The organism is Parasphingorhabdus sp. (assembly GCF_036964675.1).
Taxonomy (GTDB): Bacteria; Pseudomonadota; Alphaproteobacteria; order Sphingomonadales; family Sphingomonadaceae; genus Parasphingorhabdus.
On the sequence record NZ_JBALTF010000001.1, the window covers coordinates 72688 to 125920 of the forward strand.

At 56.8% G+C, this 53233-nt stretch carries 50 protein-coding genes, 2 tRNA genes and 1 pseudogene; 28 read left to right on the plus strand and 25 right to left on the minus strand.

Annotated features, from left to right (window positions below; all coding sequences use genetic code 11):
* Positions 1–142 (minus strand): annotated as a pseudogene (clpP, locus tag V7665_RS00410) (ATP-dependent Clp protease proteolytic subunit); the annotation flags it as partial.
* Between the two features lie 146 nt (positions 143–288).
* On the opposite strand from clpP, the gene V7665_RS00415 reads away from it, so the two are divergent.
* Positions 289–900, plus strand: a complete 612-nt coding sequence (locus V7665_RS00415; protein ID WP_335662560.1) for an ATP-dependent Clp protease proteolytic subunit — start codon at positions 289–291, stop codon at positions 898–900.
* Positions 901–945: 45 nt separating this feature from the next.
* On the opposite strand, the gene tig is transcribed toward V7665_RS00415, so the two are convergent.
* From tig to gatC, 5 genes are all read right to left on the minus strand, one after another.
* Complete coding sequence (gene tig, locus V7665_RS00420) at positions 946–2484, minus strand: trigger factor (RefSeq protein ID WP_335662561.1); 1539 nt, start codon at positions 2482–2484, stop codon at positions 946–948.
* A gap of 57 nt (positions 2485–2541) precedes the next feature.
* Positions 2542–2626: transfer RNA gene (locus V7665_RS00425), tRNA-Leu, on the minus strand.
* Positions 2627–2717: 91 nt separating this feature from the next.
* Complete coding sequence (gene gatB / locus V7665_RS00430; RefSeq protein ID WP_335662562.1) at positions 2718–4205, minus strand: Asp-tRNA(Asn)/Glu-tRNA(Gln) amidotransferase subunit GatB; 1488 nt, start codon at positions 4203–4205, stop codon at positions 2718–2720.
* A gap of 2 nt (positions 4206–4207) precedes the next feature.
* Positions 4208–5692, minus strand: a complete 1485-nt coding sequence (gene gatA / locus V7665_RS00435) for an Asp-tRNA(Asn)/Glu-tRNA(Gln) amidotransferase subunit GatA (RefSeq protein ID WP_335662563.1) — start codon at positions 5690–5692, stop codon at positions 4208–4210.
* A 100-nt stretch (positions 5693–5792) separates the two neighbouring features.
* Positions 5793–6080 carry an Asp-tRNA(Asn)/Glu-tRNA(Gln) amidotransferase subunit GatC gene (gene gatC / locus V7665_RS00440; RefSeq protein ID WP_335662564.1) on the minus strand — a complete coding sequence of 96 codons (288 nt, stop codon included), beginning with the start codon at positions 6078–6080 and terminating at the stop codon, positions 5793–5795.
* 128 nt (positions 6081–6208) lie between these two features.
* On the opposite strand from gatC, the gene V7665_RS00445 reads away from it, so the two are divergent.
* Genes V7665_RS00445 through V7665_RS00460 form a run of 4 tightly spaced genes read left to right on the plus strand, consistent with a single transcriptional unit; the run spans position 6209 to position 10026 of the window.
* On the plus strand, positions 6209–7333 hold the full coding sequence (locus V7665_RS00445; RefSeq protein ID WP_335662565.1) for a DUF3089 domain-containing protein: 1125 nt from the start codon (positions 6209–6211) through the stop codon (positions 7331–7333).
* Positions 7330–7794 carry a Holliday junction resolvase RuvX gene (ruvX, locus tag V7665_RS00450; protein ID WP_335662609.1) on the plus strand — a complete coding sequence of 155 codons (465 nt, stop codon included), beginning with the start codon at positions 7330–7332 and terminating at the stop codon, positions 7792–7794. The genes V7665_RS00445 and ruvX overlap by 4 nt, the downstream gene beginning before the upstream one ends.
* 22 nt (positions 7795–7816) lie before the next feature.
* A complete protein-coding gene (locus tag V7665_RS00455) occupies positions 7817–8809 on the plus strand; it encodes an aspartate carbamoyltransferase catalytic subunit (protein WP_335662566.1) in 993 nt (330 codons plus the stop codon).
* Positions 8806–10026 carry a dihydroorotase gene (locus tag V7665_RS00460; protein ID WP_335662567.1) on the plus strand — a complete coding sequence of 407 codons (1221 nt, stop codon included), beginning with the start codon at positions 8806–8808 and terminating at the stop codon, positions 10024–10026. The genes V7665_RS00455 and V7665_RS00460 overlap by 4 nt, the downstream gene beginning before the upstream one ends.
* Positions 10027–10056: 30 nt before the next feature.
* Here the strand turns inward: V7665_RS00460 and V7665_RS00465 are convergent, their stop codons facing one another.
* Genes V7665_RS00465 through V7665_RS00475 form a run of 3 tightly spaced genes read right to left on the minus strand, consistent with a single transcriptional unit; the run spans position 10057 to position 12958 of the window.
* Positions 10057–11502, minus strand: a complete 1446-nt coding sequence (locus tag V7665_RS00465) for an SPOR domain-containing protein (protein WP_335662568.1) — start codon at positions 11500–11502, stop codon at positions 10057–10059.
* A 59-nt stretch (positions 11503–11561) separates the two neighbouring features.
* Positions 11562–12218, minus strand: a complete 657-nt coding sequence (locus tag V7665_RS00470) for a hypothetical protein (RefSeq protein WP_335662569.1) — start codon at positions 12216–12218, stop codon at positions 11562–11564.
* Positions 12219–12235: 17 nt separating this feature from the next.
* Positions 12236–12958, minus strand: coding sequence for a ParA family protein (locus V7665_RS00475; RefSeq protein ID WP_335662570.1), 723 nt, complete (start codon positions 12956–12958; stop codon positions 12236–12238).
* A gap of 260 nt (positions 12959–13218) precedes the next feature.
* On the opposite strand from V7665_RS00475, the gene V7665_RS00480 reads away from it, so the two are divergent.
* Positions 13219–14271: an SPOR domain-containing protein gene (locus tag V7665_RS00480; protein ID WP_335662571.1), complete on the plus strand. Its 1053-nt coding sequence runs from the start codon at positions 13219–13221 to the stop codon at positions 14269–14271.
* Positions 14272–14278: 7 nt separating this feature from the next.
* On the opposite strand, the gene serB is transcribed toward V7665_RS00480, so the two are convergent.
* The gene (serB, locus tag V7665_RS00485) at positions 14279–15160 is read right to left on the minus strand and encodes a phosphoserine phosphatase SerB (protein ID WP_335662572.1); all 882 of its coding nucleotides are present in this window, start codon (positions 15158–15160) and stop codon (positions 14279–14281) included.
* Between serB and miaA the strand changes: the two genes are divergently transcribed.
* The 4 genes from miaA (at position 15153) to ilvC (ending at position 19612) form a co-directional block, all read left to right on the plus strand.
* Positions 15153–16088: a tRNA (adenosine(37)-N6)-dimethylallyltransferase MiaA gene (miaA, locus tag V7665_RS00490; protein WP_335662573.1), complete on the plus strand. Its 936-nt coding sequence runs from the start codon at positions 15153–15155 to the stop codon at positions 16086–16088. The genes serB and miaA overlap by 8 nt on opposite strands.
* 120 nt (positions 16089–16208) lie before the next feature.
* On the plus strand, positions 16209–17954 hold the full coding sequence (locus tag V7665_RS00495) for an acetolactate synthase 3 large subunit (protein WP_335662574.1): 1746 nt from the start codon (positions 16209–16211) through the stop codon (positions 17952–17954).
* The gene (gene ilvN / locus V7665_RS00500) at positions 17954–18469 is read left to right on the plus strand and encodes an acetolactate synthase small subunit (protein WP_335662610.1); all 516 of its coding nucleotides are present in this window, start codon (positions 17954–17956) and stop codon (positions 18467–18469) included. The genes V7665_RS00495 and ilvN overlap by 1 nt, the downstream gene beginning before the upstream one ends.
* A 78-nt stretch (positions 18470–18547) precedes the next feature.
* Positions 18548–19612, plus strand: a complete 1065-nt coding sequence (ilvC, locus tag V7665_RS00505; RefSeq protein WP_335662611.1) for a ketol-acid reductoisomerase — start codon at positions 18548–18550, stop codon at positions 19610–19612.
* Here the strand turns inward: ilvC and V7665_RS00510 are convergent.
* Positions 19609–20037: a BLUF domain-containing protein gene (locus V7665_RS00510; RefSeq protein WP_335662575.1), complete on the minus strand. Its 429-nt coding sequence runs from the start codon at positions 20035–20037 to the stop codon at positions 19609–19611. The genes ilvC and V7665_RS00510 overlap by 4 nt on opposite strands.
* Before the next feature lie 124 nt (positions 20038–20161).
* Positions 20162–20704: a YHS domain-containing (seleno)protein gene (locus V7665_RS00515; protein WP_335662576.1), complete on the minus strand. Its 543-nt coding sequence runs from the start codon at positions 20702–20704 to the stop codon at positions 20162–20164.
* Positions 20705–21041: 337 nt separating this feature from the next.
* Between V7665_RS00515 and leuA the strand changes: the two genes are divergently transcribed.
* Entirely contained in the window at positions 21042–22700 is a 1659-nt protein-coding gene (gene leuA, locus V7665_RS00520; protein WP_335662577.1) for a 2-isopropylmalate synthase, read from the plus strand.
* Positions 22701–22779: 79 nt separating this feature from the next.
* Complete coding sequence (locus V7665_RS00525; RefSeq protein WP_335662578.1) at positions 22780–23751, plus strand: NAD(P)H-dependent flavin oxidoreductase; 972 nt, start codon at positions 22780–22782, stop codon at positions 23749–23751.
* 34 nt (positions 23752–23785) lie between these two features.
* On the opposite strand, the gene V7665_RS00530 is transcribed toward V7665_RS00525, so the two are convergent.
* The 6 genes from V7665_RS00530 to fabD form a co-directional block, all read right to left on the minus strand.
* Positions 23786–24859 carry a TIGR00341 family protein gene (locus tag V7665_RS00530; RefSeq protein ID WP_335662579.1) on the minus strand — a complete coding sequence of 358 codons (1074 nt, stop codon included), beginning with the start codon at positions 24857–24859 and terminating at the stop codon, positions 23786–23788.
* Between the two features lie 108 nt (positions 24860–24967).
* Positions 24968–25939: an endolytic transglycosylase MltG gene (gene mltG / locus V7665_RS00535; protein ID WP_335662580.1), complete on the minus strand. Its 972-nt coding sequence runs from the start codon at positions 25937–25939 to the stop codon at positions 24968–24970.
* A gap of 4 nt (positions 25940–25943) precedes the next feature.
* Positions 25944–27200 (minus strand): beta-ketoacyl-ACP synthase II, encoded by a 1257-nt coding sequence (fabF, locus tag V7665_RS00540; RefSeq protein ID WP_335662581.1) that lies wholly within the window; start codon positions 27198–27200, stop codon positions 25944–25946.
* Positions 27201–27352: 152 nt separating this feature from the next.
* Positions 27353–27589, minus strand: coding sequence for an acyl carrier protein (locus V7665_RS00545; protein ID WP_335662582.1), 237 nt, complete (start codon positions 27587–27589; stop codon positions 27353–27355).
* Positions 27590–27704: 115 nt separating this feature from the next.
* Positions 27705–28448, minus strand: coding sequence for a 3-oxoacyl-[acyl-carrier-protein] reductase (gene fabG / locus V7665_RS00550; RefSeq protein WP_335662583.1), 744 nt, complete (start codon positions 28446–28448; stop codon positions 27705–27707).
* A gap of 59 nt (positions 28449–28507) precedes the next feature.
* Positions 28508–29443, minus strand: a complete 936-nt coding sequence (fabD, locus tag V7665_RS00555) for an ACP S-malonyltransferase (RefSeq protein WP_335662584.1) — start codon at positions 29441–29443, stop codon at positions 28508–28510.
* Between the two features lie 118 nt (positions 29444–29561).
* Here fabD and V7665_RS00560 point away from each other — a divergent pair, with 118 nt between their 5' ends.
* The 4 genes from V7665_RS00560 (at position 29562) to V7665_RS00575 (ending at position 34498) form a co-directional block, all read left to right on the plus strand.
* The gene (locus V7665_RS00560) at positions 29562–30965 is read left to right on the plus strand and encodes a phosphotransferase family protein (protein ID WP_335662585.1); all 1404 of its coding nucleotides are present in this window, start codon (positions 29562–29564) and stop codon (positions 30963–30965) included.
* Positions 30962–32239 carry an acyl-CoA dehydrogenase family protein gene (locus V7665_RS00565; protein WP_335662586.1) on the plus strand — a complete coding sequence of 426 codons (1278 nt, stop codon included), beginning with the start codon at positions 30962–30964 and terminating at the stop codon, positions 32237–32239. The genes V7665_RS00560 and V7665_RS00565 overlap by 4 nt, the downstream gene beginning before the upstream one ends.
* 91 nt (positions 32240–32330) lie before the next feature.
* The gene (locus tag V7665_RS00570) at positions 32331–33419 is read left to right on the plus strand and encodes a helix-turn-helix transcriptional regulator (RefSeq protein ID WP_335662587.1); all 1089 of its coding nucleotides are present in this window, start codon (positions 32331–32333) and stop codon (positions 33417–33419) included.
* Positions 33420–33616: 197 nt separating this feature from the next.
* Complete coding sequence (locus V7665_RS00575; RefSeq protein WP_335662588.1) at positions 33617–34498, plus strand: SH3 domain-containing protein; 882 nt, start codon at positions 33617–33619, stop codon at positions 34496–34498.
* Between the two features lie 70 nt (positions 34499–34568).
* Here V7665_RS00575 and V7665_RS00580 read toward each other — a convergent pair whose 3' ends face one another.
* Positions 34569–34718, minus strand: a complete 150-nt coding sequence (locus tag V7665_RS00580; protein ID WP_335662589.1) for a hypothetical protein — start codon at positions 34716–34718, stop codon at positions 34569–34571.
* Between the two features lie 162 nt (positions 34719–34880).
* On the opposite strand from V7665_RS00580, the gene rpsF reads away from it, so the two are divergent.
* The 5 genes from rpsF to V7665_RS00605 all read left to right on the plus strand — a co-directional run bounded on the left by rpsF (position 34881) and on the right by V7665_RS00605 (position 37954).
* Positions 34881–35249, plus strand: a complete 369-nt coding sequence (gene rpsF, locus V7665_RS00585; RefSeq protein ID WP_335662590.1) for a 30S ribosomal protein S6 — start codon at positions 34881–34883, stop codon at positions 35247–35249.
* A gap of 20 nt (positions 35250–35269) precedes the next feature.
* Positions 35270–35494, plus strand: coding sequence for a 30S ribosomal protein S18 (rpsR, locus tag V7665_RS00590; RefSeq protein ID WP_067199291.1), 225 nt, complete (start codon positions 35270–35272; stop codon positions 35492–35494).
* A 10-nt stretch (positions 35495–35504) separates the two neighbouring features.
* A complete protein-coding gene (gene rplI, locus V7665_RS00595; protein ID WP_335662591.1) occupies positions 35505–36164 on the plus strand; it encodes a 50S ribosomal protein L9 in 660 nt (219 codons plus the stop codon).
* Positions 36165–36251: 87 nt separating this feature from the next.
* Positions 36252–37298 (plus strand): hypothetical protein, encoded by a 1047-nt coding sequence (locus V7665_RS00600; RefSeq protein ID WP_335662592.1) that lies wholly within the window; start codon positions 36252–36254, stop codon positions 37296–37298.
* Entirely contained in the window at positions 37298–37954 is a 657-nt protein-coding gene (locus tag V7665_RS00605; RefSeq protein WP_335662593.1) for a Fe2+-dependent dioxygenase, read from the plus strand. Before V7665_RS00600 ends, V7665_RS00605 begins: the two co-directional genes overlap by 1 nt.
* A 12-nt stretch (positions 37955–37966) precedes the next feature.
* Here V7665_RS00605 and folE read toward each other — a convergent pair whose 3' ends face one another.
* Positions 37967–38587 carry a GTP cyclohydrolase I FolE gene (gene folE / locus V7665_RS00610; RefSeq protein WP_335662594.1) on the minus strand — a complete coding sequence of 207 codons (621 nt, stop codon included), beginning with the start codon at positions 38585–38587 and terminating at the stop codon, positions 37967–37969.
* A 101-nt stretch (positions 38588–38688) separates the two neighbouring features.
* Positions 38689–38765, minus strand: a tRNA-Arg gene (locus V7665_RS00615).
* A gap of 144 nt (positions 38766–38909) precedes the next feature.
* Here V7665_RS00615 and V7665_RS00620 point away from each other — a divergent pair.
* On the plus strand, positions 38910–39134 hold the full coding sequence (locus V7665_RS00620; protein ID WP_335662595.1) for a hypothetical protein: 225 nt from the start codon (positions 38910–38912) through the stop codon (positions 39132–39134).
* Positions 39135–39150: 16 nt separating this feature from the next.
* Here the strand turns inward: V7665_RS00620 and ppdK are convergent, their stop codons facing one another.
* The 4 genes from ppdK to V7665_RS00640 form a co-directional block, all read right to left on the minus strand.
* A complete protein-coding gene (gene ppdK, locus V7665_RS00625; protein WP_335662596.1) occupies positions 39151–41829 on the minus strand; it encodes a pyruvate, phosphate dikinase in 2679 nt (892 codons plus the stop codon).
* Positions 41830–42048: 219 nt separating this feature from the next.
* Complete coding sequence (gene glyS / locus V7665_RS00630; protein WP_335662597.1) at positions 42049–44412, minus strand: glycine--tRNA ligase subunit beta; 2364 nt, start codon at positions 44410–44412, stop codon at positions 42049–42051.
* A gap of 112 nt (positions 44413–44524) precedes the next feature.
* Positions 44525–45397 (minus strand): glycine--tRNA ligase subunit alpha, encoded by an 873-nt coding sequence (locus tag V7665_RS00635; RefSeq protein ID WP_335662598.1) that lies wholly within the window; start codon positions 45395–45397, stop codon positions 44525–44527.
* A gap of 239 nt (positions 45398–45636) precedes the next feature.
* Positions 45637–47742: a molybdopterin oxidoreductase family protein gene (locus V7665_RS00640; protein WP_335662599.1), complete on the minus strand. Its 2106-nt coding sequence runs from the start codon at positions 47740–47742 to the stop codon at positions 45637–45639.
* A gap of 145 nt (positions 47743–47887) precedes the next feature.
* Between V7665_RS00640 and V7665_RS00645 the strand changes: the two genes are divergently transcribed.
* The 6 genes from V7665_RS00645 to ychF form a co-directional block, all read left to right on the plus strand.
* Complete coding sequence (locus V7665_RS00645; RefSeq protein ID WP_335662600.1) at positions 47888–48835, plus strand: TraB/GumN family protein; 948 nt, start codon at positions 47888–47890, stop codon at positions 48833–48835.
* Between the two features lie 52 nt (positions 48836–48887).
* Positions 48888–49802, plus strand: coding sequence for a TraB/GumN family protein (locus tag V7665_RS00650; RefSeq protein WP_335662601.1), 915 nt, complete (start codon positions 48888–48890; stop codon positions 49800–49802).
* A gap of 12 nt (positions 49803–49814) precedes the next feature.
* The gene (locus V7665_RS00655) at positions 49815–50612 is read left to right on the plus strand and encodes an acyl-CoA thioesterase (protein WP_335662602.1); all 798 of its coding nucleotides are present in this window, start codon (positions 49815–49817) and stop codon (positions 50610–50612) included.
* A gap of 138 nt (positions 50613–50750) precedes the next feature.
* Positions 50751–51407, plus strand: a complete 657-nt coding sequence (locus tag V7665_RS00660) for a 50S ribosomal protein L25/general stress protein Ctc (protein ID WP_335662603.1) — start codon at positions 50751–50753, stop codon at positions 51405–51407.
* Between the two features lie 112 nt (positions 51408–51519).
* Positions 51520–52092, plus strand: a complete 573-nt coding sequence (gene pth / locus V7665_RS00665; protein WP_335662604.1) for an aminoacyl-tRNA hydrolase — start codon at positions 51520–51522, stop codon at positions 52090–52092.
* Between the two features lie 122 nt (positions 52093–52214).
* Positions 52215–53233: redox-regulated ATPase YchF (ychF, locus tag V7665_RS00670; RefSeq protein WP_335662605.1), on the plus strand; the 1019-nt coding region annotated here is incomplete at its 3' end.

Here is a 53233-nt window from a genome sequence, read left to right on the forward strand (position 1 = left end):
GTCCGGTGACAAATACGATCCGCTCACGCAGCAAGCGCGAGAAAATGTCGAAGCTGCGTTCGCCACGGTTGGATTGTTCGATAACAACCGGAACAAGAGCGTCCACAACGGGATTGCGTTCGCCAAAATCAAACGGGTTCATGAAATTTCCTTTATCTAATGACAGCCTATATCTGGACTCTGAGCCGCGCAATCAACCCCCGATTGCATCAACATGACATTGCGCGCGATTTATCCTCGGTCTAAGAGGATTTCAAACACTATATCCCTCGTTTTCAGGAGAACTTCATGTCCGTATTTTCACCATCTATTCCACCAGCTTTTAACGAAGAGGAAAGCGACGGGCCGAATCCGACGGCGATGATGATGAACAAATTCCTCGAAACGCGAACCGTGCTTATATTTGGTGGCGTCGATCAGAAAATGGCCGAACGGGTGACCACGCAAATTCTCTATCTTGATCATGTCAGCCATGATCCGATTCGCCTGATGATCAACTCACCCGGCGGCCACGTCGAATCCGGTGATACGCTCCATGATCTGATCAACTATATCGAATCTCCTGTTGCCGTGGTTGGCACTGGTTGGGTGGCAAGCATCGCGACGCATATTTTCCTGGGCGTTCCCAAGGAGCAGCGTTTCTGCCTGCCCAATACCCGTTTTCTTATCCATCAGCCATCCGGTGGCGCTGGCGGCAAGGCTTCCGATATTGCCATCCAGGCTGAAGAAATCGTCAAAATGCGCGAACGGATTGCCCATAAAATTGCCGAAGCAACCGGACAGTCACTGGAACGCGTCCTCAAGGACATCGATCGCGACTATTGGATGTCGACCAAAGAAGCCAAGGAATATGGCATATTGGGAACGGTGATCAACAAAGCCAACGAAGTCAGCTTCTGATATTCCTCGCCGGGCGGGCACAACCCGTCCGGCGAGATATTTTCATTATTTCTTGGCAGCTGGCTTCTTCGCTGCAGCTTTCTTCGCCGCAGGCTTTTTGGCCGGAGCTTTATCAGCAGCAGCTTTTGCCGGTGCTTTCTTGGCCGGAGCTTTCTTGGCTGGCGCCTTTTCTGCTTCAGCTTTGGCTGGAGCCTTTTTGGCAGCAGCCTTCTTCGCCGGCGCTTTTTTCTTCGCAGCTGGCTTGGTTTCCGCTTCGTCTTCTGCCTCGATCTCGGCTTCCAGTTCTTCGCGGGTGACTTTGCGGTCGGTTACTTCCGCCTTGTCGAACAGGAAGTCGACGACCTTGTCTTCATACATTGGTGCACGAAGCTGGGCAGCGGCCATCTGGTCCTGCTGGATATACTGGATGAACCGGTCGCGGTCTTCCGGACGATATTGCTGCGCCGCCTGCTGCATCAGCATCGACATTTCCTGCTGACTGACTTCGACGCCATTGGCCTGGCCGATTTCTGAAAGCAGCAATCCGAGACGGACACGGCGTACCGCGATGTCGCGATATTCGTCCTTCTCGTCTTCCATTTCCTTGCGAGCGGCTTCGGAATCTTCTTCCTGCGCGGCTTCCTGCTCAAGCTGCTGCCAAATCTGGCTGAACTCGGCTTCGACCATGCTCGGTGGTACTTCAAAATCATGGCTGGCAGCCAGCTGATCGAGCAGCTTGCGCTTCATGTGGGTACGGGTCAGGCCGTTAAGCTCCTGCTCGATCTGCCCTTTGAGCAGTTCGGACAGCTGATCGATACCTTCCAGACCCATGGATTTGGCCATTTCGTCGTCGGCCTTGGCGACCTTCGGTTTCTGCACTTCGCCGATGACAACATCGAACGTGGCATCCTTGCCCTTCAAGTCTTCGACATTATAGTCATCCGGGAAGGTCACTTTGACGAGAACTTCGTCATTGGCTTTCTTGCCAATCAACTGGTCTTCGAAGCCCGGGATCAAACGGCCGGAGCCCAATTCGATCGCCATGCCTTCGCCCTTGCCGCCATCAAACGGCACGCCGTCGACCTTGCCTTCAAAATCGATCAGACATTGGTCGCCGACCTGAGCCTTGTAGGACTTGGCTGCGGTTTCAAACTGCTTCTGACTCTCGGCAAATTTCTGCAGGGCCTCATCTACGGTTTTCTTGTCCGCTTCGACTTGCAGTCGCTCCAGCTTCAGACCTTCAACATCCGGTGTCGGAACATCCGGCAGGATTTCCAGATCCAGCTTGACGGTCGCGTCCTTGCCAGGCGCATAGCCCTCGTCGAGATTCACATTGGGCTGCATCGCCGGACGGAGCTTGTTGTCCGTCATGGTTTTTTCGATGCTTTCCTGGATCGTGCTGGAGAGCGCGTCCTGCATCAGGGCATCATTGTGCATCTTGCGCACAAGATTGGCCGGAACCTTGCCTTTGCGGAAGCCGGGCATATTCACCTGCGGTGCCATTTTCTGCACTTCGGCTTCAACCCGCGATTCAATATCTTTCGCGGTAATCTTGATTTCATAGGCCCGCTTCAGACCTTCGTTCAGCTTTTCAACAATCTGCATGACTATCCTTTGGTGCCTTCATATTCGGTGTTTTTTCGATAAAGTTTGCAACTAACTTGGTGCGGGCGAAGGGACTCGAACCCCCACACCCGAAGATACCAGAACCTAAATCTGGCGCGTCTACCAATTCCGCCACGCCCGCCCAGTTACGTCGTCAAAATACTATCGAAGTACGATTGACCCGCGCGCCTAGCGTAAAGGCGCGTGGAGGGCAAGAGGGGTTTGCCAAGGACTTAGCCCAGCAGCTTCTTCAACAATTCATTCACCACCTGCGGGTTGGCCTTGCCCTGCATCGCCTTCATCGTCTGACCGACGAAGAAACCGAACAATTTGTCCTTGCCGCCGCGATATTGGCTGACCTTGTCTTCGTTGGCCGCCATCACTTCGGCGATGACTGTCTCGATCGCGCCGGTGTCGGATTCCTGAACCAGCCCCTGTTCTTCGACGATTTTCTTGGCGCCTTCACCGGTTTCGAGCATGATTTCGAATACCTGCTTGGCAATTTTGCCAGAGATGGTCCCATCGGCAACCAGGCTAAGCAGTTCGGCGCCCTGCGCCGGGGAAACCGGGCTATTCTCGATGCCGACGCCCATGCGGTTGAGCGCGCCGAATAGTTCCGATGTTACCCAGTTGGCAGCGCTGCTGGCGATTTCCTCCGGCTTGTCGGTGGTTTCGAGCAATTGTTCGAACCACAGAGCGGTTTCATGCTCGGCGGTCAGGACCGCCGCATTATAGGGGCTCAGACCAAGGACATTCTTATAACGCGCACGCTTTTCGTCGGGCAGTTCCGGCAGGCTGGCCTTGCAGTCGAAGATGAAATCATCTTCCAGTTCCAGCGGCAAAAGGTCGGGATCGGGGAAATAGCGATAATCATGCGCATCTTCCTTCGAGCGCATCGACCGCGTTTCATTCTTGTCGGGGTCAAACAGCCGGGTTTCCTGAACCACGGTGCCGCCGTCCTCGATCAGATCGACCTGACGCTGCGCTTCATATTCGATCACAGCCTGGATGAAGCGCATCGAGTTGACATTCTTGGTCTCGGTGCGGGTGCCGAGCTCGCCGCCGGGCTTGCGCACGCTGACATTGACATCGGCGCGCATCGAGCCCTGTTCCATATTGCCGTCGCAGCTGCCGACATAGCGCAGGATCGAACGGAGCTTGCGGACATAGGCCGCCGCTTCCTTGGGCGATGTCATGTCCGGTTTGGAGACAATTTCCATCAGCGCGACGCCGCAGCGGTTGAGATCGACATAGGACATGGTTGGATGCTGGTCGTGCATCAGCTTACCGGCATCCTGCTCAATATGAATACGCTCGACACCAATCGCCTTGCCATGGGCATCCGGGTCTTTCTCGTCGAGCGAAATCTGGATCACGCCTTCGCCGACGATCGGATGGTAGAGCTGGGAAATCTGGTAGCCCTGCGGCAGATCGGCGTAGAAATAATTTTTCCGGTCGAAACGCGAATATTTGTTGATCTGGGCGTTGATCGCAAGACCGGTGCGTACCGCCTGACGGACGCATTCGCCGTTCAGCGTCGGCAACATGCCGGGCATCGCCGCGTCAACCAGACTGACCTGGGTATTCGGTTCCGCGCCAAATTCTGTGGAAGCCCCGGAAAAGAGCTTCGATTCGGAGGTGATCTGGGCGTGAACCTCGAGGCCAATTACGACCTCCCATTCGCCGGTTCCGCCCTGGATACGATATGTTGATTCGGTCATTTTTACCACCACTGCTCCGGTTTCGCGACAAATCCAGCGCGTTCTTCGATTGCCAGACCTGCGTTAAACACGCTCTGTTCGTCGAGCGCCTTGCCGATGATCTGCAGGCCCAGCGGCAGGCCCTTGCCGTCCAGTCCGCCCGGAACCGAGATCGCGGGCAGTCCGGCCAGCGAGCTGGGCACGGTGAACACGTCATTGAGATACATGGCGAGCGGGTCGTCCATTTTCTCGCCGAGGCCGAAGGCCGCGCTTGGCGCGGTCGGGGTCAGCAGCAGATCACAGCTGTTCCAGGCCTTGTCGAAATCCTGCGAGATCAGGGTCCGGACTTTCTGCGCCTGGGTATAATAAGCATCATAATAGCCGGCGCTCAGCACATAGGTGCCGATCATGATCCGGCGCTTCACTTCCGGTCCGAAACCGGCTTCGCGGGTCGCGGCATACATGTCCTGCAGCCCTGCCCCATCCGGCAGATCGCGCAGGCCGTAGCGCACGCCATCATAGCGCGAGAGGTTGGATGAGGCTTCGGCAGGCGCGATGATATAATAAGCCGGCAATGCATATTTGGTGTGCGGCAGCGAGACATCAACGATGGTTGCGCCGGCATCCTTGAGCATCTCGATGCCCTTCTGCCACAGCGCGTCGATTTCAGCCGGCATATTCTCGACCCGATATTCCTTGGGGATACCGATTTTCTTGCCCGCCAGATTGCTGCTGAGCGCCGCTTCCCAATCGGGGACGGGGAGGTTCAGCGAGGTGGAATCCTTGGCATCAAAACCGGCCATGGCGCCGAGCATAATCGCGCAATCGCGGACATCATGGGCCATTGGCCCCGCCTGATCGAGCGAACTGGCAAAGGCGATCGTGCCCCAGCGCGAGCAGCGGCCATAGGTTGGCTTGAACCCGGTAATGCCGGTGAAGGCGGCGGGCTGGCGAATCGAGCCGCCAGTATCGGTGCCGGTTGCTGCGGGCGCAATGCGTCCAGAAACTACCGTCGCGCTGCCACCGGACGAACCGCCAGGGGTCAGGTCGCTATTGCCGCCATCGTTGCGCCGCCAGGGCGAAATCACATTGCCGAAGGCGCTGGTCTCGTTGGAGGAGCCCATGGCGAACTGGTCCATGTTAAGCTTGCCGAGCATGCCGGCGCCGGCCTGAAACAGGTTGGCGGAAACCGTCGATTCATATTGCGGAACAAAGCCTTCGAGAATGAGGCTGGCGGCAGTGGTCGCCACGCCCTGGGTGCAGAACAGGTCCTTCATGCCGATCGGCACGCCAGCCATCTTGCCGAGCGTTTCGCCCGCAGCCTTGACCTTGTCGGTTGCCTCTGCTGCCGCCAGAGCATGTTCCGGCGTCTCGACCAGAAAGGCATTCAACGGTTTCGCGGCGCTGACCCGCGCAATGAACGTCTCTGCGACTTCCTTTGCGGTGAAATCACCCTTCACGATCCCGCTGCGGATATCGGCGATACCCAGTTCAAATATAGCGGTCATAGCGCTGGCTCCGTTCGTGCTGAGCTTGTCGAAACATTGGTTGGTGCCGCGTGGCCCTTCGACAGGCTCAGGGCGAACGGTGTTTCTTTCGACAGAATCATTATTCGATCACCTTGGGAACGGCAAAAAAGCCATGTTCGGCCATCGGCGCATTGGCCAATATCTTGTCGCGGATTTCGCCGTCGGTGACGACATCCTCGCGTAGCCGCAATTTGTTCGGGATCACCGCCGTCATCGGTTCCACCTTCGAACAATCCACTTCGCCCAGTTGCTCGACCCAACCCAATATCTGGTTGAGCTCGGGCACGAAGGCATCCGCTTCGGCTTCGGTAATCGCGATCCTCGAGAGGCTGGCGATCTTTTTGACGGTTTCCTTATCGATTGACATGACTCATTCTTTTTCAGTTCATCTTTTTTCGGGTATTTCGGAATTAAATTGTGTACCGAGCGCCGCTAGCACCGGCGCGGAGCGGCTTCAAGCGGATTGAAGCAGCAGCGACCTGGTTGGAGTATCATTTGGCCCGTAAGTTTCTATATTTTGTCGCAAGCATGGTCATCCTGGTGCTCGCCGGCGCGTTTGTTTTTCGCCTCTATGGCGACGAACTGATGGAAGTGGCCTTTGTGCCCGACACCGAATTCACCGCCCAGGAAGTGCTTGAAACCAATGTCTACGCCGATCCACTTATGTGGCTGGCCCGCCCCGAACTGGTCAAGGGCAACCCGGCGCTCTGGCTTCCGCAAGGATATGAAGATGCCGAGCCAGCATTGCCGGAGGGCAAGAAAGCCGCCGTATTTTTCATTCACCCGACCTCTTTTCTGGACAAAGACCGCTGGAATGCGCCGCTGGATGACAAGGAATCACAGGCCCGTGCCCGGATATTCCTGCGCGGTCAGGCGAGTGCCTTCAACGCCATCGGTGATGTCTGGGCACCACGCTACCGACAGGCGACCATGGGTGCGTTTCTCACCACAAAGCCGGAAGGCCAGCAAGCGCTCGATGCCGCCTATCAGGATGTGCTGGCGGCGTTTGACTATTTTATCACGCAAATCCCGGATGATCAGCCGATCATATTGGCCGGGCACAGCCAGGGCAGCCTGCATCTGACCAATTTGCTCAAGGACCGGGTCGCGGGCACGCCGCTCGCCAACCGCATTGTTGCCGCATATGTCGCTGGCTGGCCGGTTTCGGTGGACACTGATATCCCGGAAATGGGTCTCGATATCTGCGCAGCACCGGACCAGACCCGCTGCATATTGAGCTGGCAGAGCTTTGCCGAACCCGCCGATTATGGCCGAATCCTGACAGTCTATGACATGACAATCGGTTTCAATGGCAAACCCCGCAAAGATAGCAAGCTGCTGTGCAGCAATCCGATCAATGGTGATATTGATTCGTCTGCCCTGGCCACCGCCAATCTGGGAACTCTGGTGCCCAATGAAGATCTGCGCGAAGCGACTCTGGTCGCCGGATCAGTCCCGGCAAGATGCGACAAGCGGGGCTTTCTGCTGATCGGCGACCCACCCGAAATCGGTCCCTATGCCCTGCCCGGCAACAATTACCATGTGTACGACTATAGCCTGTTCTGGGCCAATATACGCGCGGATGCGCGGCGGAGGATGGCGTCATTTCCGGTTCGCTGATCTCGGATGATGTCGCTGCCTTCGCCGAGGCCCTGCCGGATGGCGGTCGGCTGCTCGGTCTGGATATCGGCACAAAAACGGTCGGCATGGCCCTGTGCGATTCACACTGGACCTTCGCCACCGCTGCCGAGACCCTTGAGCGGCGCAAATTTTCCAAGGATCTCGAACGAATCAAAACGGTGATTGCTGATCAGCATATCGTCGGGATCGTGGCCGGCCTGCCGCTCAATCTGGATGGCAGCCAGAGCCAGCAGACCCAGGCGGCCCGGTCATTTGCACAAAATCTGAAGCCGCTGGGCCTGCCTATTTTATTGTGGGACGAACGGTGGAGCACGCAGGCGGTCACCCGTGATCTGATTGCGTCGGACGTCAGCCGGAAAAAACGGGCCAAGGTCGTCGACAAGATGGCCGCTGCCTATATTTTGCAAGGTGCCATTGACAGGCTTGCCGCGCTGGCATGATGCCTCTATAGCTCCCGCTTTAATGACATCGCAGCAAACAGGTTCACCGCATCAGTTTCCCACCGGATCGGATGCTTTCCCTCATCGTCACCTATTGGGCATCGCCGGGTTGCAGCCCTGGGAGATATTATTCCTGCTGGAAGAGGCCAAGCAATGGGTCGATCTCAACAAGAAATCCAGCAAACATGCCGACAAGCTGGATGGCCTGACCGTCATCAATGCGTTTTTCGAAAATAGCACCAGAACGCTGCTGTCCTTTGAGATTGCCGGGAAACGCATGGGCGCAGATGTCGTCAATATGCACGCCGCCCAATCCAGCATCAAAAAAGGCGAAACGCTGATCGATACGGCGGTCACCCTGAACGCGATGAAGGCCGATGCGATTGTCATCCGCCACGGCAGCTCCGGCGCGGTGCAACTGATCGCCGACAAGGTCGATTGTCCGGTGCTCAACGCCGGCGATGGCAGCCACGAACATCCGACCCAGGCGCTGCTCGACGCGCTGACGATCCAGCGCCGCAAGGGCGAGATCAGCGGTTTGACGGTCACCATCTGCGGCGATGTGATGCACAGCCGGGTAGCGCGATCCAATATCTATTGCCTGACCACGCTTGGCGCAAAAGTGAGGGTTTGCGCGCCGCCTTCGCTGCTGCCCGCCGCGCTGGACCGGTTCAATGTCGAGGTCTTCACAAATTTTGACCAGGCGCTGCCAGGCAGCGATGTGGTGATGATGCTCCGGCTCCAGAACGAGCGGATGAACGGTGATTTCATCCCCAGCCCGCGCGAATATCATTATCTCTATGGACTGACGAGGGAACGGCTGATGCTCGCCAACAAAGATGCGCTGGTGATGCACCCGGGGCCGATGAACCGGGGAGTGGAAATTGACAGCGACGTTGCCGATGATCTGCAACATTCCGCGATCACCGAACAGGTTGAGATGGGGGTCGCCGTGCGGATGGCCTGCCTCGATATCCTGACCCGCAAGTCCCGCGGCGTGGAGGGTTGGTCATGAAACAGATTTTCACCAATGCACGCCTGATTTTGCCGGATGAGAAACAGCCTAAAGAGGGCAGCCTGATTATCGACGGTGATCGCATCGCTTCGGCGGATGATGTCTCGAATGATGAACCGCGCAAAGAAATCGACTGCAAGGGCAGGATATTGGCGCCCGGAATCGTCGATCTGGGCATTTTCGCGATCGACAAGCCGGCCTTTCGCTTTGGCGGCATTACCCGGGCCGCATTGATGCCCGATCAGTCGCCCGTTCTCGATCTGCCAGCGATGATCAAACATAATGCCGTCGAAGGCAAGCCGGACCTCTGGTCGCATCCAATCGCTGCTGCAACCAAGGGGCTGTCGGGCACGCAGCTGGCAGAGATCGGCTTGATGAAGCGATCGGGTGCCAAGGCCGTTGCCACCGGCCGACAATGGATTGCCGATAGCGGTATCATGCTGAAGCTGCTGCAATATTGCAAATCACTGGATTTGCCGCTGATTGTCCACAGTGAGGATGCCGGTCTAACCGCAGGTGCTGTCGCGACCAATGGAGAAACCGCAACCCGTCTGGGCCTGGCCAGCGCGACCGCTGCGGCCGAAGCTGTTTCGATCGCCCGTGATATCGCGCTGGTCCGCGAAACCGGCGCCCAGATCCATTTTCGTCAGGTTACCACTGCCGACGGCCTGACGCTGATTCGCGCGGCAAAATCTGAAAAGCTGCCAGTGACCTGCGGCATCACCCCTGCCCATCTGCTGTTGTCGGATATCGCAATCAGCGATTTTCGCACATTTGCGAGGCTTTCTCCGCCGTTGCGGAGCGAAGAAAATCGTCTGGCCTGTGTCGAAGCGGTGAAAGACGGGACAATTGATGTGATTTCTTCGGGTCATGATCCACGAGGCCCCGAGGACAAGCGCCTGCCCTATGCCGAATCTGCCCCGGGCATGGCAGGGGCGGAGACATTGCTGGCTCTGTCATTAACACTGGTCCGCGATGATATTGTTTCGTTCGGTCGCCTGTTCGAGCTTTTGTCCGCCAATCCTGCAAAAATCCTGGGGGTCGAGGCAGGGCTGCTGCGACCGGGATATGAAGCAGATTTCATCCTGATCGACGAGGACAGCCCATGGCAGGTCGATACCCGCAAAATGGCTGCTGCCGCCGGCAATACGCCGTTTGACGGGCTTCCCGTGCAGGGCCGGGTGACGGCAATATATAAAGGCGGCAGAGCCTATTAGCGCGCCGCCTCTATCGCAATTTTGAATGGACTAGCGTGAGGCCAGCTTTTTCACAGCCTGACTAGCCATGCGCGATGGCGCGGCTTTGTTGACGCTTGTAGCATGGCGCACGATACAATTGCCGCCCTTGGCCTTGATACCGGAACACATGGCTTCGGCTGTTTGCGCATTGCCAAAGCCGATTGCAGCCAATCGGTATAAAGTCCGACCCTTCACGTTGACCCGCGATCTTGCATATTCGAAAGCACGCAGATCGTTATTTTTGGCGGACAATATCCCCCAGGCACGCTTGGCGCCCTCGGCCGAAGAAAAAGCACCGAGTTGCACCAAATGGGTCCCCGATGTCGAAGTGACGGTTTTCGAGGCTGGCTGATAGGACGTTCTCTGCATCACAGCTTTGGCCGCAGATGAGTCATGAACAGCAGCGGTTCTTGCCGACGCCGACATATTGCTTTCAACAACAAATTTTGTTGGCGGCGCAACGCGAGCCGGTTCGGACTGTGCCTTGATTACCGGAATACCGGCTGATGCCTGTGCCGTAGCATTGCTGGCTGGCACGGCCACAGACGCCACTTTGACATTATTTTCCTTGGCCAGGAAATCCACATCATTCCCGGCCTTTGGCGCAGGGCCAATGGCTGGCAGCGGGCTGTTGCGATCAAAGCTGGCCACTTCGCGTCCATAATCTTCATCGGCAGTTGCTGCGACATTTGCCGGTGCGTAGCTGGGCTTTAGAGCCAGCTGAACCGGTTGACCCGGATCATTTGCGACCGGAGACACGTTGAGCACCGTCGCAACGCGCATTTCATAAGCGCCGGGGCGGGCCATCTGGGCCCATTGCATGACCCGGTCATTGACCGCTGCCGGTGCCACATCCTGCACCGCCATCAGTTTGGCCTCTTTCCAGCGACCGTCCAAAGCATAAGCGAGGCCGAGATTCTGGCGGGTACGGCCAGTAACATTGGATTCTCGGATTGCTTGCTCCAGAACTTCAATCGCAGTCTTGGTGTCACCGGTGAGCGCCAGAGCAAGACCATAGTCAGCGGCCGGAATATATTGACGATTATTGATGACAAGCGCTTTCGCCTTGTCCGCCTTGCCCTGACCCAATTGCGCCAGGCTGAGGCTCAGGATCGTGCGCGCATCGGTCTTGCCCAGTTCCATGGCATCCAGAAAACTGCGTTCCGCCGAGGCCAAACGACCGGCGGACAAATAGGCCTGCCCGAGCAGCGCCCGTGTTTCAGGATCGCTACCAACGCCAGCGACCGAACGCTCGGCATAGGCAATCGCTTGTTCAAGATCGCCTTTCGCCAATGCCTTTTCGGCTTTCTTGGCATATTTCGCGCCATCTTTAACCGTGGCCGGCTTGCTCGACATGGATGCGACGGCGCCGCCGCCAAAGGGGCCGCAACCGGTCAACACGGTGGCAAACACCATGGAGGAAGCAGCCATTTTCAAAATCAGATCGCGTTTCATTTCTATGCCCTCGCATTAAAAGTCAGTCTTTTCCGTGCAAAATTCTCTTCGAGCCTCGTTCAGGCAGCTCCGCGCGATGGAACGCGCTCGGCCAGATCATCTAGTTCGGGGATAGTCCTCAAATATTCGTCCACAGCCTTGGTTACCAATTGCTGCGCCGAGACGTTTTTTACCGCTGTGGCCAACCGCAATTTCAAATGCCGTTCCGGGTCCAGACGAAGCGTGAACGCCGTTTTTGCCTTCCGGGTCCTCGATTTGATCGCCGGGCGTGGTTTTTCGATTTCGCGCTCGTGAATAACGTCCGCTTCCACCAGTGTTGAGTTTTCTACCAGTGGCTGAACTTCGCGGGAAATCGACAATGGCCCGGGCACGGTGATCGCCGCTTCTTCCTCTGCCTCGGTGGTTGTTTCAAGAACAGATTTGGTGCCCAATTTTGCTGCAATTTCTTCCTGTTGCTGGCGCACAGCGGCATTGGGATTCGGAATCGCTCCGGCCAGAGGATTATGGTGAAGATGTTCAATCGGATGCGCGTCATGATCGGAATCAACATCATAACCCATGTCATTCCAGCCGAGATCCTCATGTGTTTCACCAAATTGCTCGGGCGATTGATCAGGGAAATTAGAGAATCCCTGGCGACGCATCGCCGGCTTTGCTCCGCCTTTTCGGGCCAGCAAGCTCGATGAAAGAGACGCAAATGGTTTCGGTTCGCTCATTTTTTCAGCCTCTGCCATCACGAACCAACCACGCGGCGGCCAAAATTGCCGCCTGACCTGGGCATGCCGGCGTTGACATTCTGTGCCATCGTCGGAGCGCTGAAAATTGTCCGGCGGAAATTTTTCTCAAGCCGGTCAGAAATATAAGACCAAAGTTGGACAACCTCTTGCGCTGACCGACTGTTGGGGTTGACTTCCATCACGGTACGGCCGTCGATCATCGAGCCGGCAAAATCGGTACGGTGATGAACGGTGATCGGTGCGACAGTGCCATGCTGAGACAAGGCTACAGCCGCTTCCGAAGTAATCTTGGCTTTCGGGGTAGCGCCATTGACGACAAACAGCAGGGGTTTGCCAGCCCGTTCACACAGGTCAACGGTGGCGCCGACGGCTCTGAGGTCATGCGGACTCGGGCGGGTCGGGATAACGATCAGTTCTGCAACCGAGATCACGCTCTGGATCGCCATGGTGATGGCTGGCGGGGTATCGATGACCGCCAGCTTGAAACCCTGTTGGCGCAATATCGCCAGATCCGCAGCAAGCCGCGAAACCGTAGTTTGCGCAAATGCCGGTAATTCGGCTTCCCGCTCGTTCCACCAGTCGGCCAAGGATCCCTGCGGATCGATGTCAATCAATACGACGGGGCCAGCCCCGGCCAATTGTGCCTGTACAGCCAGATGACCCGACAATGTTGTCTTGCCGGAGCCTCCCTTTTGCGAAGCCATTGCTAGAACTCGCACGCTATTCCCCTTGTTCAATCACGGCAGAAGTTGCCCGAAAATTTCTATTCGGCTGCTTTTGTGACAGAACAGGTCTAAAATAGGGTTAACAAGTTCGAGGCGAATTTTGCCCGGATGATAATATAATTTACACCATCTCGGCACAGGATTCCTGAACGGCCTCTCCAGTTTTTGCTAGACTTGAAGAGTCCCGGCAGTTTAGCACCATGCAAACGGCTGATATCGCAGATTTTTGAAAATTGATTACCAAGGAATATTCCATGAAAAAAGCCCATCATTCCATCGCTCCGTTGCTCGGCATGGCGCTAATTCTGGTGTCGGCACCGGCCTTGGCGGATGTAAAGGCTGGCGTCGATGCATGGGGGCGTGGCGATTTTCAAACAGCGATCAACGAATGGCGCGGACCTGCCGACAAAGGCGATGCCGATGCACAGTTCAATCTCGGGCAAGCGTATAAGTTGGGCCGCGGCGTTCCTCAGGATCTGGGACAGGCGGAAAAATGGTACAAGAAGGCTGCGGATCAGGGACATCTTCAAGCCAATGACAATTATGGTCTGGTGCTGTTCCAGGCCAACCGCCGCAGCGAAGCCTTGCCCTATTTGCAAGCCTCTTCCGAACGCGGGGAACCGCGGGCGCAATATGTTCTGGGTACCGGCTATTTTAACGGCGATTTTGTCGAAAAAGACTGGATCAAGGCTTATGCGCTGATGACCCGCGCTTCGGCGCAGCAACTGCCGCAAGCAACCACCAATCTTGCCCAGATGGATCGCTTCATCCCGATTGAAGACCGGCGGCGCGCCATCGAGCTGGCCGGTCAGATGGAACAGGACGAGAAGCGCGTCAGAACCGCACAAATTGGCGGCCTGCGGCCAGCACAGTCGACTGGAGTCGTGCAAACCGCGCAATTGCCGCCCTCTGGCCCGGCGACGCCCGATCCAGCTCCGACGCCCGATCCAGCTCCGACGCCCGCCCCAGTTCCGACACCGGGCCCGATCGCTCCCGGCGTAACCTATGCAGCCACTCCGAAACCGGTGCCCGCAGCACCGGTTGCGACGAAGGCTCCGGTCAGCGCTGCGGCAAGCGGAGACTGGCGTGTCCAGCTGGGGGCGTTTAGCGATGAGGATAACGCCAAAAACCTTTGGAACAGCCTCGAAAAGAGCGTTTCTGCGCTGGCCGGATTGCAGCCTTATCTGGTCAAGGCTGGCGGCATCACCCGATTGCAGGCAGGGCCTTTTGCAACCCAGGCGCAAGCGGAAGCGATGTGCAGCAGCGTCAAAGCCGCTGGTAAAGATTGCATTTCAAAACGGCGCTAGGACGCGCTTATTTGGCGATCCACTGGTCTGCGGCAATGCCCTGAATATATAGCAGCGCCGTCAAATCATTATATCGGATTGCCACGTCGGCGGCTTGTGCCGCCTTCGGCTTGGCATGATAGGCGATGCCCAGGCCAGCCCGTTGCAGCATCGGAATATCATTGGCACCATCCCCGACCGCCATGCATAATTCCAGGGGCAGCCCCGCCGCCTGGGCGCCCGATTGCAGCAATTCATCCTTGCGGCTCGAATCGACTATCGGTCCGTCGAGAGCCCCGGTCAGGACACCCTCGCCTTCTCCGAGAATATTGGCATGAAAAGATTCAAATCCAATGGCTTGCGCGACAGGCTTGGCAAATCTTGTAAACCCGCCTGATACGAGAATCGTCGCCGCACCGCCCTGCGCCATGGTCCGGACGAGAATTTCTGCACCGGGCATGATTTTGACCCGTTCATCCAGGCATTGCTGGATGGCCGTTGTATCCAGGCCCTTGAGCAGCGCCACCCTGCCGCGGAGCGCTTCTTCAAAATCCAGCTCGCCGAGCATCGCGCGCTCGGTAATCGCGGCGATTTGCGTCTTGATGCCCGCATAGTCGGCCAGTTCATCGATACATTCGATGGTGATCATCGTGCTGTCCATGTCGGAAATCAGCAGTTTCTTTAAGCGGTTTGCTTCCGGTTGCACCGCGATATCGATTTCCCCGGCCATATTTTCGAGATGGGCGCGCGCGGTAACAGGGTCCCCCTCGAAGAAAATATCCAGCGCCCGCCCGTCGATCCTGTCGGACTGACGGGTGATCGTGGCACCGGACGCGTCGAGACTGGCAATCGCCGATTGAATATCTCTCTCATTCAGGGATAATTTTGCTATGAGCGTGGCGATGAACATGATTTCTCCGAAACAGGACCGAAATGTTGCGCTGGTCGTCGGCCCGACGGCCAGCGGTAAATCCGCCTTGGCATTGGAGATTGCCAAAAAGCAACCCTCGGTGATCATCAACGCCGATAGCGCCCAGGTCTATCGCGACCTCACTATTTTGAGCGCGCGGCCGACAGATGAGGAAATGGACGGCATCGAACACCAGCTTTTCGGCTATATTGATGGCCAAGAGGCCTGTTCTGCAGCGCGCTGGGCCGATGACGCCAAGACGGCAATTGCCGCAGCCCATGCGCGCGACATATTGCCGATACTGGTTGGCGGGACCGGCCTGTATGTCCGGATATTGCTCGATGGCATCGCGCCGATTCCGGAAATCGATCCGGCAATCCGGCAGGACATCAGAAAACTGGAAACATTGGAAGCATATCAGGCGCTGCAGGGTCTCGATCCGGTCTCGGCGGAAAGGCTGAATGCGGCGGACACCACCCGCATCCAGCGGGCACTGGAAGTGGTTCGGTCAACCGGCAAGCCGCTGGACCATTGGCAAAGGAACAAGGTTGGCGGCATTGGCGACACAATCAAATTGCATCCCCTGGTGCTGCTGCCGCCGCGTGAATGGTTGTACCAGCGCTGTGACTTGCGATTGCACGAGATGATAGAACAGGGGGCGCGGGAAGAAGTGGAGCGCCTGCTGTCGCGCAATCTGCCGGCCAATCTGCCGGTCATGCGGGCGATCGGAGTTGCTGAGATCGCCGATTGGCTGGCCGGTGACACAAGCCGGGAAGTCGCAGTGGAGCGGGCGCAAACCGCAACGCGGCAATATGCCAAGCGCCAATATACCTGGTTCCGCAACCAGAGCCCGGCGGAATGGCAGCGGGTAGAGCAGTTATTATGTAACGATAATGAAGATATAATTGAAATATTATTACGCCATTAGCCCTTGACATAATATATTCCGATATGTAGCCAGCCCCCGGATTAACAAAGCCTTGCCTATTGTGTTGCAGTGCATCATGGCGGGCAAACAGCGCAAAACAGACAGTTAATGGAGCATGATGTGGCCGAAAAAAGCGGCGCCGATATATTGGTCGAAACCTTGCTGGACCTGGGAGTGGATACCGTTTTCGGCTATCCGGGCGGTGCTGTGCTTCCCATTTATGATGCGCTTTATCAGCATCCCAAGATCAAGCATATATTGGTCCGGCACGAGCAAGCGGCGACTCATGCTGCAGAAGGCTATGCCCGTTCCACCGGAAAACCAGGTGTCGTGCTGGTGACATCCGGCCCCGGCGCGACCAACGCCGTCACCGGTATTACCGATGCGCTGATGGACAGTATCCCGATGGTCGTCATCACCGGCCAGGTCGCTACCAATCTGATCGGCACAGACGCCTTTCAGGAAGCCGATACGATCGGCATCACGCGCCATTGCACCAAGCATAATTATCTGGTGAAAAAGCCGTCGGATCTCGCGCATGTCGTGCGCGAAGCCTTTCACATCGCGACCAAGGGCCGCCCGGGTCCAGTGGTCATCGACATTCCCAAAAATGTCCAGGTCGCAGCGGCGGAATTCAGCCGCAATGTCGCCACTGGCCATTCCCGCTATCAGCCCCAGACCGAGGGCGATTTCAAGGCGGTCAACGCCGCTGCCGAAATGATCATGAATGCGAAAGCGCCAATTCTCTATACCGGCGGCGGGATCATCAACAGCGGACCAAAGGCCAGCGAAACCCTGCGGGAACTGGCCGAATTGCTCGGATGCCCGGTGACCTCGACGCTGATGGGGCTGGGTGCCTTTCCGGCGTCATCGGACAAATGGCTCGGCATGCTCGGCATGCACGGTACGTTTGAAGCCAATATGGCGATGAACAAGGCCGACCTTGTGGTGTGCCTCGGCGCGCGCTTTGACGACCGTATCACGGGCCGGCTCGATGCCTTTTCGCCGAACAGCAAGAAAATCCATGTCGATATCGATCGTTCGTCGATCAACAAGACCGTAAGAGTCGACCTGCCGGTTGTCGGCGACGTTGGCCGGGTGATGGAACAATTGATCGCGGTGCTCAAGGGCCGCCGCTTTGCCACTCCGGAACATGCCGAATGGTGGTCACGGATCACCGGCTGGCGGGCAACCAACTGCCTTGATTATCCTGAAAGCAAAGAGGAAATCATGCCGCAACTGGCTATTCGTAAGCTGTGGGAAGCGACCCACGATCGCGAACCGATCATCACCACGGAAGTCGGCCAGCACCAGATGTGGGCGGCCCAGCATTTTGACTTTGAAAATCCCAATAAATGGCTGACCAGCGGTGGTCTCGGCACGATGGGCTATGGCTTGCCCGCCGCCATTGGCGCGCAATTGGGCAATCCTGATGCGCTGGTTATCGATATCGCTGGCGAAGCATCGATTCAGATGAATATCCAGGAACTTGGTACAGCCACCCAATATCGACTGCCGGTGAAGATATTCATCCTGAACAATGAATATATGGGCATGGTCCGCCAATGGCAGGAATTGACCTATGAAAGCCGTTATTCAAACAGTTACAGCGATAGCTTGCCAGACTTTGTGAAGCTGGCGGAAAGCTATGACTGGACCGGTATCCGTATTGATGACCCTGCTGATCTTGACGCCGGAATCCAGAAAATGCTGGAAACCGACGGCCCGGTCATGGTCGATTGCCGCGTTGCCAAACTGGCAAATTGTTACCCGATGATCCCGTCCGGCGCCGCCCATACCGAAATGCTGCTAACGGCAGCGGATGTAAAAGGTACGATGGACGACCAAGCAAAGGCGCTAGTGTGATGCATATTCATGAAGAAGCCGTAGAACGGCACGTTCTTGCCGTATTGGTCGACAATGAGGCTGGCATATTGGCGCGGATCGCCGGAATGTTCACCGCGCGCGGCTATAATATCGAGAGCTTGACTGTGGCTGACATCAGCGAAGATCATGCGATCAGCCGGATCACCATCGCCACCAACGGGCCGCCCCATGTGATCGAGCAGATTATCTCACAGCTCGACCGGTTGGTGCCGGTGCACAGCGTTCGTGACCTGACCGAATCCGGGCCGCATGTGCAGCGGGAACTGGCGCTGGTAAAGGTTGCTGGCAAAGGCGAGAACCGGATCGAGGCAATGCGGCTCGCCGACGCCTATCGCGCGCGGATCGTCGATGCCTCGACCGAAAGCTTCATTTTCGAGATCACCGGCGCCCCGGAGAAGATTGAAACATTTGTCGCGCTGATGCGGGAAGTCGGCCTCGTCGAGGTCGGACGAACCGGTGTCGTCGCGGTCGGACGTGGACCGAACGCCGGATAATATCGAATTTAGTCAAACCGTCATTCTGGACTGGCTTCAGGATCTACCCAACGGCTCACGCGGGCCTTGCTATGGAGGCTGAAACAAGTTCAGCATGACAAAAAAAAGGAAAGAAAAGAGAATATGAAAGTCTATTATGACGCCGATGCTGACCTCGGCCTGATCACCGGAAAAAAAATCGCGATTGTCGGCTATGGCAGCCAGGGGCATGCCCACGCCCAGAACCTGCGCGATAGCGGCGTCAAGGACGTCGCCATTGCGCTGCGTGCCGGCTCTGCGACCACGAAAAAGGCCGAAGCGGCCGGGTTCCAGGTCATGACCAACGCCGATGCCGCAAAATGGGCCGATATCGTCATGGTTCTCGCGCCCGATGAACATCAGGCGGCGATTTATGCCGATGACCTGCACGCCAATATGAAAGAAGGCGCTGCTCTCGCCTTCGCCCATGGCCTCAACATCCATTTTGGCCTGATCGAAGCGCGCGCAGATCTCGACATCATCATGATCGCTCCAAAGGGTCCTGGTCATACGGTGCGCAGCGAATATCAGCGCGGCGGCGGTGTACCCTGCCTGATCGCGATTGAACGTGATGTTTCGGGCAATGCCCATGATGTAGCGCTGGCTTATGCCTCAGGCGTAGGCGGCGGACGCTCGGGTATTATCGAAACCAATTTCCGCGAAGAATGCGAAACCGATCTGTTCGGTGAACAAGCTGTGCTCTGCGGCGGGATCACTCATCTCATCCAGGCAGGTTTCGAAACCCTGACCGAAGCCGGATATGCACCGGAAATGGCCTATTTCGAATGTCTGCATGAAACCAAGCTGATCGTCGACCTGCTCTATGAAGGCGGGATTGCGAATATGCGCTATTCCATCTCCAATACCGCAGAATATGGCGATATCACCAGTGGTCCGCGGGTTATCACCTCCGAAACCAAGGCGGAGATGAAGCGGATATTGGCGGATATTCAATCCGGACGTTTCGTGAAGAATTTTGTGCTCGACAATCGGGCCGGACAGCCGGAACTGAAAGCCGCCCGCAAGGCAGCGGCCGCGCATCCGATCGAGGAAACCGGCGCGCAGCTCCGGGCGATGATGCCGTGGATTGGCGCGAACAAGCTGGTCGACAAAGAAAAAAACTAGATCCGGTCTAGACGGGTGGCCTTAAGCGAGGCCACCCGGTCCCGCGCTTCGGCGAATTTCAGCAATTCAGTCGCAACTTCCCGATCACAATTTTGCACCAGTCGTTCGACAGAGTCTTTCAGACTTCTGTCATCGGCAGACATTTTTGCGGCCATCGCCCATCCTGGAAACTGTCGGCGGCTGGTTGTTCCGCTTTGCAAACGGATGATGGCCCGATGACCCGGATCAATTGAAATCCGGGCAAAAGTTGCCTCAACCTTGGCTTCGTCCCCTTCCAGATATTGAAGATAGCGCCGACGATCATAGATCAATATTCCGGTTATACCATCCCGGTCATTGTTGATTTTGGCACGACGCAAAAGGTCATGGACCTCGTCGTCATTCATCTCGCGGGTTGGGCTGCTGATGTAAACCAGGCGATACATTCCCGTCATTCCTTTGATGGTGCAATATGCTTTTAAATCAACAATCTTAAAATATTGCGACTCAAAAGAAAAAGGGCGGCGGGAAGATTCCCACCGCCCTGGCGATTTTCAGACTGGCCTGTTTTCAGCTGGTATAATGTTCGCTTGCATCATGGGTCGGATAATTTTTATCACCTTTTTTGATGAAGCCCGGGATATCCACTTGCCACCGCCTGGCGACATCCTTGCTGAAGTTGAGATATAGTTTGTCGTCGACAATCTTGTACACCTCGGGATCACCCGGCGCGAGCGCATCATTGGCACCGATCGCCCAGGCGCAATAGCCGCCATATTGCGGCACATATTTCATCGGATTATCCTGAAATATTGCTGCATTTTCGGCATTGGCAAAATGATAGTCAAAGCCCTGATAACGCACTTTAAAATCAGCACTGCCCTTGACCGGCGCTGCGTCGATAAAATAGCTGACGGCATCATAGCCGGATAGCGCAAGCGTCTCGCCCTGATTTTTCGTATAGACAGGGCCGCGGGATTCGCCGCCCAGATCAGCAATCAGACCAGAGGACGCGGCCGCAACCTCGCCCGTTTCATTGGTTGATGCCGGTTCGCCAGAACAGGCGGCAACGCTGGTTGCCAATAGGGCAATGGCGACTAGGGATATTTTCATCTAGATTTCCTTCTCAAATTCCAAATTCTGCAAGGCGGGCTGGCCCGCCATCATATCGTTAAACTCAGTCTGATTTCGACGCTCCGGTCAAAAAGGTTTCATGGGAGACAAAAAAATTTGCACCAGCAAGGTTGATTTATCTGGCCGTCCAGATAAAAAGCTTTTCATGACGAGGTTAAAAGCTCTCTCGCTGCTACGACTTATACGCCCTTAGGCGTACCGTTGCTGCTGCCAAAAATGCGCAGCACCCCGCCTAAGGGACGATTTTCCAGAAAATATAAGCAAACCCGCGAATTTGTGCCTTGCGCGCAATTTCCAGCAGCATAAGAGTGAAGCCATGCACCAGAACCCGTCGCAAAAATATCGTCCGTTCCCGCAAATCGACCTGCCCAACCGGCAATGGCCGTCGCGCACCATCGACAAGGCGCCGCGCTGGCTGTCCACCGATCTGCGTGACGGCAATCAGGCGCTGATCGATCCGATGGATGCCCAGAAGAAGCAGCGTTTCTTCGATCTGCTGGTCAAGATCGGCATCAAGGAGATCGAGGTTGGCTTCCCGTCCGCCGGCGCCACCGATTTTGATTTTATCAGCGGCCTCGTCAAATCGGGCAAAATCCCCGATGACGTCATGGTGCAGGTCTTGACCCAGTCCCGCCGCGACCTGATCGAAACCAGCTTTGCCAGCCTCGAGGGCGCGCGGGCGGCGATTGTCCATCTCTACAATGCGGTGTCCCCTGCCTGGCGGGATGTCGTGTTCCGGCTCGACAAGCAGGGCGTGAAGGATATTGCCCGGGAAGGCGCAACCATCTTGCGCGAACAGGCCGAGAAATATCCCGATACCGACTGGCATTTCGAATATTCGCCGGAAACTTTCTCGACCGCCGAACTGGATTTCAGTCTGGAAGTGGTGGAAGCGGTGATGGAGATCATCGAGCCGACCACCGAAAAACCGCTGATCCTCAACCTGCCGGCGACGGTCGAAGCGGCCACCCCCAATATTTACGCCGATCAGGTCGAGTGGATGTGCACCAACATCAGCAAGCGCGAGCATGTCGTGATCAGCCTGCACACCCACAATGACCGGGGATCGGGCATTGCCGCATCCGAACTGGGCCTGATGGCCGGTGCGGACCGGGTTGAAGGCTGCCTGTTCGGCAATGGCGAACGCACCGGCAATGTCGATCTGGTGACATTGGGTCTGAATCTCTACACCCAAGGCGTTGATCCTGAACTCGATTTTTCCAACATGGATGAAATCGTCAAGACCGTTGAATATTGCAATCAGCTGCCGGTTCCGGCTCGCCATCCCTATGCCGGGGAACTGGTCTTTACCGCTTTCTCCGGGTCGCATCAGGACGCGATCAAGAAAGGCTTTACCGCGCAGGAACAGCGCAATGACGAGTTTTGGAACGTCCCCTATCTGCCGATTGATCCGCGCGATCTCGGCCGGGATTATGAAGCCGTCATCCGGGTCAACAGCCAGTCCGGCAAAGGCGGGATCGCCTGGATCCTGGAACAGGACCACGGGCTGAAACTGCCGAAACGGCTGCAGGCCAATTTCAGCCGGACGGTGCAGGAACTGGCCGACGAAACGAGCCGGGAACTGTCTTCCGATGACATCTGGGATGCTTTCCAGAAACGCTATCATCTCGATGGCAGCGGCCCCTATAGTCTGATCGACTATGATGAGCGGGCGACCGGCGGCGAACGTATTTTTGTCGGCAAGATCAAGGGACCCGAGGGTGAAATCGCGGTCAGCGGTCGCGGCAATGGCCTGATTTCCAGCGTGGTTGACGCGGTTTCTTCGGCGCTTGGCGTGTCGCTCGAAATCATCGACTATAACGAACATGCGCTGGGTTCGGGCAAGGATGCGCAGGCCGCCGCTTATATTGAATGCAAAACCGGCGATGGCAAAGAATTCTATGGTGTCGGTATCAACAGCGATGTCGCCACCGCGTCGGTCGAGGCCTTGCTCAGCGCCGTCAACCGGATTTAAGTGGTCAATTAAAATAACAGTAGAATATGCCACCGCATCGGCTAATGCGGTGGCATGTTTTTTCAAAATCGGGGTTATCATGACTTTACCAGCCATTTTTGACAATCTTCGCCTGCCGCTTATCGGCTCACCCTTGTTCATCGTGTCCGGGCCGGAGCTGGTTATTGCCCAGTGCAAGGCTGGCATCGTTGGCAGCTTCCCTGCCCTCAACGCCCGTCCGCAGAGCATGCTCGATGAATGGCTGCACCAGATCACCGAAGAACTGGCGGAGTGGAACCGGGACAATCCGGACAAACCGGCGGCACCGTTTGCGGTCAATCAGATCGTCCACAAATCCAACGACCGGCTCGATCAGGACATGGCGACCTGCGCGAAATGGAAAGTGCCGATCGTAATCACCTCGCTGGGCGCGATTGAAGACCTCAACACAGCGGTAAAAGGCTGGGGCGGCATCGTTCTGCATGATATTATCAACAACCGCTTTGCCCACAAGGCGATCGAAAAAGGCGCAACTGGCCTTATTCCGGTTGCCGCTGGTGCCGGCGGCCATGCCGGCACTTTGTCGCCGTTCGCATTGATGCAGGAAATCCGCGAGTGGTTCGATGGCCCGGTCGCGCTCTCAGGTTCGATTGGCAATGGCGCGTCGATTTTGGCGGCCCAGGCAATGGGTGCCGATCTCGGCTATGCCGGCTCCGCCTTTATCGCGACGAAAGAAGCCAATGCCGATCAGGGCTACAAGGAAGGCATTGTCGAAGGCAAAGCCGCCGACATCGTCTATTCCGACCTGTTTACCGGCGTGAAGGGCAATTATCTGCGCCAGTCGATCGAAAATGCAGGCCTCGACCCCGACAATCTCCCGCAGGGCGACTATAAGACGATGAACTTCGGTTCTGGTGGCAATACCGAGAAAAAGGCCTGGAAAGACATCTGGGGCTGCGGTCAGGGCATTGGGCTGATCAACGACGTGATGAGCGTTCAGGACATGGTCGACCAGTTTACCCGCGAATATCGGGACGCGCGCGAGAGCCTGAAAACCCGGTTCAATTATTGAGCCGAGCTTCGTTCGGAGATATCCTGTCAGTCAATCAATCCGGATTCGGAGAAGCTTGCTGAACGGAGGACGAATCGCCAGAGACGTTAATTGGTCCATAGCTGCCAATAGCAATCCTGCCGCCGACCAGGCCGACGAACAGGAATAGAATGAGCAGCCAGATCAAGAATATGCCGCTGGTGATCCGCCAGTTTCTGGGCGGCAATCCCTGAACGAGAAATGTAACAATGCCGGCCACATTGATGCACACCAGATTTGTTGCCAGCAAGAACAGCGCCTTGAATCCCAGCATGTGATCGCCGCTGCCAAAAAATAATCCGGCGGCGGCAATCGGCGGCACCAGCGCGACTGCGATCATGACTCCAACCAGCGAGAGCGAGGCACCCCGACTGAACGCGAGGACACCGGCGGCACCGCAGGCCAGCGCGAGTGCGATATCGGCGGGATGCACTATCGTGCGGTTTCTGAGTTCTGGCACCAGCGGATTGACCTCGATGAACATGCCGAGCAGGAATGTGAAAGCCAGAGCGGCAAATATCCCGACAACCAGCGTGCTAATCGCATGGCGACCCAGCGCCGAATCCCCCAGTGTAGCGGCCATCGCCATGGCCATGGTCGGACCGAGCAGCGGGGCGATGATCATTGCGCCGATGACCACGGCTGTCTGACCGCTGTGCATACCCAAAGCCGCGATCAACGCGGAAAGGATCACCGTCAGCAGATAGTTGGGACGCAGTTCCAGACTGGCTTCGATATCATCATAAAGCTCATTGGTGCTGATCCGGTCACGGGTGAAGAAAACTTCCAACCGGGTCGGTGGTTTCTGCTCGCCGGAACCGGCAGGGACGATTGCCTCCAATTCAGGGATTTCTGGCAAAACCGCCTCGACCTGCAGGACAAGCACCGAAAAACCTTCACTATCCTTGAAATTCGCGTCCAGTTCGGCGATCAACGCTTCAATCGCCCGGCCTGGCACAACGCAGGAGAATTTTTCGAGACCTCCCAGAACAGCTTCCTGCCAATAGCGGCTGCAATGTTTTTCAATGACTGACTTTGCCCGCGGGACTTCCGTGTCGGGTACGATTATTTGAACCAGCCTTGCCGACATATTGGGTCCCTTCCGCCAGCGAGGCGATGGAAAGGCACAAAGAATTCAAACCAGATCAGGTCAAGCCTGTATCTCTTTATCGATGTTACCTTCGGCGCCGATGGCTCGTTACATTTCTCCGCGCTCGCGCCGCAGCGCGAACCATTTTTCGACGTTGCGGTTATGCTCTTCCAACGTATTGGCGAACACATGGCCGCCTTTGCCATCGGCGACAAAATAAAGCGCTTTGGTATCCGCCGGATTGAGTACGGCTTCGATTGATGCGCGACCGGGATTTGCAATGGGACCCTTGGGCAAGCCGACCATCGCATAGGTATTATAGTCATTGACCTGTGCGATTTCCGACTGCCGGATCCGGCGTCCCAGCGGCTTTCCCCGGGTGATCGGATAGATGATGGTCGGATCTGCCTGCAGCATCATATTCTTGCGGATGCGGTTGCTGTAAACGCCCGCTACGGTGGGTCTTTCGCGTGCCAGTGCCGTTTCTTTCTCGACGATCGCTGCCAATATAATGGCTTCTTCGGGCGTCTTGACGATCGTGTTTGACGATCGCTTCGGCCACAATTCTGCAATCGTATCCTGCATCGCCTTTTGCATGCGCAGCAGCACGGCCGCCCGTTGCTCGCCGCGTTCAAAACTGTAGCTGTCCGGCAGGATGGATCCTTCCGCTGGCACCGGAATATCGCCCTTGAGCAGTTTCTCGGCCATCAGTTTTTCATAGACGATGATTGACGGGGTGCCTTCCGGAATGGTCAGCAGGCGTAGCACCGCTTTGCCGCCCTGCAGAATATCCAATATCAGCGCGTTACTGGCGCCGGCCGGGATTTCGAATTCTCCGGCCTTGATCGGTTCCGATCCGCCCAGAATTTTGGCCCGGGTCAAAAAGGCATCGGCGGATTTGATCACACCTTCCGATTCCATGACCTTTGCGGCCATGGCCAGGCTCGAACCAGATTTGATGACGATCGTGCGCTGATTTTCCAGCGGTCCGCTGGCGTTCCAGCCATAGAGGAAATTCCCCGCCAGCAGGACTGCAATGATCGCCGCTGCCACCAATATCAGGCAACCGAGACGGCGCATGATATTAGATGGCTTTCATGATGATACTGGCATTGGTGCCGCCAAAGCCGAAACTGTTGCTCAGCACGGCTTTCACTTTGCGCTTTTTGGCAAAATGGGGAACCAGGTCGACGCCTTCACAACCTTCATCCGGATCGTCGAGATTGAGCGTTGGTGGGACGATCTGATCCCGAATGGCCAGAGCGCAGAAAATAGCTTCCACGGCTCCCGCGCCACCGAGCAAATGGCCGATTGCTGATTTGGTTGAGCTCATCGACATTGTCTTGAGATCATCCCCGAACAGACGCTTGACCGCAGCCAGTTCGATCGTATCGGCCATGGTGGATGTGCCATGCGCATTGACATAATCGATATCAGCGGTGGTCAGTCCCGAGCGTTTGAGGGCCATTTCCATCGACCGATAGGCGCCGGTGCCATCAGGATGCGGTGCTGTGACATGATAGGCGTCGCCGGACATGCCATAGCCGATAACTTCGCAATAGATTTTGGCACCGCGGGCCTTGGCATGTTCATATTCTTCCAGACAAACGACGCCTGCGCCCTCACCCATCACAAATCCATCGCGGTCCTTGTCATAGGGCCGGGAGGCTGCCGTCGGGTCATCGTTGCGCTTGGTGGACAGTGCCTTTGCCTGCGCAAAACCGGCGATTCCAATCGGACAAATGGTCGCTTCCGCGCCGCCGGCCAACATCACATCGGCGTCATCCAGGGCAATCATTCGCGCGGCATCGCCAATACTGTGGGCCCCGGTAGAACAAGCGGTCACGACCGCATGATTCGGCCCCATCAGACCATATTTGATCGAAACCTGGCCAGAAATGAGATTTATCAGACGTCCATGGACAAAATGCGGGCTGACCCGGCTTGGTCCACGTTCATATAATACGATCGATTCTTTTTCGATTCCCGGCAATCCACCGATCCCGGAACCGATCGAACAGCCGGCGCGCAGCCTTTCTTCCTCTGGCATATCCGTAAGGCCAGCATCTTCAAGCGCCTGACCGGCCGCATCGATGCCGTAAATGATGAACGGATCCACCTGCCGCTGAACCTTGTGGTCGACGCGCAGATTTGGATCGAAACCATATTCATGATCGGCCGGCTTGACCTCGCAGGCGATATGGCATTTTTGATCTGATGCATCAAAACGGGTAATCTTTCCCGCGCCCGACTTGGAAGCCAATATATTGCTCCAGGTCGTTTCCACATCTCCGCCCAGCGGCGTTACCAGGCCCATTCCGGTTACAACTACACGGCGCATATCATGCCTCTCCTTGCGGGCTTCCCCTGCCCGAAATCAAAAACGGCCACCGGTTCAGGACATTCCTCCCGGGCCGGTGAGCCGCTTTACTGTCTTCCAGCGATCATTGGCCCCGAGGCGTGCCCTATTCCCTGGCAGCACCTCAAAATCAATTAAGCCTTGTTTTTGTCGATGAAATCGATGGCGTCTTTGACAGTGCCAATTTTTTCGGCTGCATCATCAGGAATTTCGACGCTGAATTCTTCTTCAAACGCCATAACCAGCTCAACAATGTCGAGGCTGTCAGCGCCCAGATCATCGATGAAAGCAGCTTCTTCGGTCACTTTGTCGGCTTCAACACCCAGATGCTCAACAACGATCTTTTTTACGCGGTCTGCAGTCTCACTCATGAGAGGTCCTTTTTGTTACAAATGAATTTCAATTTCGTCCTAGTGCGGTGGCGCGCGCCTTGCAAGTGTCCGTGAAGTCGAAATCGCACAGGAGATCAAATTTTTAGGCAAAGGCCTAGGAAATCATCGCCATACCGCCATTCACGTGCAAGGTCTGGCCGGTCACATAAGCGGCCTCCTTGCTGGCCAAATAGACCACGGCGGCACCGATATCGTCGCCGCTGCCCATTTTGCCTGCCGGAATCTTGCGATTGATCTCTTCTTTCTGGGCATCGGTCAGCGCATCGGTCATCGGCGATTCAATGAATCCGGGCGCGACGCAATTGACGGTGATGCCGCGCGACGCCAGTTCCTGCGCCAAAGCCTTGGACATGCCGACCAGGCCTGCCTTGGACGCGACATAATTGGCCTGTCCCGGATTGCCGGTCGCGCCGACAACCGAACTGACCGAGATAATCCGGCCATGACGCGCCTTCATCATCGGTCGGGCAGCGGCGCGGATGAGGCGGAAGGCCGATTCCAGATTGACCCGGATAACGTCGGAAAAATCTGCATCCGACATGCGCATCACCAGTCCGTCGCGCGTGATACCGGCATTGTTGACCAATATGTCCAGCTTGCCGAGCTTTGCCACCGTATCCGGGACCAGAGCATCGACTTCTTCCGCTTTGGAAAGATCGCAAGGCATGACGATATGGCCTTCACCGGCCATTTCGGGAATCATCTCCATCAGCACGTGCATGCGCGTGCCCGAAAGTGCGATTGTTGCGCCTTGCGCGGCGAGGGATTTGGCAATTGCCGATCCGATTCCTCCCGATGCTCCGGTTACCAGAGCGGTCATTCCGCTTAAATCAAACATTCCAAATTCCTTCAAAATTCAAGATCAAAGAGCCAGATAAAACAGATCGATTGCTGCTGCTACAGAGTTTTCAGAAAGGCCTCGATATCAGCCAATGAGACCAGGCTGACGGCTTCGGCTTCGGGCGCAATCCGTCCTACCATTCCGGTCAGGACCTTGCCGCCAAATTCGACAAATTGATCGACGCCGGCTTCCGCCATATTGCCGACCGATTCCCGCCAGCGCACGGTTCCGGTCACTTGCTGGACCAGCAGATTGCGAATTTCATCAAGGTCGAAGACCGGAGCTGCGGTGACATTGGCAAAAACCGGCACAACCGGCGGGAATATGCTCGCTTCTGCCAGCGCTTCTTCCATGGCCTCGGCTGCCGGAGCCATCAGGGAACAGTGGAACGGCGCCGACACCGGAAGCAATATACCGCGCTTGATACCATGATCCTTGACCGCCGCAATGGCGCGTTCAATCGCACCCATATGCCCTGAAATCACCACCTGAGTCGGGTCATTGTCATTGGCCACGGTACAAATTTCACCCTGCGCCGACGCCTTGGCCAGCGCCGATGCCTTTTTGATATCCGCACCCAACAAGGCCGCCATGCCGCCCTCGCCCACCGGCACGGCTTTCTGCATCGACAGGCCGCGCAATTTCAACAATTCTGCGGTTGTCGTCAGGTTCAGCGCGCCGGCTGCACACAGGGCGCTATATTCGCCAAGGCTGTGGCCAGCGACGTAGCTGCACAGATCCCCCAGCGATTTACCGCCATCCTTTTCCATCACCCGCAACGTCGCGATGGCATTGGCCATGATCGCCGGCTGGGCATTCTCGGTCAGGGTGAGCTGATCCAGAGGGCCGTCGCACATCAGCTCAAACAGATTCTGCTCCAGCGCGTGATCGACTTCTTCAAAAACTTCACGGGCGGTGCTGCTCGCCTCGGCAAGCGCCTTGCCCATGCCAACCGCCTGGCTACCCTGTCCCGGAAAAATAAATGCGCGCATGATGACCCCCAATTGCAAAATATCATGCGGAATTAGGGAGGATTGACCGGTCATGCAAGCGTCGCCGTAGCGTAGTAAAAGCATTGCGTAATTTTAATCGTCTGATTAAACCCCCTGCATGATCGATGAAACGTTCCAGCAAAAGCTTGCAGAATATTGTGGCAAAACCTTCGGTGCCGGCGGTGAACTGACAGAAGTGCATCGGCTGTCGGGCGGCGCGAGCATGGAAAGCTGGGCGTTTTCCTTTGGTGGCGAGGAATATGTCCTGCGCCGCCTGCCCAGCGGCCTGTCCCCGGATGATGACGGGTTGCGCGGAGTCCCGCTCGCCACGCAGGCGGATGTCATCGAACTGGCACGGACGGCCGGAGTCACCGCCCCCCAGGTTCGCGGTCGGCTGAAACCTGGCGATGGTCTGGGCGAAGGCTTCATCATGACCAAGGCGGAGGGCGAAACCCTGCCGCATAAAATTCTCGGCAATCCGGCCTTTGCCGAAGCCGAAAGCCGGTTGACCGAACAATGCGCCAGGGAATTGGCCGCAATTCACCAGATCGAGATAGGCCCGCTGCTCCAATCGCTGGAATATTTTTCACCCGCTGACCTGATTCGGGTTCAGAAAGAAAAATATCACGAAATTGGCGGCCAAATGCCGATCTACGAATATGCCTTTCACTGGCTGGAACAAAATGCGCCCGATGCCAGCGACAAATATCTGGTCCACGGCGATTTCCGGATGGGCAATCTGATGGTCGACCAGCAGGGCCTGTCGGCGGTGCTCGACTGGGAACTGGTCCGGCTGGGCGATCCGGTGCAGGATCTGGCCTATCTGTGCACGCCGAGCTGGCGATTCGGTCATTATGAAAAGGCCGCCGGTGGCTTTGACAGCGCCGAATCCTTCTTGGCAGCTTATGCCACCGCCAGCGGCGCCGAGGTTGATCCGGACCGCTTTCGCTTCTGGCTGATCTATTCCACCCTCTGGTGGGGAGTCGCATGCATGGTGATGGGCCAAATCTGGCGCAGTCATGCCGACCGCTCGCTGGAACGCACGGTGATCGGCCGCCGCGTGTCCGAGGTGGAGATTGATCTGGCCTTGTTGTTCGAAGAGATTTTGCCCGATAGCATAGCCACCCCGCTCAACTGGTCGGTGCCCGAAGCGGAAAGCGTGACCGGCGAGACCGGCTATGGCGAGCTGCTGACGGCGCTGGACGAATGGAACGCCAAGCAAGTATTGCCCGGTCTGCAAGGTCATGACAAATTCCAGTCCCGCGTCGCTGGCAATGCCCTCGGCATCGCGCGGCGGCAGGTGGAATGGGGCCCCGGTTTCCGGGATGCCGCCCGCGCCAGGCTCGCTGCTATCGGTTATGATCATCGACAGCTTTGCAGCGGACTTTCAAAAGGTGACATCGCGATAACCTCCGCAGCTGTCTGGGACCATTTGCGGCTGTCCGCGCTGGAACGGCTGTCCATCGATCAACCCAAATATGCCGGCCTGAAAGTCGCACTCAACAAATGGAGCTCAACATGACCAATTTTGAAATCCCGCAGGACATTGAAGATTATCTGGACGTGCTCGATGCGTTCATCGAGGCCGAGATCAAGCCGTTGGAGCAGCGCGATGACAATATCCGTTTCTTCGATCACCGGCGGGAAGATGCGCGGACCAATTGGGAAAATCAGGGCCTGCCAACCGAGGAATGGGAAGCGTTGCTGGTGGAAATGCGGCAGATCGCCGATGCTGCCGGTCATTTCCGTTACGCCTTGCCCGAGGAATTTGGCGGCCAGAACGGCACCAATCTCGGCATGGCGCGGATCCGCGAACATCTCGCGCACAAGGGACTCGGCCTGCACAACGACCTGCAGAATGAAAATTCGATCGTCGGCAATCTGGTGCAGCCGCTGATGCTGCGCGACTTTGGCACCGAGCAGCAGAAGCGCGATTATATCCCGGCAATGCTGGCGGGCAAGATGGGCTGGTGTTTCGGCCTGACCGAAGAACATCATGGCTCCGATGCGACCTGGATGGACACGACGGCGGTGCCGGAAACCCGCGACGGGGTCGATGGCTGGCTGATCAACGGCAACAAGATGTGGACCACCGGGCTGCACAAGGCGTCGCATGTGATGACCTTTGCCCGGCATAGCGGCAAGGATGGCGACGCGCGCGGCATTGGCTGTTTCATCGTGCCGGTTGATGCCGAAGGCTTTGAAATCGGCGAATATATGTGGACATTCAACATGCCCACCGATCATCCGAAATGTTCCTACACCAATGTATGGATTCCTGCCGATGCGGTGCTCGGCGATCTCGACATGGGCCTCGCCTGCGCCCAGCATTTCGTCCATGAAAACCGGATCCGCCAGGCCGCCTCATCGCTCGGCGCAGCGCAATATTGTATTGATGAGTCGGTCAAATATGCCGGCGAACGCAAACCGTTTGGCAAGCCCTTATCGGTCAATCAGGGCATTCAATTCCCGCTTGTCGAACTGCACACCGAGGCGGCGATGCTGCGCCAGCTGATCTACGCGACGGCTGCGAAGATGGACACCATGCCCAAAACAGATGTCGCCCAATATCTCTCGGCCCAGGTCAGCATGTGCAATTATCGCGCGAACCGCCTGTGCTGTGATGCGGCTGACCGGGCGATGCAGGTCCACGGCGGCATGGGCTATTCCCGCCACAAGCCGTTCGAGCATATCTACCGGCATCACCGCCGCTACCGGATCACCGAGGGCGCGGAAGAAATCCAGATGCGCAAGATTGGCGGCGATATGTTCGGCTTTTTGAACAAGAAGAAATAGTGGCAATCTGACGTTGCATCGTTAAATTGGCCATTCGATATTTGATCAGGGAATTTCACAAAATCAGGTAGTTCAGACGATGCAGGAAAAGTTGATTGACCGTATTTATGAATGTTCCGTGGTTCCGGAGCTTTGGCCTGCTGTTCTGGATGAACTGGCGATATTGACCGATTCCATCGGCGGCATGCTTTTCTCGGCCCGCAAAGCGGTGAACTGGACCGCTTCACAAAATGTGTTCGATGCGTTTGAGACCTATGTCAAAGATGGCTGGTTGGGAAAATGTCCCCGCCGGATGTGCATGATCGAAAAATCCCAGCCGACATTTTTCGTCGAGCAGGATTTCTGGAGCAAAGAGGAACTGGCCAATAATCCCTTTTACCGGGATTTTTTCCATCCGCGCGGTCTGGGCTGGTCGGCGGGAACGCTTTTGCAAATGCCGACGGGCGACAATATTGTCTTCAGCATCGAACGCCAGCTGGAACAGGGGCCGATCGAGCGAAATCACGTAGACCGGCTGAATGCGCTGCGTCCCCATTTGTTGCGCAGCGCCTTTGTCTCGGCAAGGCTGGGCCTGCAACGCGTGCAGGGCGCCAGCGAAACCCTTTCCAGATTTGGTCTGCCGGCTCTGGTTCTGGATGCCGAGGGCAAGTTTGTCGAAGCCAATGACCGGGCACAATCCGTCACCGACCATGTGAAATTCAACGAGCCAGGCCGGCGTGTGGCTTTTTCGGATCGTCGCGCGGGGGCTTTTTTGACCAGCGCACTGGAAAAACTGAATGGCGTTTCTGCCACCGACAGCCTTTCCTTTCCGATCCGCAACACAGATGGCAATGCGGCTTTCGTTGGCCATGTCATGCCAATAAAGCTGGCGGCCCATGATATTTTTGCCAATAGCTATGCGCTGTTATTCTTTACCCCGCTCGACCAGACACGGGCGCCGTCGACTGACTTGATGCGAAGCCTGTTCGACTTGACGATGGCTGAAACCCGGATTGCCAAGGGTCTGATGCAAGGCCAGACGCTGACCGAGATCGCCGCAGACGGTGACGTGTCGATCACAACCGTGCGATCACAGTTGAGCAGCATCCTCGAAAAAACTGGTTGTGGCCGGCAGGCGGAACTGGTCGGCCTGCTCGCCAATATCGCGCTTGGCCAAAGCGACGAGACCCAGGACAGATAAGCGCCTGACGCAGGTGTGAAGGCAATCGACCGCCGCTGTCGCTGCGTTCCAATGATCAATTATATTCCCGGCCTTCATTCATTTGAATGATGAAACGGCTTTTATCCCAGCACATAGATAGTCGCACGGTTCCTCTGAGGGGGACCATGTTTTTCAACATGAAAAACTGTTTCATTCGCAATGGGAGCAAGAATATCATGATCAGGTCAATATTTGTTTCAACATCCACCATCGCCTTTGCGGCGATAATCGCCAGCAGCACACCGGCCCAGGCGGCAAAGAGCGCACCGGTTGAACTCACCCATTGCGATTCAAGCTATGGCACGATCGCCGTGGTCGATGGCGACACCCAGGGCTGGAGCAAATTCGGACTGGGCAGTCCCCGCGAACTGGTGGCAGCCATTGCCCGGGAATCCGGATGTTTTGAGGTTCATAGTGCGGCGAGCGCAGCACCGGCCAATTTTCTGGTCAATGTGATCGCCGGCGACAAGGAAGAAGTCGATCAGGGCATCCAGACCGCCAAGGGCCTCGCGACAGACGCTTTCGTCCGTTCGGGCGCAGCGGGACAGATGTTGGGCAGTGTTCCGGGAGCCGGCGCGCTGATCGGCATGTTCGGTGGCCTTGGCGGCAAGAAAAAGGTCGTCGCCGCTGGTATCCGCGGGGTCAGCCCGGCCAATGGCCAGACCCTGGTAGCGGGCACCGGAGAGGTCAAAAAATCCACCTTGTCTTTTGCTGGCAGTACCCCCTGGGTCGCTGGAGCCGATGCCGCCGGCTATGCGGCTTCCAAAAATGGCAAAATGCTGACCGAGGCCTTCATCATCGCTTATAACAGCGTCGTCTCTCAGGCGGGTGCATTGTCAGCGGTGGAGACAGCAGCACCTGCAGCCAAAGCGAGCGCAACATATACCGTTGTGGTAGATACGAATCTATACGCCAGAGCAGATGCCAATGCCGACACGGTGCGCGCATTGCGTGCAGAAACAGAATTGACACCGACCGGCAACAAGACCGGGCTGTTTGTCGAGGTCAGCGACAATTACGGTACGAAAGGATGGGTTTCGGTGGAAGACTTGCGATAATTGCGACCCGATCGCCAGATTCCATCGTTGAAGGGCGCTTTCCGACCGGAGAGCGCCCTTTTTTCTGATACTATATCCGAGCAGCTTTAGGGTAAAACTGCACTAAAATCCCCACCATGGCCGCTTTGTTGACCATGATATCTATGGTCTCGCTGGCCCGGGCCAACCGCTTGAATGAAACAATAGCGACATTTTCATCGCTCACATCGCAAACGATCATTATGTGTTCCATCTACGGCCCTTGCATTCGGCCATCAATTCCGCCATAGGCGCCGCTTCCGCGTGATTGGGTCCGCCCGAATCGCACGGAAAACGAAGAAAGCCGGAGGGGCGTCAGCATGGTGCGGCGTCAGCGATCGGCGGTAAATGAAGGAATGATTGCATGCCAATGTATGAGCATGTCTTCCTTGCGCGACAGGATCTGAGCCAGTCTCAGGTTGATGCTCTTGCGCAGGAAGCCACCAAAATTGTAGAATCCAATGAAGGCAAGGTCGTTTTGACCGAAACCTGGGGCCTGCGTACGCTCGCCTACAAGATCCAGAAGAACCGCAAGGCACATTATGTCATGCTGCGTCTCGATGCACCAGGCAGCGTTATCCTGGAACTCGAGCGCCAGACCCGGATCAACGAAGATGTCATCCGTTTTCTGACCCTCCGCGTCGACGAGCATGAAGAAGGCCCGTCCGTGATGATGCGCAAACCGGAACGCGAACGCGAACGCAAACCGCGCCGCGATTTCGACAAAGATTAAGCCAGAGAAGGAGTTAAAACATGGGACGTCCATTTTTCCGTCGCCGCAAAAGCTGCCCCTTTTCCGGCAAGAACGCAAAACCCATCGACTATAAAGACGTGAAGACGCTGCAGGGATTCATTTCCGAACGCGGCAAGATCGTACCAAGTCGTATCACCGCAGTTTCCGCCAAGAAGCAACGCGAGCTCTCCAGAGCCATTAAACGCGCCCGCCATCTTGGCCTGCTGCCGTATCTCGTGAAGTAGGAGCGAAACAATGGATATTATTTTGCTCGAACGAGTAGAGAAACTGGGAAACATTGGCGACATCGTCACTGTCAAAAACGGCTATGCCCGCAATTTCCTGCTGCCCAACAAGAAAGCCTTGCGCGCCAACGCGGCGAACAAGAAGGTTTTTGACGCCAACCGCCAGCAGATCGAAGCGGACAATGAAACGAAGCGCACAGAAGCCGAAGCGGCATCCGGTAGCATCGATGGCAAGCAGATCGTACTGATCCGCGCATCGTCTGCCAGCGGCCAGCTTTATGGTTCCGTGTCGGTTCGCGACATTGTCGAAGCGCTGAACGCCGACGGCAAAGGCACCGTGGTCGAGAAGAGCATGGTCATCCTGGAAAAACCGATCAAGACACTCGGCGTTTTCGATGTCCGCGTTCGTCTCCACCCAGAAGTCAGTGTCAACATTCAGGCCAATGTCGCCCGTTCGGATGACGAAGCTGATATGCAGAAGGACGGCGTCGACGTGATCGCCCAGATGTTTGAAGATGATCAGGCTGAACTGGCCGCCGCGGCCCTTTCGCCCGACAGCGAAGACCTGGGTGACGAAGATGGCGCTCAAGAAGCCGGCGAAGAAGCTGCTGAAGCGGCTCCGGAAGCTACCGAAACAGCAGAGCAGGACGATACCGAAACCAAGGAATAGTCCTATTCTGACTTTGATTTGGAAAGCCCGGGTCTGGAACGTCGCAAGACGGTTCACCAGATCCGGGCTTTTTCATTGGAGGCTGGGTTGAACAACGATTGGCAGTCCGCTTTTGCACAGAATGCTGCGCTCTTTCCGCATCTCGCTGATCTGCAGAAGGATCAAGTCCTGCTATCGACGATGAGCGAGACGGCCTTCCGCCAAGCCAGCTTTCTCGACCAGCGTCTTTTTACCCCCGATCTCCCACGGCAGATCGTTGCCTGGGCGGATGTCGCGGCGGTGCCGTTACCGCCGCTCCCAAAACCCCAATATATTTTTCACGTCGGCCATGTCGGATCAACTCTGATTTCGCGGCTGTTGGGCGAACTGGACGGCGTGCTCGCGCTGCGGGAACCGGCGATATTGCGGCAGCTGGCCGACATCCATGTAAACAAGCCAGCTGATATTAACTGGACAATCGACGAGCACAGCGAACGACTTGCGCAGGTGGAACACTGGCTGTCCCGCGTATTTCACGCCGACCAGCGGGCGATGATCAAGGCGAGCAGTTTTGTCAGCCCGCTCGCCCGGCCTCTTTTGGCCAACAAGGGCACGGCGCTTTTCCTGTTCGCCGCGCTTGACCGCTACCTGGAAACCATTTTGGCCGGGGAATCTTCAAAGCAGGAGGCGGCAGCATTGACCGATCTCAGGCTGTTCCGGCTCGAGCAACATTGCGGCCAGCCTTTGGACGGGAAAGATACGCTATCGCTTGCCCAGACCGCCGCGCTGGGATGGCTTTGCGAGATGGTGACACTCTGTGATGCCGAGTATCATTGTCCCGCAGCAAGCATCGCGTGGATGGATTTTGATGATTTTCTGAGCCAGCCCGCCGAGCAATTGCAGATAGCAGCCAAACATTTTGGACAAGAGCTTTCCCCGGAAGATTCCCAGAGCCTGGTTTCCAGCCCGATCATGACCAGCTATTCCAAGGCGCCCGAATATGATTACAGCGCATCGCTGCGGGAAGAGCTTCTGGCCGAGGCAGCGCAAATTCATGCTGACGATATCAGGCAGACACTGCTATGGGTCGATCAATTGGCGCGGCGCTTTCCGAAAGTTGCCGCCGCGATGGCAATAGCGGAAACGAGACGATAATGTTCAAACAGCTCAGCTTACTCGACCAAAGTCAGGTCAATGAACTGAAACAAATTGCCGACAAGGCAAAATTTGTCGACGGCAAGATCAGCAATCCGCACAGCAAGGTGAAGAATAATCTGCAACTGCATGATGTCGAAGGCTATCAGAAATCTTCGACAATCCTGCACGACGCGCTGATGGCCAATCGCGAATTTGTCGATTTCGCATTCCCGGAGAAAGTCGCGCCGCCGCTGATCACACGATATAAGCCGGGCATGAACTATGGGCTGCACGCCGACAGCGCGATCATTCCCCTGCCCGACGGTCCGCTCCGCTCCGACCTGAGCTGCACCATTTTCCTGAGCGATGTGAACGACTGCAAGGGTGGCGCACTCCATGTCACACAGGGCGAGGCGGGCATGCGGTTCAAGGGCATTCCGGGCACGGCGATCGTCTATCCATCCTCCACGCTACACGAGGTGGAGCCGGTTACCGAGGGCGAACGGATGGTGGCGATCACCTTCATCCAGAGCAAGCTCCCCGATGTGACCAAGCGCAATCTGCTTTACGAACTGAACGAAGTGGCGGCGCTGGAAGGTCTCAACATGGCGCATGAGAACTACACCCGCCTGCAGGCGGTGCAATATAATCTGATGCGGAAATGGATGCGCTGAGCAGGCTTACCGTCAATAGCCCATCAGGCTCATGACTTCCTTGCGGCTGCGGGCATCTTCCAGAAAACAACCGAACAGCCGACTGGTAATCATCCCGACGCCGGGCGTGCGTACACCGCGGGCGGTCATGCAGCTGTGGCTCGCCTCGATCACCACGGCAACGCCATGCGGCTTGAGATTGTCCCAGATACATTCGGCAACCTCGGCGGTCAGCCGTTCCTGCACTTGCAGGCGCCGGGCGAAACCGTGGAGCACGCGGGCCAGTTTGGAAATGCCAACAACCTTGTCGGTCGGCATATAGGCGATGCTCGCCTTGCCGATGATCGGTGCCATATGATGTTCGCAATGGGAATGGAACGGAATGTCCTTGAGCAGCACCAGCTCGTCATAGCCGCCCACTTCCTCGAACGTCCGCGCCAGATGCATCGCCGGATTTTCTCCATAGCCCTCACAATATTCCTTCCACGCCCGCGCCACCCGTTTCGGGGTGTCGACCAGGCCCTCGCGCTTCGGGTCGTCGCCGGCCCAGCGAAGCAGCGTCCGCACCGCTTCCTGGACCTCGTCGGGTACCGGAAGTTTCTGGGCTTCGCGTTCGGCAAGCGCGTCGACAATGGAGTTGGAATAATCGGCCAAGACAGATCCTTCATTTCATCACATGCAATGCCGACAAACTACGCCAGCGAGGCCCCGTGCGCAAGTGCACCTTGGGACATGGTCTGACAAAAGAGGGAAAGTGGTGCGCCCAGAGAGATTCGAACTCCCGACCCCTTGATTCGTAGTCAAGTACTCTATCCAGCTGAGCTATGGGCGCTAACCAGAGGGTGCAGATAGGGGCTGAATAACCCGCTGGCAAGGCGTTTTTTTGGAAATGACAGTTTCGGCCATGGTCACAAATTTGTTTGAAAATGGCGGAAGTGATAATATTTCCAAACTACCGATGCAGAGAGGAAATCAGATGAAAAATGAAATGAAGCTAAGTGCCGAACTGGACAATGATATTCAATTATTTTCACAATCGGTCGATATGGATGGCGGCGACGCGGAAATTGTTGAGATCAGGCAGAATGACAAATTGCTTGCCCGCTATTGCTCCTGCAACGGCGTCAGGAAAAACTGCCCGGCGCCGCAATCGCCGCATTGCGACTGTACCACCAATCCACCATCGCTAACCTGCGTTTGACACAAAAGCCGACCAGCTATTTTTGCGACAGCGCCGCCTGCGCCGCGGCTAGCCGGGCAATCGGCACGCGATAAGGCGATGCGCTGACATAATCGAGGCCGGTTTTCTCACAAAAGGCGATCGAAGCCGGATCTCCGCCATGTTCGCCGCAAATGCCGAGTTTGATGTCGGGGCGAGCGGCCCTGCCCCGTTCGGCGGCGATTTCGATCAACTGGCCGACGCCCTCGATATCGAGGCTGACAAACGGGTCGCGCGGGAAAATGCCCTTGTCGACATATTGGGTCAGGAAGCGCCCGGCATCGTCGCGCGAGACGCCCAAAGTGGTCTGGGTCAGATCATTGGTGCCAAAGCTGAAAAACTGCCCATGTTCGGCAATCGCGCCCGCCATCAGGGCGGCGCGCGGCAATTCGATCATTGTACCGACCAGATATTCAATCTCGCGGCCCTTTTCGGCGAACACTTCCTTCGCCATCCGGTCGACCACATCCTTCATCAATTCCAGTTCGCGCGCGGTGGCGACCAGCGGGATCATGATTTCGGGAATCGGCGCTTCGCCGCTGGCTTCGGCCACTTCACAGGCTGCTTCAAAGATCGCCCGCGCCTGCATTTCGTAGATTTCGGGATAAGTGACGCCAAGACGGCAGCCGCGATGGCCGAGCATCGGGTTGAATTCGTGCAATTCATTGGCCCGCTGCTTCAGCGTGTCGACGCCGACATCGGCGGCTTTCGCCACTTCCTCGAATTCCGACTGATGATGCGGCAAAAATTCGTGCAGCGGCGGATCGAGCAGACGGATGGTCACCGGCAAGCCGACCATGACCTCGAATATCTGTCGGAAATCATCGCGCTGTTCGGGCAGCAATTTCGCCAGCGCGACGCGCCGGCCCTTTTCGTCGGGGGCGAGGATCATCTGGCGAACCGCGGTAATCCGCGCTGCATCAAAGAACATATGCTCGGTCCGGCACAGGCCGATACCTTCGGCGCCAAAATCGCGCGCCACCTGACAATCGAGCGGGGTTTCCGCATTGGTGCGGACGCCGAGACGGCGGACCTTGTCAGCCCAGACCATCAGCACGCCAAAATCGCCGACCAGTTCGGGCTGGATCGTATCGACACAGCCGGCCATCACCTGGCCATTGCTGCCATCGATGGTCAGCATATCGCCTTCTTTGAGTTCGCGGTCGCCGACCTTCATGACCTTGGTTTCATTGTTGATCGACACGGTGCCGGCGCCGGAAACACAAGGTCTTCCCATGCCTCTGGCGACCACCGCGGCATGTGACGTCATGCCGCCACGCGCCGTCAAGATACCCTTGGCGGCATGCATGCCGTGGATATCCTCAGGCGAGGTCTCGGTCCGCACCAGGATAACGTCATCGCCCATTTCGGTGCGCCGTTCGGCGGTGTCGCTGTCAAACACGATCAGGCCACTGGCGGCGCCGGGAGAGGCCGGCAGGCCGGTGGTCAGCACATCGCGCTTGGCGTCCGGATCGAGCGTCGGGTGGAGCAATTGGTCGAGCGCCATCGGATCGACGCGCATTACCGCTTCTTCCTCGGTGATCAGGCCATCATGGGCCATGTCGACGGCAATTTTCAGCGCCGCCTTGGCGGTGCGCTTGCCCGAGCGGGTCTGCAGCATCCACAATTTGCCGCGCTCCACGGTGAATTCGATATCCTGCATGTCGCGATAATGGCGTTCGAGCAGGTCAAAGACGGTGGCCAGTTCCTCATAGGTCTCCGGCATCGCCTCTTCCATCGACAGCGGCTTGGCATTGGCCTGTTCGCGCGCTGCCCTGGAGAGATATTGCGGCGTGCGGATACCGGCGACGACATCTTCGCCCTGCGCGTTGATCAGCCATTCGCCATAATAAGCGCTGTCGCCGGTCGACGGATTGCGGGTGAAGGCAACGCCGGTCGCGCTGGTTTCGCCCATATTGCCGAATACCATCGCCTGGACATTGACCGCGGTGCCCCATTCGGAGGGAATATCGTTGAGACGGCGGTAGACCTTGGCCCGGTCCGCCTGCCAGCTGCCGAAAACGGCGCTGACCGCGCCCCATAGCTGATCGTTGACGTCCTGCGGGAAAGGCTTGCCCCAGAGCTTTTCAACCAGCGTCTTATATTCCGCGACCAGAGCCTTCCAATGTTTGGACTCCATCTCAGTATCGGTGAAGAAGCCATTGTCTTCCTTGATGATTTCCAGCGCTTCTTCAAATGCATCATGGTCGAGCTGGAGCACGACATCGGAATACATCTGGATGAAGCGGCGGTAGCTGTCCCAGGCAAAGCGTTCGTCACCGGAGGTCCTGGCCAGACCTTCGACGGTGTCATCGTTCAAACCGAGATTGAGCACGGTATCCATCATGCCGGGCATCGAGGCGCGGGCACCGGAGCGCACCGAGACCAGCAGCGGATCGGCGGCATCGCCAAATGTCTTGCCGGTCACCGCCTGGATATGGGCCACGCCCTGCGCGACTTCCGCGTTCAGGCTATCCGGATATTTGCCGCCATCCTGCATGAATCGGGTGCACATTTCGGTCGAAATCGTAAAGCCGGGAGGTACGGGCAAGCCAATATTGGCCATTTCGGCAAGATTGGCCCCTTTGCCACCGAGCAGGTTGCGGGCCTCTGTAGAATCAGCGGGCGCGCCGTCTGCGTCCATGCCGCCACCGAAACGATATACATATTGGGTCATTCAATTGCCTCATCACTGTCCCGCCCCTCCTTTTTAAAGGAGGGGAAAGGGGTGGTTTATGAGGAGGCTGGCTCGATGCCAGTCTCCGAATTTGTGAATGGGGACAGGCCCCACCCCAACCCCTCCCCTGAAGGAGAGGGGCTTTTCGTTCAGTCCCGTTACCGCAAAAAACCGCCGCCAAACTTTACAAACTTTACACTGTTATGAATCAAAACTCTTCTAGCCCTCAATCTGCGAGAAATCAGCGACTTGATGGACGGCGTTGCGGAAGCGTGCCAGCAGGGCCAGCCGGGCTTCGCGCTTTGCTTCTTCATCATCATTCACGGTCACATCCTCGAAAAACTGGTCGATCGGAGCGCGCAGTGCGGCGAGTGCCATCATCGCCTTTTCAAACTCTTCCGCCTCGATCGCAGCGGTCACTTGCGGTTGCGCCGCATCGAGCGCGTCTATCAGGGCCTTTTCGGCCTTTTCGGGCGTGTAGGAAAGGGATTTTGCGGATATTTCGTCATCCTGAACTTGTTTCAGGACCTCGGGAGATCCTGAAACAAGTTCAGGATGACGAGTGTCGGTGTCAAGGCCAGAGGTCGGGAGATGGGCCCCTGCCTCTGCAGGGGCACGGGTGCCGCCTTCCTTCTTCAAAATATTAGAAGCCCGCTTGTAACCGGCCAGCAGGTTCACACCATCCGTAGTTTCCACAAATGCCTGCAACGCCTTCACCCGGGCGAGCAAGCGCACCAGATCATCTTCGCCGCCAAGCGCGAATACCGCATCGATCAGGTCGTGACGGACGCCCGCTTCGCGTTGCTGGACCTTGAGGCGGTCGGCGAAGAAATCCAGGAGGCTTGCGCTCTTATCCCGCAAGAACATATCTTGGTAGCTCACCATACGCTCTACTACGATCATACTTTTGTCGTTGTGATCTAGATCAAAACCTTTTTTGAGCTCAGCGATTCTTTTACCAAATTCGTGCGCTCTTTCTTCTGATTTTATTCGCAATGCCTTACCCCACAAAGGGTGGTCCATTAGTGAATTTGCAGTTGTGCGATATCCAATACGTGCTGACAGATCTATCAACGAATGCAATGATACGGAAATATTAGATTCTATTATTAATTTGATTATGGCTAATGCAGCACGCCTAAGTGCAAACGGATCTTTAGATCCGGTAGGTGTCTCATCAATCGCAAAAAACCCAACCAGCGTATCCAGCTTGTCCGCCAGACTCACATATACGGTCACCGGATCGGTGGGCACATCATCGCCCTGCCCGACCGGCTTGTAATGATCTCTGATTGCGTGTGAGACTTCTACCGGAAGCCCTTGTTTCTCTGCATAATAACCGCCCATCAAGCCTTGCAGCTCGGGGAACTCGCCAACCATTTCGGTGACGAGATCAGCTTTGCAGAGACGTGCAGCCAGTTGAGTCTGTTCTGGGTTGGCACGGAGTAACCCAGTCCCTTCTAAAGACGCCAACCACTCAGCCAACTTGACTACACGCTCTACCTTGTCGGCAACCGTTCCCAATTTCTCATGGAACACGATGTTGCTCAATTTCTTTGCATGATCCTCCAACTTGGTCTTCTGGTCAAGTTCCCAGAAGAATTTGGCGTCGGAGAGCCGTGCGGCGAGGACTTTTTCATTCCCCGCGATAATTGCCTTGCCGCCATCGCTGGCGGCGATATTCGCCGTGCAGACAAAATTCGGGGCCAAAGCGCCCTGTTTGTCGCGGCAGATGAAATATTTCTGGTTCACTCTCGCAGTCAGCTGGATCACCTCTTCCGGAACATCCAGAAAGGCGGGATCAAAGCTGCCGAGCAACGGCACCGGCCATTCGGTCAGGCCGGCATTCTCGATCACCAGACCTTCGTCTTCGACCAGATCCAGTCCGGCATCCGATGCAGCCTTGGCGGCACCGTCGCGGATGATGTTCTGGCGTTCTTCATGATCGACGAGGACGTGGCAGGCGCGGAGTTTTTCGGCATAATCACCGGCATTGCCGATGGTGATCATGCCCTGATGATGAAACCGATGTCCGACAGTATCATAGCCTGACGTCAAGCCGTCAATCTCGCAGGGAACGAGGTCATCGCCGAGGATCGCGACGATGCCGCTCAAGGGCCGCACCCAGCGCAGGCTTTCGGTCGAGACGCTGGCATCGCCCCAGCGCATCGATTTTGGCCAAGGGAAGGCCCGGATAATCGCCGGTATGGCTTCCGCCAGCACGTCGTTCGTATCGCGGCCCGGCTTGTTGATCACGGCGAAATAGGTCGGACGCCCCTTGACGTCACGCACTTCCAGCTGGTCGCGGGTCACGCCGTTCTTGCGGCAGAAACCCTCGACCGCCTGATCGGGTGCCGCTTCCGGTGGCCCCTTGGCTTCTTCGCTGACCGCTTCGGTCTGCGCTGGCAGGTCTTTGGCGATGAGCGCCAGTCGTCTTGGCGTCGAATAGACGGTGATCGCGCCGGCTTTCAGGCCTGCTTCGGCGATCTGCGCGGTGAATAGCCGCTCCAGATCAACGCGCGCCTTGGCCTGCATGCGGGCGGGAATTTCTTCGGAGAGCAGTTCGAGGAGGAAATCGGTCATGATGGCAAACCGTCATTCCAGCGAAGGCTGGAATCCAACCCGGCTTGCGTGGGAGAACCACCCTTGGTTTGGACCCCAGCCTGCGCTGGGGTGACGAGTGACAGACGAATAATCACGCTGCCCATCCGTTCTTGATCATATGCGCTTCACAGCTGCCCTTGGCGAGATCGCGGACGCGGCCCATGTAGCTGGCCCGTTCCTGGACGCTGATCACCCCGCGCGCCTGCAGCAAGTTGAACACATGGCTGGCCTTGATCGCTTGCTCATAGGCAGGAATCGGCAGTTTCTTGTCGAGGCAATTCTCGCACTCTGCGGCCGCCTTGTTGAACAGGTCGAACAGGCTATCGGTATTGGCAACCTCGAAGTTCCACTCCGACATCTGCTTCTCATTCTCCAGGAAGATATCGCCGTAAGTCATTCCAGCACCATTATAATCCAGATCATAAATGCTATCGACGCCCTGGATGTACATGGCCAGCCGTTCCAGCCCGTAGGTTAGTTCGCCGGACACCGGCTTGCAGTCGAAACCGCCCATTTGCTGGAAATAGGTGAATTGGGTGACTTCCATACCGTCGCACCAGACTTCCCAGCCGAGCCCCCAGGCGCCGAGTGTCGGGCTTTCCCAGTCATCCTCGACAAAGCGGATATCGTGGAGCATCGGATCGATGCCGATCACCGACAGGCTGTCGAGATAGAGCTGCTGGATATCTGGCGGCGATGGCTTGAGGATCACCTGATATTGGTAATAATGCTGCAAGCGGTTGGGATTTTCGCCGTAGCGACCATCGGTTGGCCGCCGGCAAGGCTGGGCAAAAGCCGCCTTCCACGGATCGGGACCGAGCGCGCGCAGGGTGGTCGCGGTGTGGAACGTCCCGGCGCCCATTTCCATGTCATAGGGCTGCAGGATCGCACAGCCGCGATCACCCCAATATTCATGGAGTTTCAGGATGATCTGCTGGAAGCTGAGCGGCTTCGTATCGGTCAAGATGAAGACTTTCTTCGCATGCCAAAAAAGGAGGTGCAATATTTACGCGCTGCTTTGGCGAAAGGGCGGCAGAGGGTCAAGGGAGGAATCGGATCGTTGAGGTCAGCATGCAGAAAAGCCCCTCCTCTTCAGAGGAGGGGTTGGGGTGGTGGCGAGACTGCAAGTCGAGCAGCGGCATCGAGCCGCTACTCGCCTATCCCACCCCAACCCCTCCCTTGAAAGGGAGGGGCTTTATCAGATCATTCCGCCGCGACCATTTCCTCAACTCTGGCCACCTTCACCGAAACCGCATTCAAGACGGCATTGCCGGACAGCGGGTCAAAGCGTTCGGTATCGGTCAGATCATTGATCGATACCCCCGGTTTTTCGCGGGCTACCGACAGGCCGACGCCTTTGCGTCCATGACCGAAACCATGCGGTATTGACACCACACCGGGCATGACGTCATCGGTGACCTCGACCGGGATATCGACGCTGTTCACCCGGCTGGTGATGCTGGCCATGTCGCCGTCGGCCAGCCCGCGCGCGCTGGCGTCATCGGGGTGGATCATCAACGTGCAGCGGTCCGGGCCTTTCAGCAGCCGCTTGCTATTGTGCAGCCAGCTGTTGTTCTGCCGGACATGACGGCGACCAATCAGGCGCATGCTGTCCGGTTGCTCATCATCAAGCGAAGCGGCAAAGCGCTGCAATTCGGCAAGAAAATCGGGGTGGGCGCAGAGGATCTTCTTGTCCTCGGTGCGCAGCCGCTCGGCCATGCACGGCCGCAAGGGACCGAGATCGATGCCATTGGGCGCGGCTTCCACCTCGGCCAGCGTCAGACCAGCAGGAGAGCTTTGCAACATGCCGTCGAGCACATCGCGCGGTTCGCGGATATTGGGCACATCCTGCCCGTCCTGCGCCAATATTTCCCGCGCCAGTTCGGCGATAATTTCCCAGTCGGTCTTCTCGCCCTCCTGCAGCGCGAAAATCGCCGGCGAGTAGCTGGCATAGTTGCGGATCGCCAGCGGCCCGAAGAAAAATGGATAATGATCCTTTTCCAGCGGCCCGCAGGGCGGCAATATATAGTCGGCGTGGCGGCTGGTTTCGGTGACATACATGTCGAAGGAAACCATCAGGTCGAGTCTTTCCAGCGCCCGGTCGAGTTTTGCGCCATCGGGCGATGACAAAACCGGGTTGCCGGTGACCACGAACAGCGAGCGGATGCGTTCCTTGTCGTCATCGTCGCGCAGCATCTCATCGGCGAAGGTCACCATCGGAAGCTCGCTCATCACCGATGGCATTTCCCCGCGCACGGTGTCGGCGGTGCGCACCGATCCCCTGCCGACCAGATTGATCGTGTCGAGCGCCGGTTCCGGCACCATCGTACCGCCGACCCGGTCGAGATTACCGGCAGCGATATTGATCACCTGGATCAGCCACTGGTTGAGCGTGCCAAATTCACAGACCGAGACCCCCATCCGGCCATAGATTGCGGCGGGCTGGTCAGCGGCCAGCTGCGCCGCCATGTCCTGCATGGTCTCGACCTTTATGCCGCAATGGGCGGCAAGCTGATCCATATCAAAGCCGGCAATCGCCGGTTCGATCGTGTCCCAGCTGTCATCCAATATCGCATCGAGTCGGGCGGTGTCGGCCAGCCCGGCATCAAAAATGCTTTTCAAAATTCCGATCAACAAGGCTGTATCGGTCCCCGGCTTGACGAAATGATGCGCATCGGCGAGTTTGGCGGTCTCGGTCCGGCGCGGATCGACGACGACCAGCCTGCCATCGCGGGCCTGCATTCCCTTCACGCGTTTCTTGAAATCGGGCACGGTCCAGATGCTACCGTTGGACGCAGCCGGATTGCCGCCGATGATCAGCAAATACTGGCTGCGGTCGATATCCGGCACGGCGGCGAGGCTGACATGGCCGTACATATGATATTGCACGACATGATGCGGGATCTGGTCCAGCGTCGAGGCGGAATAGATATTTTTCAGGCCAATCGCCCGGCGCAAGGTGCTGATCTGGGTGGATATGCCATAATCATGGGCGCTGGGATTGCCCATATACATGGCCGGTTTCGCACCCTGCCCCTTGAGGTCGAGCAGCCGCGCGGCAATTTCGGAAAAAGCCTGTTGCCAGCCAATTTCCTGCCACTGGCCATCGACTTTTTTCACCGGCTTGTGCAGGCGGTCTGGATCATCCTGCAGATCGGCGATCGCGGTCGCCTTCGGGCAAATATGGCCCCGGCTCAGCACATGATTGGGGTTGCCCTTGATCGACAGAATCTCGCGACCCTCGACCTCCACAAGCACGCCGCAATTGGCTTCACATATATGACAGGTGCGGGCGTGGATCGTGCTCATCGAAAAACTCCTTGATTTAATCATCCGGTTAACAGATTTATGCAGCGGTCGCCAGTGCCGCCAGACCATCGGTCAAAATTTGCTGGGCATTTGTTGTCAATTGTTCAATGAAGCCCGTCCCACCTTCTGCCGGAGCAACTATTTCATGCCGCGTAACTGGCTTTTCAACGCCTTGCTTCTTCCGCTCTACCTGTCGCTCACCGCCTGTCCGGCGACCGAACAGGATATTGCCAGCGTCGGCAGCGATGCCGTTGCGGCAACCGCTGATGTACCTGCCGTGATGCCGGATGATGCGGATCCCGCGCTCTGGGTGATCAGGGATGAAGACACGACCATCTATCTGTTCGGCACCGTCCATATCCTGAAGCCCGGCATGACATGGTTCGATGAGGCGGTGAAGAAAAGCTTTGATGCGTCGGACGAGCTGATTGTCGAAATGATCAAGCCCGACCCAGCGGTGATGGCTAACATTGTCAAAGATCTGGCGATCGACAAGACCGGGGTATCGCTGCGCGACAAATTGACCGCAGAAGACCGGGCCAAATATGAAGCTGTGCTGACCCGGCTGAACCTGCCGGTCGCCTCGTTCGACCCGCTCGACCCCTGGTTCGCCAGCGTCAATATTTCGCTGATCCCGCTGATGCGCAACGGATATGCGGCTGATCAGGGTGTCGAGGATGAATTGCTGGCCCAGGCCAAGGCCCGGGCGATCAAGATTACCGGTCTTGAAACACCGAAACAGCAGCTCGGATTTTTCGACAATTTGCCCGAGGAGGTGCAGATCCGCTTTCTCAATTTCACCGTCGACACGATTGATGACGCCGCCGATGGCATGGAACAGATGGTCATCGAATGGGCCAATGCCAATGTCGACGCGCTGGGTGAATTGATGAATGCCGGGCTGGACGACAAGATCCTGTACGAGACTTTGCTGGTCAATCGCAACATCAACTGGGCCGAATGGGTTGAGCAGCGGATGGAACAGCCCGGAACAATATTCCTGGCGGTCGGCGCCGGCCATCTCGCCGGAGACAGCAGCCTGCAGGCGGTTCTCGCGAAAAAAGGGCTTGTTGCAGAACGGATTGAATATTGATTATTCTCAACCCCGGGCTTTCTTTTCCCGGCAATCTCACCAAATAGGTCCCATGCGAATCATATCCACCTTCCTCTCCCTCCTGGCTGCCCTGTTGCTCAGCGCCTGCAACAATGCGCCCGATCCTGTCACCCTGAACACGGTCAAGACCGGCACGCCTGCCCTGTGGAAGGTCAGCGGCACCCAGCCCGGCCAGATCGGTGTGGTCTATATGTTCGGCACGATTCACATCCTGCCCAACGACGTCCAATGGCGCACGCCGACGCTTGAGGCCGCGATTGCCGATTCGGACCAGCTGGTGATTGAAGTGCTTGGACTGGATGACCCCCAGAACGCCGCCAAGATATTTTCCCGACTGGCGGTTTCGCCCGGGCAAGAAAAGCTGGACGCGCGCATCGATCCCTCCTTGCGCGACGACCTCGACCGGATCATCGACGCCTCCAATATTTCCGAGCGCACGCTCAACCGCATGGAAACCTGGGCAGCGGCCCTGTCGCTGGCATCCGCACAGACCAAGGGACTGGGGCTCGATTCGAGCAGCAGCGTCGAGAAAAAACTCCTCGCCCAGTTCAAAGAGGCAGAAAAACCGATTGAGGCACTGGAAACCATCGAGCTGCAATTGGGCTATTTCGACAAGCTTCCCGAAGCGCAGCAGCGCAAGATGCTGGCCAGCGTGGTTGAGGATTCAGCCGATGCCCAAAAAGCCTTTGAAAAATTGTTCAACGCCTGGATGACCGGCAATCTCGAAGAGATTGTGACGCTTTCCGACACCGGGATATTGACCGACGCCAAAACACGCCAATATCTGCTGGTGGCGCGCAATCTGGACTGGGCGGAGCAGCTGGACAAGCGCTTGCAAAAAACCGGCACATCGCTGGTAGCGGTTGGCGCGGCCCATCTCGTCGGACCGGACGCGGTTCAGGAAACGCTCGCGAAACGCGGCTACAAAATCGAAAAAATTCAATAATCAGGGCATTGCATGACATTTATATTTGATCGCGAAACCGCGCTTGTCGCGCTGGAAGACGGGCAATTCACAATCGAGGCGAGTGATATATATCGCAATCCCACTGGCATGGCCTTTGGTGGATGGGTGGCAGCCATTGCTGCCCAGGCCGTCGAAATGCATCCCGAACGCCGTGGCCCGCTGGTGTCGCAGCAGATTATTTTCATGACCGGCGTCGGCCCGGGCGAGGTCAAGCTCTCCGTCAAATTGCTCCGTGCGGGCGCCTCGACCCAGTTCTGGCGCGTCGAGCTGTCGCAAAATGGCGCAATGACCAACGCCGCCGATATCATCACCAGCACCCGTCGCCCGACCGATATCGACTATCAGGTGGAGATGCCAAAGGCCAAATCGCCAGTCGATTCTATTTCCTTGCCGTCGGTCAATCCGATGGCACCCAAATGGGTCACTCACTATGATCAGCGCATCGCCAAGGGCATGCCCTTCGCGGTCAACGAATCACCGGAAGCGATCGTCTGGATCAAGGAAGCAGACGGTCGTCCGGTCGACCGGGTCAGTCTTTTCTCGATTTTGGATACGCCCATGCCCCGGACATTTTTCGTCACCGAACAATTCCGTCCCGGCTCGACCGTATCCATGGCGACCTATATTTACGCGAGCGATGACGATCTGGCGGCTGCGGGCAGCGATTTTCTGCTGCTGCGAGTGACAGGCGCGACGGTCAGGAACAGCGCCACCGACGGACGCGCCGAAATCTGGTCGCAAAGCGGCATATTGCTGGCGACAAGCTCGCAGATCGGATTTTTCCGCTAGACCGATTCTGCTAGGTCGATTCTGGGCTGCAAATCCCTTGCTTTTGCCATGTTCCGACCTTATAGCGCCCTCTTTCCGGCCATTAGCACCCTGGAGGCGTGGCGGAAATCTAACAAAAACTAATTTTGGAGCAACATTATGAGTGATCAGCTGACTATTTCAGCCGAGCCACGCGAACGGGCTGGCAAGGGAGCCTCCCGTGCACTGCGTCGCGAAGGCCGTGTCCCCGCCGTTATCTACGGCGACAAGAAAGAAGCCATAGCAATTCATGTCGAAGCGCGTGCATTGAACAAATTGCTCGGCACCGGCCATTTCATGAACTCGCTGATTCAGGTCGAACTCAACGGCGTAAAAACCCGGACACTGCCAAAAGATGTTGCTTTTGATCCGCTCTCGGACCGTCCGCTGCATGTTGACTTCTTCCGCCTTGCAAAGGGCGCGAAGGTTCAGGTCGATATTCCTGTTGTCTTCATCAACCAGGAAGAGTCTCCGGGCCTGAAACGTGGCGGCGTCATGAACGTTGTGCGTCATGAACTCGACCTGATGTGCGATGCGGATCATATTCCAGACCAGATCGAAATCGATGTAACCGGTCTGGAAATTGGCGATTCGATCCACATTTCCAGCATCACCCTGCCCAAGGGCGCGGAAAGCACGATCACCGATCGTGACTTCACCATTGCTGGTGTCACCGCACCATCTGCTCTGAAATCTTCTGATGACGAAGCAGAAGCCAGCGAAGAAGCAGAAGAAGCAGCTGAAGCTGAAGGCGAAGAAGGCGATTCCGAAGACTAGACCTTTCTTTATAAAACAATGTAACGAAAAACCGTCCATGCCGATCAATCAGAGCATGGACGGTTTTTTTGTCTGTCAAGAAGTCTGCGACGAGCAGGGAGCGCGTTAGAAAATGCAACTATGGGTCGGCCTTGGCAATCCGGGCGCGCAATATGCGATGCACCGGCACAATGTCGGCTTCATGGTGATTGACGCGCTCGAAGAAGTGCATGGCTTTCCGCCGCCCAAGCAGAAGTTCAAGGGCTGGACCATGGAAGCGCGGCTGGGCGGCGAAAAGCTGGTCCTGCTCAAACCGGCGACCTTCATGAACGAGAGCGGCTGCAGCGTCCGGGCCGCACTGGATTTCTACAAATTGCAGCCGGAGGACGTCACCGTCTTCTATGACGAGCTCGATCTCGAGCCGTTCCGGGTCAAGGTCAAGCGCGGCGGCGGTGCAGCGGGTCATAATGGCATACGATCGATGATCGCCCATATTGGCCCCGATTTCCGCCGGGTACGCATCGGCATCGGCCACCCCGGCCACAAGGCCAGGGTCACCGGTCATGTGCTGGGCAATTATGCCAAGTCGGAGATTGACGATCTGGCGGATATGCTCGGCGTGATTGCCGCCGAAGCGGACTGGCTCGCGAAGGGCGATGATGCGCGGTTCATGAGCGAAGTTGCGATGCGGATGCAGGAAGAATAGCGGGCATTTTTAAATAATATCGTCACCCTGAACTTGATTCAGGGTCCAGAGCGTATATGCGCAATTTTTGAACGATTTGGCACTGGATGCTGAATCAAGTTCAGCATGACGGAGTTAATAAAATGGGTTTCAAATGCGGTATCGTTGGCTTGCCCAACGTCGGAAAATCAACGCTTTTCAATGCACTGACCGAGACGCAGGCGGCGCAGGCGGCCAATTATCCCTTTTGCACGATCGAGCCGAATGTCGGCCAGGTTGCCGTGCCCGATCCGCGACTCGACCAGATCGCCAAAATCGCCGGCAGCGCCAAGATCATCGAAACGCAGCTCGCCTTTGTCGACATAGCCGGCCTGGTCAAGGGCGCGTCGCAAGGCGAAGGCCTGGGCAACCAGTTTCTCGGCAACATCCGCGAAGTCGACGCGATCGTCCACGTTCTGCGCTGTTTCGAGGATGACGATATCCAGCATGTCGCCAACAAGATCGATCCGATTTCCGACGCGGAAATCGTCGAGACCGAACTGCTGCTCTCCGATCTGGAAAGCCTGGAAAAACGCGTGCCCGCCTTTCAGAAAAAAGCGACCAGCGGCGACAAGGAAGCCAAGATTGCCGCCAGCGTATTGGGCCAGGCACTGGAATTGCTGCGCGAAGGCAAGCCGGCACGCCTGACCGAACCCGAGGGTGAGGAAGAACAGAGGATTTTTGACCAGTCGCAGTTGCTGACGGCCAAGCCAGTGCTCTATGTCTGCAATGTCAGCGAAGCCGATGCCGCCACCGGCAATGCAATGAGCGCTGCCGTGTTTGAAAAGGCCAAGGCCGAGGGCGCGGAAGCGGTGATCGTATCCGCCGCCATCGAATCCGAACTGGTCGAGATGGAGCCGGAAGACCGGGCCGAATTTCTCGCCGAACTGGGGCTGGAAGAATCCGGTCTCGCACGGGTCATTCGTGCTGGATACCAGCTGCTCAATCTGCAGACTTTCTTCACCGTTGGCCCCAAGGAAGCGCGCGCATGGACCGTCCACAAGGGGGCAAAGGCACCCGAGGCAGCCGGCGAAATCCACAGCGACTTTGAACGCGGTTTCATTCGCGCCGAAACCATCGCCTTTGATGATTATGTCGCACTTGGCGGCGAAAGCGCCGCCCG

Coding starts and splice junctions, on each gene's coding strand:
- V7665_RS00415 (WP_335662560.1), top strand. CDS start 289: ATGTCCGTATTTTCACCATCTATTCCACCAGCTTTTAACGAAGAGGAA.
- tig (WP_335662561.1), bottom strand. CDS start 2,484: ATGCAGATTGTTGAAAAGCTGAACGAAGGTCTGAAGCGGGCCTATGAA.
- gatB (WP_335662562.1), bottom strand. CDS start 4,205: ATGACCGAATCAACATATCGTATCCAGGGCGGAACCGGCGAATGGGAG.
- gatA (WP_335662563.1), bottom strand. CDS start 5,692: ATGACCGCTATATTTGAACTGGGTATCGCCGATATCCGCAGCGGGATC.
- gatC (WP_335662564.1), bottom strand. CDS start 6,080: ATGTCAATCGATAAGGAAACCGTCAAAAAGATCGCCAGCCTCTCGAGG.
- V7665_RS00455 (WP_335662566.1), top strand. CDS start 7,817: ATGACATCGCAGCAAACAGGTTCACCGCATCAGTTTCCCACCGGATCG.
- V7665_RS00460 (WP_335662567.1), top strand. CDS start 8,806: ATGAAACAGATTTTCACCAATGCACGCCTGATTTTGCCGGATGAGAAA.
- V7665_RS00465 (WP_335662568.1), bottom strand. CDS start 11,502: ATGAAACGCGATCTGATTTTGAAAATGGCTGCTTCCTCCATGGTGTTT.
- V7665_RS00470 (WP_335662569.1), bottom strand. CDS start 12,218: ATGAGCGAACCGAAACCATTTGCGTCTCTTTCATCGAGCTTGCTGGCC.
- V7665_RS00480 (WP_335662571.1), top strand. CDS start 13,219: ATGAAAAAAGCCCATCATTCCATCGCTCCGTTGCTCGGCATGGCGCTA.
- miaA (WP_335662573.1), top strand. CDS start 15,153: ATGAACATGATTTCTCCGAAACAGGACCGAAATGTTGCGCTGGTCGTC.
- serB (WP_335662572.1), bottom strand. CDS start 15,160: ATGTTCATCGCCACGCTCATAGCAAAATTATCCCTGAATGAGAGAGAT.
- ilvN (WP_335662610.1), top strand. CDS start 17,954: ATGCATATTCATGAAGAAGCCGTAGAACGGCACGTTCTTGCCGTATTG.
- V7665_RS00510 (WP_335662575.1), bottom strand. CDS start 20,037: ATGTATCGCCTGGTTTACATCAGCAGCCCAACCCGCGAGATGAATGAC.
- V7665_RS00515 (WP_335662576.1), bottom strand. CDS start 20,704: ATGAAAATATCCCTAGTCGCCATTGCCCTATTGGCAACCAGCGTTGCC.
- leuA (WP_335662577.1), top strand. CDS start 21,042: ATGCACCAGAACCCGTCGCAAAAATATCGTCCGTTCCCGCAAATCGAC.
- V7665_RS00525 (WP_335662578.1), top strand. CDS start 22,780: ATGACTTTACCAGCCATTTTTGACAATCTTCGCCTGCCGCTTATCGGC.
- V7665_RS00530 (WP_335662579.1), bottom strand. CDS start 24,859: ATGTCGGCAAGGCTGGTTCAAATAATCGTACCCGACACGGAAGTCCCG.
- mltG (WP_335662580.1), bottom strand. CDS start 25,939: ATGCGCCGTCTCGGTTGCCTGATATTGGTGGCAGCGGCGATCATTGCA.
- fabF (WP_335662581.1), bottom strand. CDS start 27,200: ATGCGCCGTGTAGTTGTAACCGGAATGGGCCTGGTAACGCCGCTGGGC.
- V7665_RS00545 (WP_335662582.1), bottom strand. CDS start 27,589: ATGAGTGAGACTGCAGACCGCGTAAAAAAGATCGTTGTTGAGCATCTG.
- fabG (WP_335662583.1), bottom strand. CDS start 28,448: ATGTTTGATTTAAGCGGAATGACCGCTCTGGTAACCGGAGCATCGGGA.
- fabD (WP_335662584.1), bottom strand. CDS start 29,443: ATGCGCGCATTTATTTTTCCGGGACAGGGTAGCCAGGCGGTTGGCATG.
- V7665_RS00560 (WP_335662585.1), top strand. CDS start 29,562: ATGATCGATGAAACGTTCCAGCAAAAGCTTGCAGAATATTGTGGCAAA.
- V7665_RS00565 (WP_335662586.1), top strand. CDS start 30,962: ATGACCAATTTTGAAATCCCGCAGGACATTGAAGATTATCTGGACGTG.
- V7665_RS00575 (WP_335662588.1), top strand. CDS start 33,617: ATGATCAGGTCAATATTTGTTTCAACATCCACCATCGCCTTTGCGGCG.
- V7665_RS00580 (WP_335662589.1), bottom strand. CDS start 34,718: ATGATCGTTTGCGATGTGAGCGATGAAAATGTCGCTATTGTTTCATTC.
- rpsF (WP_335662590.1), top strand. CDS start 34,881: ATGCCAATGTATGAGCATGTCTTCCTTGCGCGACAGGATCTGAGCCAG.
- rpsR (WP_067199291.1), top strand. CDS start 35,270: ATGGGACGTCCATTTTTCCGTCGCCGCAAAAGCTGCCCCTTTTCCGGC.
- rplI (WP_335662591.1), top strand. CDS start 35,505: ATGGATATTATTTTGCTCGAACGAGTAGAGAAACTGGGAAACATTGGC.
- V7665_RS00605 (WP_335662593.1), top strand. CDS start 37,298: ATGTTCAAACAGCTCAGCTTACTCGACCAAAGTCAGGTCAATGAACTG.
- V7665_RS00620 (WP_335662595.1), top strand. CDS start 38,910: ATGAAAAATGAAATGAAGCTAAGTGCCGAACTGGACAATGATATTCAA.
- ppdK (WP_335662596.1), bottom strand. CDS start 41,829: ATGACCCAATATGTATATCGTTTCGGTGGCGGCATGGACGCAGACGGC.
- glyS (WP_335662597.1), bottom strand. CDS start 44,412: ATGACCGATTTCCTCCTCGAACTGCTCTCCGAAGAAATTCCCGCCCGC.
- V7665_RS00640 (WP_335662599.1), bottom strand. CDS start 47,742: ATGAGCACGATCCACGCCCGCACCTGTCATATATGTGAAGCCAATTGC.
- V7665_RS00645 (WP_335662600.1), top strand. CDS start 47,888: ATGCCGCGTAACTGGCTTTTCAACGCCTTGCTTCTTCCGCTCTACCTG.
- V7665_RS00650 (WP_335662601.1), top strand. CDS start 48,888: ATGCGAATCATATCCACCTTCCTCTCCCTCCTGGCTGCCCTGTTGCTC.
- V7665_RS00655 (WP_335662602.1), top strand. CDS start 49,815: ATGACATTTATATTTGATCGCGAAACCGCGCTTGTCGCGCTGGAAGAC.
- V7665_RS00660 (WP_335662603.1), top strand. CDS start 50,751: ATGAGTGATCAGCTGACTATTTCAGCCGAGCCACGCGAACGGGCTGGC.
- pth (WP_335662604.1), top strand. CDS start 51,520: ATGCAACTATGGGTCGGCCTTGGCAATCCGGGCGCGCAATATGCGATG.